This window comes from Nesterenkonia aerolata (genome assembly GCF_031470965.1).
GTDB lineage: Bacteria > Actinomycetota > Actinomycetes > Actinomycetales > Micrococcaceae > Nesterenkonia > Nesterenkonia aerolata.
In genome coordinates this window covers 228,263-284,908 of the sequence record NZ_JAVKGR010000001.1, presented here as the reverse complement: position 1 = coordinate 284,908, position 56,646 = coordinate 228,263, and the positions used below count along the sequence as shown (strand labels likewise).

Sequence of the window (56,646 nt, the reverse complement as noted above, 5' to 3'; positions counted from 1 at the left end):
GCGGGGGTGTTCAGTGGACACCTCCTCCTCGGGGATGTTCTCAATCTGAGAACTTTCGGCGGGGGCGTTAGTGGCGGATTCGCCACTAACAGAGGTCGCGTCCGAAACGCGACCTTGCCCTGCCGCATCTGGAGTGCGGTTGGGCTTGCCCGCATTTGAAATGCGACCTGCCTGCTCGTGCTCGGTGGTGTCCTGCTCGGTCATGGTGTCCTCCTTCATCGGGCCAGGCGCTGTGCCTGGGATTTGGTCTGATAGTTCACACTGAGAACATTGATCTGGGGTACGGGGTGGCATCGGCAGCCGGTGTGCCTGGGCATGCGGTGTGTGGGCTGGAAGACCCGGCCCTCTCTCCACCACCAGGTGCAGAGTTGGCAGGCTCCGGTGTCGAGGCCGCGTGTCCATCCGGTGACTCGTCGCTCCTTCTGCATGGCCTGCTGGAATCCATCGGAGGCGGCCTCCATAGGCTCCGCAGTGGCCAATCGGTCCAACTGCATGGGGGTGTCCTGTGAGGCGGTGAGGATGGTCGCCAGGGCCGTGGAGAGCCGGTCGGCCTGTGATTCCGGCAGGGTCGCGGCCAGGGCGTAGGGCCGGCCGGTGGCCTGCTCGACGTAGGCCCTGAAATAGGCTTCCCCGGCGGCGGTGCCGCGCTGTCGGGCCACGTCCACCACCGTGGCGGCGGTGTCGATGAACTCCTCCCGGGTGATGGTCCCGGCCTCCATGAGGCTGTTGAGGCCGAGCAGGGAGGCCGAGGCCTGGGCACCGAGCCGGTCCACGATGTCCTCGTAGAGCTTCACGAGATCACCTGCCCGATCTCCGTACCGACCCTGTCAAGGGCTTCACCGCGCCTCTCGGCCCGGATCCGGGTGATCTGGTCCTCCGAGTAGCCCAACCGCTCCAGGGCAGACGTGGCAGGCAGCAGGCCCGCGGTGTAGAGCTTGACCACCGCGTCGGCCTCCTGAGCGGCGGAGCGGGTGGCCGGGTCGGCCCACACGATGCCCACGTCCGCTGTGGCGGGGTCGGTGCCGGTGGCCACCGCATGTGCCAGGGCCATGACCTTCTCCCAGGCCCGACCGAACGTGGCCTGACGTGCCTCGCACCGGGCGGTCAGGGAAGCCTCAGCGGCCCGGAGCCCGTCCGCGCTGGGCGGCTGATTCCCGGTCACACCCACATAGTGGGCAGGCAAGCTAGAGACCGCCATGATCTGGGCGACGATGGACCGGATCGCGGTCTCGTAGCTCGCCAGGTCGGAGGCCGGCAGCTGCCCGAATTTGGAGTCCGGGGCCTCGGAGATCAGCATCCGATCACCCTCCGGGTAGGGGTTGGTGACCTCTCCGTCGTCGTCCTCCTCCAGCTCGATGCCGGTGGCCCAGCGGCGCGGGCGGGCGTAGTTCTCACTGCCGACCATCAGGTCGGCCAGCAGCTTGTTCAGGCTGTCCTGCAGCGGGATGATGTCGCGCAGCTCGGAGACTCCGGGTTCCAGCAGCCGGTCGGAGTTGCGGAACTCCACCGCGGGGACCACTCCGAGGGGGTTGGTCACGGTCTCGGCGGCGGTGAACTGTGAGGCCGCGGTCGCCCCGTGAGACGTGGACGTGTACCGGGTGATCTTCTCCGGCTCGTAGACCACGGCCTCGGTGCCGGTGGGAGTCGCCCACTTCTTTACCGCGGCGGTGATGGTCCGGGTGCCGGGGTCACGCCGGGCGATCATCTGGTGAGCCGACTCCACCGAGATCACCGGCCGGCCGGTCTCATCGGCCCAGACGATGACGAACGCCGAGCCGAGGATCAGCGCCTCCCGGTGCAGGGTCGCTGAGAGCTGATCCAAGTCGTTGGCGGCCCAGGTCTCCCACAGGGCAGGGTCGTGTGCTCCGTCGCGGGTGAACCCGGTGACCCGCAGCCGCTCCGCGATCGAGGTCACCGCCAGACGGCAGTAGTTCGCCGACATCCGGGTCAGCCGGTTGGACAGCGCTTCTCGGGCTTCGGGACTCATGAAGCTCAGGGGCGTCTCCCCGGCGTAGTAACTGTCCAAGTTGGACAGTCGGTGGGCGCGGCCGTCGATCTCTTGAACCATGCTCTGCAATAGGGTGGTGGTCATCGTTTAAAGCTCCTTGCTCTACGTTTCTTGTTCTTCTTCATCGCCCGCCATTGCGCCCGTGAATGGCCCATCACGGCTGCGGCGGCCAGGTCGATGTGTTTGGTGGATCCGCGCCGGGACTTGTCCAGCCGCACCCCCCGATCGGATTCGTTGACCACGGCGTTACCGATGTGTCGGGCCAGCCGTTCATCCCCGGAATGAGACACCGCCCCGTTGACACAGGCGTTGTAGAAGTCCGTGGTCGCCGGGGTGATGCGGGCATGGGACCAGGGGAATTCGGAGACGATGATGCCCTCGCGTTCGAGCAGCTGCAGGCTGCGGGTCCACCGGAACGGGTCCGCGGTGACCTCCAGGACGTTCCATTGCCGGCAGGCCGCCCGGATGGTGTCCTCGACCTCCTCCACAGGCACCCGGTAGGACTCATCCCCACCGGGCTCCCACAGGCCCACCACGTCGAAGTGCGGTTCCATCGCCACCCGGGCGACCAGCACCGCGGTCGAGTCCGAGTTGAACGACCCGTCCAGGGCCAGGATCACATCCTCGCCGGGGCCGATCTCCTCGCCGGTGTTCAGCTCCTCCCACCGGCCCTCGGGCAGGAACGCCCCGGAGGTCTCGGTGACGAACTGGCACAGCCTGGCCCGCCGGAACGTCGATTCCCGGGTCTTGGGAGGCAGCAGAGCCCGGATGGTCTCCCGGTTGAGGAAATCACCCAGGGCGGGGTTCGCCAGCTCCCAGCAGTGCTCGCAGTCCACCGGGTGGTCGGTGAATCCGGCTGCAGAGAACTCCCGGAACACCAGGGTGGTGTCCTCCGGGTGCGCCCGGTGGTAGTCCCGCAGGTCCGTCAACACGCTGTCGTGCGGGTCCGGGCCAGGGGTGCCGATGCCGATCATGGTGGACTGCTCACGCTTACCCTGAGCCAGGGCGATGACCTCCCAGACATCCCGGTTGACGACCCCGACCTCATCCACGATGGCCAGCGTCGGGTCCAACCCCTCCAACGCCTTCGGTGAGGCCGGCAGCACCTGGAACGACGCGCCCCGGGCCGGGACCACCAGCCGGTCCTTATACACCTGCACCCGGGTGGCCAGCTCCTCCTCCAGCTCCACCATCCGGGACGCAGCATTGAATACGATCTTCGCCTGCCGCTCATCCACCGCGGCCACCACCACCGAAGCGCCCTCCTGGCCCAGCAGCAGGTCGTAGAGGCCCAGAGCGGCCACCAGCGACGACTTCCCCTGACCACGCGGCAGCATCCAGCCAGCCGTCGTCGGCCACGGCTCAGCGTCCAGCACGCTGGCCACCAGATCGACCTGCCAGGGCCTCAGCCGCAGCCGGTGCCCCGCACCCTTGCCCTTGGGGACGTTGACGAACTTCTCGCAGAACTTAGCGAACCGGGCCGCACCAGACACTCTGGGACGGAACGGCAGCGCAGAGTCATCAACCCTGCTCTTAGGCCCAGCCTTCATCGTTCACCGCCCTCCTGCATATTTATTCTACCGTCTGCATAATTATGTGTGATAGTTCCTGTGCCTTCTGCCCCGGGCGCTTCCTTCGACCTCGGCGACCCCATCCCCCCAGGTCTGGCCTGACCTCGAGCCCGGTTGCACGCTCCGCAGACCACGTCGATGTCCTGGAGTCGGATCGCCAGCCGCCGGCGGTGACGTTCCCACGCCTCCGGGGTGTGGTCAGCCTGGAGGTCGCTCACGGCTCCGCAGTCAATGCACCACGGCTGCAGTCGGCGCGCCTTCCGGGAGAGCCGATCCCACCGAGAGTCATAGCCACGCTCCTGCCGGGTGTACTTCTTCGCCGGCCGCTGCTCCCGGCGGACCACGGGGGCATGGACCTCGCAGTAGGAACCACCAGAGAGCTCCCCGCAGCGCAGACACGGTTTCATCTCCGCTCCTCCTGGTGCTTCACCCGGTTGCCCCGGAGATGATCGAGATCATCCCTCGGCACCTCATCGGGCAGTCGCTCCTCAGGCTCCCCGGAGGCGTTGAGGTGTTCGTGAGTATGAAGATGAGTCATGATGCCTCCCGTCGTGCCCAGGCCGGAGCCTGAGGCCGAAGTGATTGCAGTCGCTCGTAAGGGTCAGCCGGCTGCCAGTCCGGTGAGTCGGAGATTGAGGGAAGAGGAGATGAGAGGATCTCTCCGGTCTCACGATCGACTTCTTCGTCATTCCCTTCTTCCACTTCCTCGTCATAGCCACTTGGTGAATTGGGACTGGTAGAGGGACTGATGGGCGGGTACTCAGTACCCTGGGTCTCCGGGTACTCACTACCCGTAGTCGGGGACTCAGTACCCGTAGGGCTCTCAGTACCCGGGGGGTAGTCAGTACCCGTAGTCGGTGCTTCCCCCAGGCGGTAGTTATTGGCGAACCTCCGACCGTTGTGGATGCCCCCTCGGGCCACCAGGACCAGCCATCCCTTCCGGGTCAGCTCGTCCCGGACTCGCCTGACATAGCGGGCGTCCATGCAGAGCCTGCGAGCGACCTCAGCAGGACCGATGTAGATGCTACTGAGGTCGCCGCTGGATGCTCGCCAGTACTCCATCAGGACGGCCCGTTCTGCCAGGGATAGGTGCTCACGCGGTACGCCGTCGAGCGTTCCCAGCCAGGAGAACTTGGTGCCGTCTGCGCTCACTCTGCCTCCTGATCCCTCCGGGCGATCTCGGCCTGCCTCCAGGCGTCCATCTCGTCGGCCTCGGAGATGAGGTAGTCGGCGATCTTCCGCAGGTCACCGACGCCGGCCCGGTGCACCAAGCCCTGACGATTGTGGGTCCTATGGTGCGCACCGCTCTCCGGGAAGTGGCAATCATGCTTTGTGCACCAGGTGGGGTGAGCGTTGCTCATCACTGACCACCCGCCTCGGTGATGTAGCTCCGGCGGTCCAGTCCGTACTCAGCGACGACGGCCTCGGGGTCAGAACCTGTGGCGACTGCTTCGATGGCGGTGGCCAGCCAACCAGTGGTGACGTTCCAGGTGATGGCCAGATCGATGAGATCCGCCATGGTCCAGTCGTGGCCCCGCGCCAGTCGTCCCCAGGCCCTCTCCGAGGAGAGCTGGGTGCTGTTGCGCAGGTACCACTGCTGTTCGTAGAGGCTGAGGCCGGTGGCCGCGCTGATCAGATCGTTGATGGCCGCGTTCACATCGTTCTCGGCGGTGGCTTCGGTAGACTGTGTCATGACGGAACCTTCCTGTTGGTGGGTTTCGGTGTGAGCGGTCCGGAGAGCTTCTTGGCGGGAGACTCCGGGCCGCTTTTTCGTGTGGGTGGGTCGTAGCTTCATGCGCTGACCTCGTTCTGCTTGGCATAGGCGTCCTCCACGAACTCCTCGCAGTCGCTTAGCTTGTAGAGTCGCCGGACTCCGAGCTTCACTGACCGCGGCCCTTTCCCCAGGCTGTGCCAGTAGCGCATTGTGCTCGGGGTGGTCCGTAGGTACTCGGCGGCCTCCTCGGTGGTCATCAGTGGGTCAGTCGGGGGTTTTCCGCCTGTTTCGCGCCTCAAGGCTCCTCCTATGTCGAAAATGCGTCGTACTCGGTTACAGTGACGTGCTTTCATCGTAAATGCTCGAACATCGTCGCGCAACTTCCGATACACGCGGATTCTTCGTATGCTCGTGGCATGAGTGAGACAGAGGAGAGCAGCGAGTCCCCGGACGCTCGGGTTGCGGAGAACATCAAGGCACTGCGAGCTAGAGCGGGCATGAACCAGCAAGAAGTTGCGGACGCGATGCGAGAAGCGGGATTCAAGTGGTCCCAGCGCACGGTGTGGGCCGTCGAGAATGGTGGCGCTGAGGGAGGACGTCCTCTGCGCTTGGTGGAGGCGTACGAACTGCTGAACATCCTTGGGCGCAGTTGGAGGATGTCCACGGATGACTTAGTGGAACCTTCGGACCTGAAGGACTTCCGCAGGGAACTGGAAGAGTTCAATGACGCATCTGAATCGATGAGTAGCGCTTTAAGCAGTCTGTTCCTTACCGGGCGCAGTTTGGAAGAGAGGATGGACGATTTGGTCGCCTCGGGGGCCACTAGCTCGTCGGATTACGCACGCCTAATGTCCAGAGCTAAGTTGGAGTTGCGGCGTCGCTACCCATTGGAAACCGTTATATCGAGGATTGAGTTCGAGGGGCAACACTCATCGACGATGGCAGGCGAACTCGCTGCAGACCTGCGTGAAGTCTGGAAAACTCACCGACCTCGACTTGAGTACATGGACGTGACCCACCGGAATGAGCGAGCACGGGAACGCGCTGAAATCGAGCGGCGACTCCGGACGATGAGGACTGACCATGGCCTCGATCAGGAAGCGTGAGGGCAAGAAGGTCACCTCGTACCAGGTGGTCTACCGAGACCAGGAGGGGCGGTCTCAGACTGAGACGTTTCGGAACTTCAACGCGGCCAGAGACTTCAAACGGCGCGTCGAGTATGAGGTTCAGTCGGGGACTCACATCAGCTCCTCGGCTGGGAAGGTGACCCCCGCGGAGTTCTACGCGGAGTATCGCCAGCGGCAGGTCTGGGAGCCGGGGACGTATCGGAACTACGACGTGGCCATGCGGAGCTGTTCGTTCGCGGACGTGCCGTTCTCCAAGCTCAGGACAGCGCACGCGGAGAAGTGGGTCCGGGAGATGGCGGACTCTCTGGCACCGGGGACGATCCGCACCTACGTCCGTTGTGTGAAGTCCGTCCTGTCAGGGGCGGTGAGGGAACGGCACCTAGTACGGAGTCCGTTGGACGGAGTCCCCCTGCCGAGGCTGGGGACAGGTCAGATGCACATCCCGACCCCACAGCAGGTGGGGCAGATCCTGGAGGGGTCGGAGCCTCACTATCGGGCGCTCTGGGCCGTCTGCGCCTTCGCCGGACTGCGGGCGGGGGAGGCGGCCGGGTTGAAGGTTGAGGACGTGCGATTCCTCCAGCGGCAGTTGCGCGTTGAGCGGCAGGCGGGTCGAGATGATAGGGACGGCGGGGTGCTGGTGAAGTCTCCCAAGTACGCCTCGCATCGCACTGTCTACGTCCCTGATGCCTTGCTGGAAATCCTGGCTGCGCATATCGAGATGGGCACCAATGGCGACTGGCTGTTCTGGGGGAGTGGTGGTCAACCGCCCGGTCACAACGTAGTGGGCTACCAGTGGCGGAAGATGCTCGACGGGCTCGGCCTGGTGCGGTTCAGGCTCCACGATCTCCGCCACTACTTCGCCAGTGGGCTCATCGCTGCCGGGACTGACGTGGTAACGGTTCAGAAGCAGCTCGGCCACAAGTCAGCCTCGGTCACTTTGAACACCTATGCCCACTTGTGGAGCACCGCAGAAGACGTAACCAGGGAGGCAGTGGCCGGGTTGATGGACCAGACGATGGGCGCTCATGCTGTAAATACGGTGCAAAATGCCTAGGTATAACGCTCTGACATGGGGAAATGATGGGAGTCCGGACTACAACCGGAAATCATGAGCTGCGGTCAGCTGATGAATCGGATGCTGATCGGGTACCGGAACGGCCTGCGGTCGTAGGCGGCGACGGCGGCCATGATCGAGAAGATGATCGACAGCAGCCAGGCCAGGAACAAGATGAGGAATCCGATGAGGATGAACGTCGTGATCATACCGACCACGTAGGCGATGAACAGGGTGATCTGGAAGTTCAACGCTTCCTTGCCGTGATCATCGAGCATGCGGCTGCGCTGGCGGAACACCAGCCACAGCACCAGCGGTACCAGCCAGGAGAGGAACACTCCGCCCAAATGCATGGCCACACCCCACCCCTGCTCCTCACCGGTGCTCAACGGAGCGGGAGGCCCGGCGTCGGGATACTGCGGCTGCTGACTCATATAGCCCCCTAAGAAGTGTTTTCCGGCACCGACTCTGCTCGCTTCACCTGAGCGCGGTGCCGGTACTGACGATCATAGACCCACCCCTGACGCCAGCGGGGCGTCTCGGACTACGGTGGACCCATGCGCAGAATCAGCGACGCCGATCAGCTGCCCCGGGAACTGCTGGATCTCATCGCCGAGGCCCGGTACGTGGCTGTGCTCTCAGGGGCGGGGATCTCCGCCGAATCGGGGGTGCCCACATTCCGTGAAGTGCAGACCGGGCTCTGGGAGCGGTTCTCCGCCCAAGACCTCGCCACCGTGGAGGCCTACGAAGCGGACCCGGCGCTGGTGTGGACCTGGTACCGCTGGCGCCAAGCTCTCATCGAAGCCGTCGAACCCAACCCGGGGCACCGTGCATTGGCGGCATGGCAGCAGCACCTGGCCGCAGGTTCCGGTCGGCTCAGCATCTCCACGCAGAACGTCGATGACCTTCACGAGCGTGCCGGCTCTGAGGTGCTCGGTCACCTCCACGGCGCCATCGCCGCCCATCGCTGCCTCGACTGCGGCGCCGAAGCCACCCTGCCCCGCCCCGAATACGACGGCTCAGTACCCCCGCAGAACCCCGAAGAGCCCCCGACCTGCACCGCATGTGGCACCGGACGGCTGCGTCCAGGGGTGGTCTGGTTCGGTGAGATGCTCCCCATGGATGCCTTCGAAGCCGCTGCCGAGTCTGTGCGCACCGCGGATCTCGTGCTCGTCGTCGGCACCTCCGGCATCGTCCAGCCGGCAGCGTCCCTGCCGCTGCTCGCCCTGGAACGCGGCACCCCATTGGTGGAGGTCAATCCGGAGGACACCGAACTCACTGAGTACATGGACTACGCCGTCCGAGGTGGCTCCGGGCAGATGATCCCCCGGCTGCTCGCCGCCGCCGGCGTGCTGGAGAGCAACGGTTTCGCCAGTGAAGAGCCTCAGCCTGAGGCTCATGGGAGGCTGTGATGGAGTGGCTCTACGTCCTCGCCGCCGTCCTGGTGGTCCTGATGCTGGTGGTCCTGTTCACCGGACGCGGTGCCTCCTCCGGCACTGTCGACGAGATCCCGCTGCCGCGCGGCCTCAGCGCCGCCAACCAGCCAGCCACTGGGGCTTGGCCCACTGCCGAACAGCTGACCCAGCTGCGCTTCACCACAGCGTTCCGGGGCTACAGCCGTGAGGAGGTCGACGTGCTCATCGAGGAGATCATCGACCTGCTGCGCCACCACCAGGATCGGCCCGGCCCCCAGGCTCAGCAGCAGCTCGCCGCACGGGTGGCAGACGCCCGGTTCGTCGTGGTCCTGCGCGGATACCGGATGGAGGAGGTCGACGCCGCGCTGGCGCACTTCACCGACCACTGAAGCCCCTGACCCGCAGCGCTGAACGGCTCCGGGATGACAACCCCGCTGAGTACGGGATAATGGGGTGAGCGGGACCTCAGTCCCGAGATCCGTGCAACACCAGGAGGGAACACTCGATGGCCGCAATGAAACCGCGCACCGGCGACGGACCGATGGAAGTCGCGCAGGAGGGCCGCAGCCTGATCATGCGGGTTCCCATCGACGGAGGAGGCCGCCTGGTTCTCGAGATCAACGATGACGAGGCTCAGGCACTGAGGCAGTGCCTCATCGACGCCGTCGGCGAGTGACCGCGACGAGCAGCCCGGTCCCGGTGCCCAGCATCGAGGTCACCAGGTGCTCGTCCTCAAGGAGCATCTGCTCCACCCGACGCATCTGCACTGTTGCCCCGTCCCGCACTGCGGGGCGGGGCACAGTGTCGTCTGCCAGCGCATCGACGACGATCAGCATCCCCCCGTCACGCAGCATCCGCAGCGCGTGCCGGGCATTGTCCACCACATCACGCGGATCGCCGTCGAGCAGGACCAGGTCATAGCCGCCCGGGCTCATCCTGGGCAGCACCTCTTCAGCTCGCCCGGTGATCAGACGGGTGCGCCCAGCAGGGAAGCCACCGTCGCGGAAGGCCGTCCGGGCCGCGTGAAGTCGGTCGGCATCGACGTCGATACTGGTCAGCACCGCATCCGCGGCGGCACCGCGCAGCAGGGACACCCCCGAGATCCCCGCCCCCGTGCCCACTTCCACCAGAGTCCGCGCCCCGGCTGCCGCGGCCAGCGTGGTCAGCGCCGCCGCTGTTCCGCCGCTGACCGCCGAGACGCCCAGCTCTGCGGCGCGCTGCCGAGCAGCGGCCAGCACCGGGTCATCACCGCGGTGCTGCTCGGCATAGGCCCAACTGGCGCGTTTGACGGTCTGGGGCGAGGCCATCGGCGGGTCCGTCCTCTCTTCACGGGCAGTCACAGGTCTCACGCGCCGAGCCGGACAGCAGCGACGGCGCGCAGGTGTCCCATCCTATCGCCGGGTATCGTTCAGGCATCGGCAAGCTGGAGCGTCCACAATGGACAGTGATGTCATCCAGGAGAGTACTGGCTTCCGGGGGACCCGCGGCACGAGAACGTGCCAGCGAACCACGGGTTGCCATCCCCGCCGCGACCCGGGCACCACGCTCCGGGCGCTTCGTCGTCCTCTCTCTTCTGACTGCAGTGCTCGGACTGATGGCCGTGCTGATCACGGCATGGATCATCGGAGGCCGTGCCGTGGCTCCCGCCTCGGCCGAGGACCTTCTGGACGAACCGAGCAGCAGCGACGGTCAGATTCCCCTCGACGAGCTCGAAGACCTCGCCCCGCTGGGGTGGAACGTCGCCCAACTGGGACAGGACGGCTTCGGCTTCACCCCCGAGAGCGCCCGCACTGATGTGACCGAGGGGGTGCGCACCGTCACCGTGCAGTTCACCCAGGGTGACCGCCGCCTGGTGGTCGCAGAATCCCGACCCGAAGACCCCCAGGCGCAGCTGCCCTCGGCCCGCGATCGACTCGAAACCGGCCGTCTCCTCGACGAACAGCCCCCACCGCAGACCTCGGCCGGCACGGACCCGATGGTCCTCGTCGGCGGGGAATCCGCACAGATGCACCACGTACCGGGCGAGTCCACCTGGTCAGCAGTCGCCGGCGACGACGACGTGCAGTACCTGATCACCTCCGACGCCGACCCCTCCGAAGCGCGCCCCATCACCTCCTGGGTGATGCTCTCCGACCGCGCCCGGGTCACCGGCACTCCCGACGCCCCCTCCGGAGTGGACCGGATCCAGGAAGGCTTCTCCAAGCTGTTCACCCGGCTGCCGTGAGGCGGCAATCCCGGGAGCTGAGCGCCAACCCCCGGGATTGCTGTGCCGGTGAGTCGAGGCGGTAGATTTGTGCCGTGGGCATCAACGGTTATCAGCTGATCATCCTCGTGGTGCTGGCCCTGCTCATCCTGGGGCCTGAGCGCCTGCCTGACTATGCCAAGAAACTTGCCCACTGGGTGCGTCAGCTGCGCGTCCTCGCCCAAGACGCCCGGGTCCGGTTCAAGGAAGAGACCGGCACAGACTTCGACGACGTCAACTGGCGCCAGTACGACCCCCGCCAGTACGACCCACGACGCATCATCCGCGAGGCACTCGCCGAGGACTACGAGGAGACCCAGCGCGCTGTTGGGTCGGTCCGGCGCTCCGCCTCGTGGGGCACCGGATCCTCACGCGGCGGCTCGGCCAGCGCCAGGGAGTCTCACCCCCGGGCATCCGGCCTGGGGCCTTCCACCGCTACGCCGCATGACACCGCTATGCCGCCTGAGACCGCCACGAGCCCAGCCGCCGGGTCATCCGACCCTCGCGCGCTGTTCGGTGGTGGCTCGAGTGGGGCAGCGGCCTCAGGGGCAGTCGCCGCCGGGCTGGCCGGGGCCGCCTCACTGGGCGTGACCGGCCGCTCCGTCACAGAGGAATCTGAGCTGATCGACCACGCCGGGGTGCCGCCGGCGCCCTTCGACGTCGACGCCACCTGAGCCGGGCCACCGGGCCACGGAACGACCCGTCACTCAGTCGCCAGCCACTCCATGATCTCTTCACGGTGCTCGTCCAGCCGGGGCGGGGCCGCCTGATAGGTGATCTGCGAGCGGGACCAGCTCACCGGGTGCGCAGCCGAGGTCGACGTCGTCCCATCGGCGCGGGGGATCGCCGCCCGAGCCTGGAGTCCCAGCGATTCCGCATAGTCCAGGCTCTCCACCACATCGTTGACCGGAGCGCAGGGGACCCCGGCCTGCCGGAGCCGCTCCAGCCACTCGGACGTCCCGGCGGCGCTGAGCCGCTCTTCCAGCAGCGCCCGCAGCGGCACCCGTTCAGCATTGCGCCCACTCATCGACGACCATCGCGCGTCCTGGGCTGCCTCCTGGGCATCCAGCGCTCCGCACAGCCGGGAGAACTGGCGATCGTTGCCGCAGGCGATGATGATCTGTCCGTCGGCGGTGGGGAAGGGGCCATAGGGGAACAGGCTCGGATGCTCGTTCCCCATCCGCTGCGGCGAGCTTCCGGTGTTCGCTGCCGCCGAGGTCTGGTTCACCAGTCCGGAGAGCATGGAGGAGAGCAGATTCGCCTGCACATGCTGACCGGTGCCGGAACGGCTGCGCTCGTGCAGCGCTGCGAGGATCGCACCGTAGAGATGCAGCCCGGCGATGACATCGCAGACGGCGACACCAGCCTTCATAGGATCAGACTCAGCATCCCCGGTGACGTGCATCAGCCCGGATGCCCCCTGGACCAACACGTCATAGCCCGGCAGGTTCGCGCCCGGCCCCTCGTGACCGAACCCGGAGAGTGAGGCGTAGATCAGGTGCGGGTGCTCCGCGGCCAGAGACTCGTAGTCCAGCCCGAACTGGGCCAGCCCACCGGGCCGGAAGTTCTCCACCAGCACATCGGCCCGGGTCAACAGTCGATCGACCACAGCCCGGTCCTGGTCATCTCCCAGATCCAGGGCGATCGAGCGCTTATTCCGGTTGATCGCCTGAAAATACGTCGATTCCCCGTCGGTCTCCGGAGGTCGCCAGGTCCGGGTCTCATCCCCAGCCGGGGACTCCACCTTGATCACAGTGGCTCCCATATCGGCCAGCAGCATGGTGGCATACGGGCCTGCCAGTACACGGGAGAGGTCGAGGACGACGACGTCGGCCAACGGGCCGGATGCCTCAGGCGCAAACGGGGTGGTCATCAGCTCAGCTGTCCTTTCTCGGAAGATACGATGGTTGGATGGAGGTGCAGCAGGCGCGCGTATTCATCGCAGTGGCCGAAGAGCTGCATTTCGGCCGGGCGGCCCAGCGGCTGCGCCTGACACAGTCGGCGCTGAGCCGCTCGCTGGCCCAGCTGGAGCGCGCCCTGGGAGCCCAGCTGGTCGAACGCACCACACGCGCGGTCTCGCTGACCCCCGCGGGGGAGGCGCTGTTGCCCCACGCCCAGGAGATCGTGGCGCTGGTGGACCGCTCCGCAGAGATCGTCTCTGCGGCCTCGGCGGGCCGCACCGGACGGGTGCGGCTCGGATTCGCCGGGCCGTCGACCAACCACGTCGTCGGGCTGCTGGCCCGTGAGCTGCGACGGCGGCTGCCCGGGCTGCGGCTCGAGCTGGTCTCCTCGATGCTCTCGCACACCAGCCTGGGGCAAGTGCTCGAAGGTTCTCTGGACATCGCCCTGGGCCGCTGGGATGTGCTCCCTGCCGACGTCGCCTCCATGGTCATCACCCAGGAGGATCTGGTCCTGGCCATGCCGGAGGGCCACCGGCTGGCCCGCCATGCGCGGGTCGGGATGAAGGAGCTGGCCCGTGATTCCTGGATCGTGCTGCCTTCCGGCCCCGGCGCGGCTCTGCCGCAGCGTCTTCACGTGTTGGCGGCTCAGGCTGGTTTCGTTCCGCGGATCACTCAGATCGCACCGGACTCGGCGACGTCGATGGTCCTGGTGGCCTCCGGCTTCGGTGTGGCGCTGACTCAGTCCAGCGTCCAGCGGCATATCCACGCTCCCGGTGTGGTGTTCCGCGAGCTGACAGAAGCACCGGCACCATTGCCGGTACGGCTGATCTGGCGCCGCGATGACACCAACCCGGCACTGATCGAAGTGGTGGAGACTGCCCAGGCGCTGCATCCCTCCACCCTGCGTGCCGGTGAGCCTCGAGCGGCTCACTGATCAGCAGAAGAGCGCTCACTGATGACTCAGAATCATAGATCAGTGTTTTTGGGTGCGTCAGGCTGGACAATCTGAACAGCCGCATCACTGAACCGCATATCTCAGCACACTGATCAGGAGGGCCCTATGCCGACACATCGCACCGACCTGCTGAACATCGAGTCACAGTTCAGCGCCGAGGAGCTGCAGACCCGCGATCGCATCGCCGAGTTCGTGGACCGTCGGGTACGGCCTCATATCGCACAGTGGTACGATGAGGCGGTGCTGCCGCTGGAGCTCCTCCCCGAGATGGCTGAGCTGGGACTCTTCGGCATGCACCTGAGCGGCTACGGCTGTGCTGGGCGCAGCGCCGTGGAATATGGACTGGCGATGCAGGAGATGGAAGCCGGCGACTCCGGGCTGCGCACAGTGGTCTCCGTGCAGGGTTCGCTGGCGATGTCAGCGATCCACAAGCACGGCTCGCAGGAGCAGATGCAGCAGTGGCTGCCGAAGATGGCCGCCGGTGAGGCGATCGGCTGCTTCGCCCTGACCGAGCCCTCAGCGGGATCCGACCCCTCCTCCATGACCACCCGGGCTCGTCGTGAAGGCGAGGAATGGGTGCTGAACGGGCAGAAGCGCTGGATCGGCCTGGCCTCCGAGGCGCAGGTGGCGATCGTCTGGGCGCAGGTCGCCGATGAACAGGCGGGCAAAGACGTGGTCCGCGGCTTCGTCGTGCCGACGGACACCGCCGGCTTCACCGCCACCCCCATCACCGGCAAGCTCTCCATGCGTGCCTCCCTGCAATGCGATATCGAGCTGACCGACGTCCGCCTGCCCGCGGAGGCGATCCTGCCGGAGAACCCGGGTCTGCGCGGACCGTTCTCCTGCCTCTCTGAGGCCCGCTACGGCATCGCCTGGGGAGCGATGGGCGCGGCACGGGACGCCATTGAATCCGCCCTGGACTACTCCGCCGAGCGTATGCAGTTCGGCAAGCCGCTCGCCGGCTACCAGCTGACCCAGAAGAAGCTGGTGGATATGACCCTGGAGCTGAACAAGGGCCAGCTCATCGCACTGAACCTCGGCCGCGCCAAAGACGCCGGCACTCTGGAGAACCACATGATCTCGGTAGGCAAGCTGAACAACTGCCGCGCAGCCATCGAGATCTGCCGGGAAGCGCGGACTGTGCTGGGCGGCAACGGCATCACCGGTGACCACCCGCCGCTGCGGCACGCGAACAACCTCGAATCGGTCCGCACCTATGAGGGCACCGACGAGGTCCACACGCTCATCCTGGGCCATCAGCTCACCGGGGAGCCGGCCTTCCGCTGAGGCGTCATGTGGTGTATATCACCATATAGTGAGCGATCACCCATGATCGCCATATCCTGAGGGGAGGGGCCATGGGGTCCACGCAGAACATTCACGGTGAGAGTACCCACAGTGAGACCAGCCACGGTGAGACCGGCCGCGGTTTCCTGCCGTCGCTGGGGCGGATCGAGACACTGTTCCTCGGTTTCGGGGCGATGATCGGCTTCGGCTGGATCACCCTGACCGCCGGGTGGCTCAACAGCGCCGGAACCATGGGTGCGGTCACGGCCTTCGTCATCGGAGGCATCATCATGGCCCTGGTGGGAGTGGTCTACTCCGAGCTGGTCGCAGCGATGCCGCTGGCCGGAGGCGAGCACAACTACCTGCTACGCGGATTCGGCCCGCACCTGGCGTTCATCGGCTCCTGGGGCATCGTCGGCGGATACATCGCCGTCGTCGCCTTCGAAGCCGTGGCCATCCCGCGCACCATCGCCTATATGTTTCCCCAGGTCCACACGATCCCGCTGTGGGAGGTGGCCGATTCCCAGGTGTACCTGGTCTGGGTGCTCATCGGCTCCGGCACCGGGGTGCTGCTGACCTGGCTGAACATCCGCGGCATCAAACCGGCCAGCCTCTTCCAGACCTCCGTGGTGCTCTTCGTCGTCGCGATGGCCGTGGTCCTGATCCTCGGTGCCTTCGTCGGCGGTGAGGTCTCCAATATGGACCCCTGGTACACCGGCGGGGCAGCGGGGATCATCGCCGTCCTGGTGATGGTGCCCTTCATGTTCGTCGGCTTCGACGTCATCCCGCAGTCCGCCGAGGAGGTCAAGCTCCCACCGCGGAAGATCGGACGCCTGGTGGTGATCTCAGTGTTCATGGCCGCGGCGTTCTACATCATCATCGTGCTCACCACGTCCGTGGCCCTGCCCGCCGCCGAGATGATGGACTTCGACCTCGCCACCGCCGACGCCATGGGCGTGCTCATGGGCAACACCACCTGGGCCAACGTCGTCGTCGCCGGAGGGATCGCCGGGCTGCTGACCTCCTGGAACGCCTTCCTCATCGGCGCCTCACGGCTGATGTGGGCGATGGCGAACTCCGGGATGCTGCCCACCTGGTTCGCCAAGCTCCACCCGAAGCATCGCACTCCGGTCAACGCCCTGCTGTTCATCGGTGCGCTCTCCGTTCTCGCCCCGCTGTTCGGCGAGACCATGATGGTCTGGCTGGTCGACTCCGGCTCGCCCAGCATCGTCATCACCTACCTGCTGGTCAGCGTGGTGTTCTTGGTGCTGCGCCGCAGAGAGCCGGAGATGGAGCGGCCCATGCGCGTTGGCGGCACCTCTGAGGTGCCGGGCATGGTGATCGGCATCGCCGCAGTGGTCTGTACCGCCGGGATGCTCGTGCTCTACCTGCCGGGTATGCCGGCCTTCATGGAGCCTCAGCCCTGGATCATGTTCGGCCTCTGGTGGCTGGCCGGGATGGCCTTCTTGGTCAGGGTCCCGCGCGGCATCGGCCCGGGCCCCGACGCCGAAGAGCGGCTGGTAGCCCGCCTGGCACAGCTCGGCCGTGGCCCCGGGACCGCGGCACACCGGCGCTGAACGTCCCCGATCCCGGAAGCCGTTGGCGGCCTCAGATCGACCGCAGGCTCAATATGTTCTGCGACTTCGCCCGCACCATCTGGACGGCCAGGACGAGGACGACGAGACCGGTGCCGATGAGGTCCTGCATCCGGTCCGGGCTGAGCATCAGCAGCGCGCCGGCGGCCAGCACGATCCGCGAATACCAGGGCACCGGGACCATGAAATGGCCCTCCAGTGCGACGGAGAGCAGCAGCACAGCGATGATCGCTGAGAAGAGGACGGTGACACCGGTGCCCAGCGTGACATCACGCATCAGCAGGTTCGGATCGTAGACGAACATATACGGAAGCACGAAGCCGGCCGCGGCGAGCTTCAGTGCCGCGAAACCGGTGCGCATCGGGCTGCCCCCGGAGATGCCGGCCGCCGCGAAGGCCGCCAGCGCCACCGGCGGGGTGATGTTGGCGAAGAGCCCGAAGTAGAAGACGAACAGGTGGGCCACCAGCGGCTCGACGCCCAGCTCGGTCAGTGCCGGTGCCGCCATCGTCGCAGTGACGATGTACGCCGGAATCGAGGGCAGCCCCATGCCCAGGACCAGGCAGGCGATCATCGTCATCACCAGCGTCCAGAACAGCACCCCGCCGGAGAGCGAGACGATCGCCCCGGCCAGCGTCAGCCCGAAACCGGAGAGCGAGACGACTCCGACGATCACACCGACTGAGGCACAGGCCACTGCTACGCCGATCGCCGAGCGGGTGCCATCCTCCAGAGCCTGCAGGATGTCGCGGAAGCTCATCCGAGTCGTCTTGCGCAGCATGGCGATCGCCACGGTCACCAGGATCGTGAGGAAGGCCGAGTAGAGGATCGTGCGCCCGGAGAAGAAGAGCATGTAGATGAGGAAGCCCAGGGGGATCAGCAGATGCCCGCGTTCCTTGAGCACTTCCAGCACCGCCGGCAGGTTGTCCCGGGAGACCCCCTTCAGACCCATCCGGGTGGCGCGCAGATGGATCTGGGCGATCAGGCTCAGGTAGTACAGCAGCGCCGGAACGATCGCCGCCAGCGCCACCTGGGTGTAGGGGATGCCGAGCGTCTCAGCCATGATGAACGCGGCCGCGCCCATGATCGGCGGAAGGATCTGCCCGCCCACCGAGGCGGTGGACTCCACTGCGCCGGAGAAGGTGCGGGTGTAGCCGACCTTCTTCATCAGTGGAATGGTGAAAGCCCCCGTGGAGACCACATTGGCGATGGCCGAACCGTTGATCGAACCCATGAATCCTGAGGCGATGGTGGCGACCTTCGCCGGTCCGCCGCGGGTCTGCCCGGCGATGGCCAGGGCGAGGTCATTGAACAGCGCCGACATCCCGGACTTCGCCAAGAACGCCCCGAAGAGGATGAACAGGAAGATATAGGTCGAGGAGACCCCGACTGCGGTGCCGAAGATGCCCTCAGTGGTGGCGTAGAAGCTGTACGCCATCGTATCCCAGTCATAGCCGCGGTGGCGCAGCAGCCCCGGCATATCCCGGCCGTAGAGGCCGAAGAGAATGAACAGCAGAGCCAGGATCGGCAGCGCCCAGCCGGTGACCCGCCGGGCCGCCTCCAACACCAGCACCACCAACAGGGTCGAGACCATGATGTCGGTCTCGGTGAACCGTCCTGCCTGGAGCACCACCTGCTCGTAGTTGCTCATCAGATACCAGGTCGGCACCAGGGCCAGCAGCGCCAGCACCGCGTCGATGATCCGGAAGACCGTGCCCTGAGCGCGCCGCGTCGGTGGGTAGAGCACGAAGACGAGGAACAGGATCAGGCTGACGTGGATCGATCGGTGGATCAACGTCGGGGGAGTGCCGAAGTACGCGGTGTACATGTGGTACAGCGCGGTGAAGATCGCCACCCCGGAGATCAGCTACATCAGCGGCTTCCACGCGGTGGTGCGCACGCGGGACTCGGAGTCGAACTGAGCGGCGACTTCTGCCGCCTCCTGCTGCTGACGCTTGCGCTGTTCCTCAGACTGCGCGGTGAGCGTGATGCCCTCGTCCTCGTGGCTGGGGTCGGGCCTGCGCGGTGTGCTCATAGGGGTCTCAGCTCCAATGGTTCGCGGTGGGGAAGATCTGCGGCGTCGATGAGCGACTCATCGCCGTCGATGCCGATCCGGTAATCGACCTCGTGGGAGTGGATCCAGCGGACGGCCTCGAACGGGCGGTCGATCTCGGTGATGATGACTCGGCCGTCCTCGATGCGGACCTCACCCTCATCCATGGGCATCCCGGCGCCATAGGCCTCGAGCTCTGTGCGGATGAGGGTGAGGCCGTCGGCCTCGCATCGGTAGGTGTCGCTCCACCGGGAGAGCTCGATGGAGTGGAGCCAGGAGTGGGTCAGCAGCATTCCCGGCTCCAGGGGGATCTGCGCGTAGATCTCCTCGCTGCGCTGATGCCGGCACACCAGCTGCGGCCCACCGGTGCCGAGTCCTGAGCATCCGGCAGCGGACACCGCGACGGCGGCGACTGCTGCCAGACCGGTGTGGCGCAGCAGCCGCCGCCTGCTCAGTCCGGTGGTATGCCCGGTCGAGCCCGGCGTGTGGTGCACAGCGGGGAGGGGTCACTCGTCGCCGGAGACGTCGACGTCGTGTTCTTCGAGGTAGCGCTCGGCGCCGGGGTGCAGCGGAACGGTGAGTCCTTCTGCGGCGTTCTCGAGCTCGATGTCCTCGGCGGCGGCGTGGGAATTGTGGATGGCGTCGATGTTGTCGAAGAACACCGCAGTGATCTCATAGACGGCATCCTCGCTGAGCTCGGAGCTGGCCATCAGGTGATTGGTGACCCCGACGGTCTCCACGGCCTCCTCCTGCAGGTAGGTGTCGCCGGGGATCTCGTCCTCGGTGAAGTAGTCGTGTTCCTCGAGCAGGGTCTCCTTCCCCTCGCCCTCGATCGGCACGATGATGAAGTCAGTGTTCGTGCCCAGCTCGGTCAGAGAGGGGTTCGGCACACCGGAGGTGACGAAGGCGGCGTCGATGTGCCCGTTGGCCATCTGGTCCGTGGCTTCCGCGTAGGAGAGGAAGTCAGCGTCGATGTCGTCGTAGCTCATGTCATAGGCGTCCAGGACCACCTGGGCGTTGAGCTCGACGCCGGAGCCGACATCGCCCACGGCGACGCTGCGGCCCTCGAGGTCCTCCACCGATTCGATGCCGGAGTCGGCGGTGGCCACGATCTGCAGGTGTTGGGGTAGAGCGCGGCGATGGCCATCAGGTTCTCGCGTGCGTCATCCTCGAAGGGCCCGGTGCCCTCCAGTGCCTGGACGTTGGCATCGCCCATGGTGAAGGCGATCTCGGCGTTGCCGTCGGTGAGCATGTTGATGTTCTCGGCCGAGGCGCCGGTGGCCTGGACTGAGGTGTCGGAGTCGAGCTCGTCCGCCAGTAGGTCCGAGAAGGTCGCACCGACCTGGTAGTACACGCCGGAGGAGCCGCCGGTGGCCAGAGTGAGGAATTCGGTGTCCAGGTCACCGACGTCCTCGGCGTCAGCGCTGTCTCCGCCATCGCCGTCGTCCGAGCCGCAGGCGGTCAGGGCCAGTGCGGCGACGGCGGCGAGGCCGACGGCGCGGCCATAGTGGCTGCGGCGCAGCAGGGCGGGGTTCTCAGCGGTGGAGGTGGCTGATGCGCCAGGCGTGATGGATGTGCTGGTCTTCGTGGTGCGCGTCATGGTGCGTGGGTCCCCTCCCGACCGAGTCGGCAGTCAGCGCCGCTGCGGCCTGTGATGTGATACGAGTAACACCATTATGCATTGTTGCATGCAACATGCAACCCGGTTATGTTGTGTGTCACACCGACACTGTGAAGGGCGGTGCAGATTCTGGTGGGGTTGGTGTATATCCGGGCAGGGTCGGTGCAGATCAGAGAGGAAACCCATGGCAGAGCTGCGCGTCGCCGTCGTCGGCGGCGGGATCGTCGGACTCAGCGTGGCCGCCGAGGTGCTGCGCCGCCGTGACGGGGCACAGGTCGTGGTCTTCGAGAAGGAGGACCAAGTCGCCGCGCATCAGAGCGGGCGTAACTCCGGGGTGGTCCACGCGGGTCTGTACTACGAGCCGGGAAGTCTGAAGGCCCGGCTCTGTCGCCGGGGAGCCGAGCAGCTGCGTGACTTCGCAGAAGAGCACAGTGTGGCTTACCAGGAATGCGGAAAGGTCCTGGTCGCCCAGAGTGCCGAGGATGAACATCGACTGGCCGAGATCTTCGCCCGCGCGCAGGCCAATGGGGTACCTGAGGTTCAGATGCTGGGGCCTGATGGGCTGCGTGAGGTGGAACCCCATGCCGTCGGCCGTGCGGCACTGTACTCTCCGCACACTGCCATCATCGACTACTCAGGTGTGGCCCGAGCGCTGGCTGGGGTGATCGCCGACTCCGGGGGAGAGGTCCGCCTCGGGCAGGAGGTCACCGGCATCGACGAGCAGCCCGGCGGACGCATCCGGGCCCGGGCTCCGTGGTCGGATGGGGAATTCGACGTGGTGATCACCTGTGCCGGTCTGCAGGCTGACCGGCTGGCTCGCGCCGGAGGTCAACAGCGCGAGCCGGCGATCGTGCCGTTCTTCGGCGACTACTTCGTCGTCGACGCGCCGCACGATGAGTTGGTCCGCGGGCTGATCTATCCGGTGCCGGACCCCCGCTACCCGTTCCTCGGCGTGCACATCACTCGTCACATCAGCGGAGAGGTGCACCTCGGCCCCAACGCCTTTCTGTCCTTCGCCCGCGAGCGCTACGGCCCCGGACGGGTCGATCCGAAGGATCTCCTCGAGGTGCTGCGTTTCCCCGGGTTCAGACGTTTCGCCGTCGCCAATACGGCGGCAGCCCTCCGGGAGGTGCGCACAGTGGTCAGCCGTCGGTTGTTCCTGCAGGAAGCTGCGGGGCTGCTGCCTGAGCTGGAGTCAGCGCAGATCCGCCGCGGCCCGCGCGGTATCCGTGCCCAGGCGATGCGAGCCGACGGAACGCTCGAAGATGACTTCGTGATCACCGGCGCCGGCCAGGTGGTCCACGTCCGCAACGCCCCCTCCCCGGGGGCGACCAGTTCGTCGGCCATCGCCGGGCACATCGTGGACCGGGCATTCGGCGGGGCAGGGGTCTGAGGCGGTGACGATGGAATCGGTGGAACGTCACGCCACACTGACCGAGCAGATCACCGCGCAGCTGCGGGCAGCCGTACTGGACGGTGAACTCGTCCCCGGCGAGCGCTACAGCGCCGGGGGGCTCGCTGAGCGGTTCGGCGTCTCGCGGACACCGGTCAGGGAGGCTCTGCTGGAGTTGGAGCGCTCCGGGCTGGTGCGCATCGAGAAGAACCGTGGTGTCAGTGTGATCCCGTCATCCTTGGAGGCGGTGGTGGACTGTTTCCAGCTGCGTCTGATGTTGGAGGCCCCGGCGGCCGGGCGCGCCGCGGCCGTCGTCGACGAGCGCAGCGCAGAAGGAGTGGAGAGCCGGTTTCAGGTGATGGAGGAGGCGGCAGCCCGGGGTGATGTGGACGGTGTGCTGCGCGCTGACCGGGACTTTCATCTTGAGGTGTTGGCGCTGGCGGATAATCCGCAACTGGTGAAAGTGCTGGAGGATCTGCGTAATACCGTGCTGCAGCGCGGCATCGCCACTGTGCCGCTGAGTCGCTCTCTGGAGGAGCTCGTGGCCGACCACCGGGATGTCCTGCAGGGGATCCGTGACCGTGACCCGGCTGCGGCCTCAGCGGCGATGCATCGTCATATCCTCAATACGGTCACGCTGCTGATCCGTAGGGAGGCTGCCGCTGATGAGACCTGTGAGGAGCAGATCCTGATGGATCGGCTGTTGGCCTTGGCTCCCCGACGGTGAGCGATTCAGGGTGGGTGAATCAGAGGGAGTAATTCGGGATGAGCGATTTAGACCGGGCTGACCGGCAGACTGCGGTCGGCGATACCCCGCGGACGCGAGGCCAGCTTCGCAGCGATGTCTCGCAGGGCCGCCCCGGCGGGGGAGCCGGGGGCAGAGAGGACGACGGGATCCCCGGCATCGCCTGCCTCACGCAGCCCGAGGTCCAAGGGGACTGAGCCGAGCAGCGGGACGTGTCCCCCGAGGGTCTCGGAGAGCCGTTCGGCCACGGTGCGTCCACCTCCGGAGCCGAAGAGCTCGAAGGTGGAGCCGTCGGGAAGCGTCATCGGTCCCATGTTCTCGATCACCCCGGCGACCTTCTGCTCCGTCTGAGTGCTCAGCGCTCCGGCGCGTTCGGCGATGGAGGAGGCCGCGGCCTGCGGCGTGGTGACCACCAACAGTTCGGAGCCCGGCAGCAGCTGGGCCGTGGAGATCGCGATATCTCCGGTGCCGGGGGGAAGATCAAGCAGCAGGACGTCGAGGTCGCCGAAGTGGACATCGGTGAGGAACTGTTCCACGGCCCGGTGCAACATGGGGCCGCGCCAGGCCACCGGGCGGTTGTCCTGGACGAACATGCCGATGGAGATGGTCTTCACCCGGTGGGCCACCGGCGGCAGGATCATCTCGTCCAGCCGGGTGGGGGACTCCGTGATGCCCATCAGGTCTGGGACAGAGAAGCCGTGGACGTCGGCGTCGACGATGCCGACTTTGAGGCCCTGCTCGGCCATCGCGCAGGCCAGATTCACGGTCACCGATGATTTCCCGACCCCGCCCTTGCCGGAGGCCACCGCATAGACCCGGGTCAGCGAGTCCGGCTGGGCAAAGGGGTTGGTCTTGGCTCCGGAGCCGCCGCGCAGATGCTCCTTCAGCTCAGCACGTTCTTCCGGGGTCATGACGCCCAGCTCCACCTCGGCGGTCCGTACCCCCTGTGCGCGGACGGCGGCGGCGGTGACGTCCTCGACGATGCGTGAGCGCATCGGGCAGCCTTCGATGGTCAGTTTGATGCCGATGTGTGCGGTGCCCGCGGAGTCGACGTCGATGCCTGAGACCATGCCGAGCTCAGTGATCGGCAGGCGGATCTCGGGGTCCAACACTTCGGCCAGACGGCGGCGGACCAGGTCCTCGGTGGTGCGCTCGTTCAGATGCGGATCGGACACTCCTCCAGTCTAGGGCCCTGTGGACAGTGGATCAGCCCGGCTGAGCCAGGCTCTGAGCGAACTCCGAGGTGCCCCGGCCGGCACTCCGGCAGAATGGAGTCATGGCGATGAATGCACCGATGGTCCAGGGTCAGAGCGGCGGGCTGCCGCGCGGAGAGCTGCTCGGCCGGTACCGCAGCTACGAGGAGGCGCAGAAGGTGGTCGCTCACCTCGCCGCCTCTGAGGGCTTCGACATCAAATACCTCAGCATCGTCGGCAATGACCTGCGCACGGTGGAGCATATCCGCACCCGGCTCTCCTACCCGCGGGTCGCACTCGGCGGTGCTGCCCAGGGCGCACTGTTCGGAGCGTTCATCGGCCTGCTGATCTTCACCTTCAGCCCTGACTCCACACCCCTGGACATCATCATGGCGATTCTGATGGGTATGGCGATCTGGATGATCGTCGGCGTCGTCGGGTACTCCGTGCGCAGGGGCCGCCGTGACTTCGCCTCTTCGTCCCAGCTGGTGGCGACCACTTTCGACGTCGTCTGCGATTTCAGCGTGGCCGCGCAGGCGCGTCAGCTCGTCCCCGGCGCCGGAGTGACGAGCCTCGGCCTCCACAATGATCCGACCTCACCGGCAGCTTCTCAGCCCGGGCCCACGACGCCCGGGGCGACAGCGACCTCGAGCAGCCACCACAACACGGCGGACCGCACTGCCGAGACCTCGGAGAACACACGGTCGAACACTGGCTACGAGGACCTCCCCGACGGGCGACCCCGTTTCGGTGTCCGGGTGGGCGGGGAGACTGTGGCGACGCAGACCTCGGTGACGCAGCAGACAGCTCAGGCGCATCCGGACAGCCCACCACCTGCTGAGGGGCCTGCCCAGGCGGAGCACCAGGAACACGGCTCGCCTCGGGAACACGGCTCATCCCAGGAACATGGCGCAGCCCAGCACACTGAGGAATCGTCAGAACGCTGCGCCTCGGAACCTGAGACCTCGGAGTCCCACACCGAAGGACCCTCGGACTCAGATACCAGCGAGCCTGAGGACTCCGGCCCCCGAATCTGAGCATGCCGTCAGAAGGTTCTATGGGAACCCCTGTCTCGTGTCAGGCTCAGCTGTCTAGCGTCAGGCTTAGTCGCGGTCGGCCCAGATCTGCTGCATCCAGGCCTCGACGGCCTCCGGGGTGCGCGGCAGATCCCGGGAGAGGTTCTCGTAGCCATCGGCGGTGACCACCACGTCATCCTCGATGCGCACACCGATGCCGCGGTACTCCTCCGGCACCGCCAGGTCCTCCTTCTTGAAGTACAGGCCTGGCTCGATGGTGAACACCATGCCCTCTTCGAGCACGCCGTCCAGGTACAGCTCCCGCTTGGCCTGAGCGCAGTCGTGGACATCAATCCCCAGGTGATGTGAGGTCCCGTGCGGCATCCAGCGCCGGTGGTGCTGGCCGGACTCGCTGAGCACCTCCTCCAACGGTGCGGGCAGCAGTCCCCACGCATCCAGCCGCTCGGCCAGCACGCGCACCGCGGCCTGATGGATCTCCCGGAAACGGACCCCCGGACGGACCACATCGAACGCGGCATCGGCGGCGTCGAGCACCGCCTGGTAGATCCTGCGCTGCACCTCGGAGAAGGTGCCGCTGACCGGAAGTGTCCGGGTGATGTCGGCGGTGTAGAGCGAATCGGCCTCCACGCCGGCGTCGAGCAGCAGCAGATCCCCGTCGGCGACCTCACCGGTGTTGCGGATCCAGTGCAGCACCGTCGCGTTGTTCCCCGAGGCCGCGATGGTGTCATAGCCGAGGTCGTTGCCCTCCAGCCGTGCCCTGGCGAAGAAGGCACCCTCCACGATCCGCTCGCCGCGGCGGTGCCCCACGGCGGAAGGCAGTGCGGCGACGACGTCGGCGAAACCGCGCATCGTGGCCTGAGCCGAACCGCGCAGCTGGTCGAGCTCCCACTCGTCCTTGACCAGACGGATCTCGGAGACGAACTCCGTCAGCTCCGCATCCAGCGAGTCCGAGGCCTCTAAATCGACTCCGGTATTGATCCGGGAGGTGTCCACCAGGGCCTCGACGTCGAGATCCACCTCGCGCAGCAGCCTGATCCGCGTGCCGCCGATCTCCACTGCCCCGGCGTTCTTCGTCACGGCTGTCTCCAACTCGTCCAACGGGGCGGTGCGCAGCCCGAGCCGGGCGTTGAACTCTTTCAGCGTTGGGCGCTCGCCGATCCAGAACGCCCCGTAGCGTGCGTCGGCATAGAACTCCTCGGAGTCCCGGCCGGCGGTGGGTTTGAAGTAGAGCGTGCAGAGGTGGTCTGAGCCGTCGTCGCCCTCACCGGGATCTGTCGGTTCGAAGACCAACGTGGCATGTGGCTCATGATCGAGGCCGAGACCGGTCAGATGGGCGAAGGCCGAATGGGGGCGGAACCGGTAGTCGGTGTCATTGGAGCGGACCTTCAGCGGCCCGGCAGGAATCACCAGGCGCTCACCGGGGAACCGCTCCGAGACCCGCCGCCGGCGCTGGGCGGCATAGTCGGCGACCTCATCTCGCTCTGGCTCTGGGCGCTCGTCGGCGGCCCATTCCGAGGCCATGAAGGCGCGGAACGCCTCGGAAGTAGGCCGCTGCGAACGGTTTGCGCCCCGGTCCTGAAGCTCCTGATGGTCCTCTGCGCTGGTCTGCTCTGAAGTCATGGAGCCAGTCAATCACGAGCCTCCGACAGCTTCAGCAAGCCGCCCCCACTATCGAGTATCCCTGGCTTTGTGAGGAATCCCGTGGAACATACGGCGGGAGAACTCACAAAGCCAGGGATACTCGATAAGTGGGGGAGGGGACGGCTGCGCAGCCGGAGATGCCGTGACAAGCAGTGAAGATACAGTGAGAGGTATGACCGTGGATCTGCATACCCACTCGCTGATCTCCGACGGCACGCAGCGCCCGGCGGAGGTCGTCGCCGAGGCTGCCCGCGCCGGACTGACCGGACTGGCGCTGACTGACCATGACACCACTGCTGGGTGGAGTGAGGCTCGCACCGCGGCCGAGGAGCTCGGCATGATGTTCGTGCCGGGTACGGAGATCACCACGCTCACCGACGACGGCATCAGCGTCCACCTGCTCAGCTATCTGCATGATCCCGAGCACCCGGGTTTGCAGGAGGCCATCGCCACAGCCCGGGACGGTCGCACCGACCGAGCACGCAGAATGACCGCGCGGCTGGCCCGGGACTTTCCGGTGACCTGGGACGACGTCGCCGCTCAGATCGCTGAGGGGGCCACCGTCGGACGCCCGCATCTGGCCGATGCCCTGGTCACCCGAGGCGTGGTGGGGGATCGGCAGGAGGCCTTCGACCGGCTACTCCACAAAGACTCTCCCTATTATGTCTTCCAGCGCAACATCGGCACCACACGGGCCATCCGACTGGTGCGGGAGGCCGGAGGAGTACCGGTGATCGCCCACGCCATGGCCTCCAGCCGGGGGCGTACCGTCAGTGAGGATCAACTGGAGGCCTTTGCGGCGGCCGGACTGGGCGGAGTCGAGGTCTACCACCGTGACAACCCGGATGCCGGGCGCGAGCGTCTGCGGGCCTTCGCCGCGCGGCATGACCTGCTGATCACCGGGTCCTCCGACTATCACGGTGCCGGCAAACCCAACATCATCGGGGAGAACAGCACCGATCTGGACACTGTGCAGGCGTTGATCGATCAGTCCGGTACGCAGCCCGGCGTGCAGCCCGGCTCGGCGTGAGTAGGCCTGAGTATCGGCTGTGTGATCCCCTCACTGTGTGATCTCGTACACTGAACCCAATGAGTCACGCACACTCCTCCAGCCCCGCCGCCCCGCACAGCCGAGCGAAGCGACTGCCCCGTGATGAGAGGCGCAGGCAGCTGTTGGACTGCGCCCTGCAGGTATTCGTGGCCAAAGGGTATTACGGGACCTCGATGGACGAGATCGCTGAAGTCGCCAGGGTCTCCAAACCGGTGCTCTACCAACATTTCCCGGGGAAGCGTGAGCTGTTCCTCGATCTGCTCGGCACTCATCTGGATCAGCTGCAGGCGATGCTGACCGAAGCTCTGGAGTCCACCGATGACAACAAGGAGCGGGTCACCGGGACTGTGACCGCGTTCTACGAGTTCATCGCGCGTAAAGACGAGGCCTACCGGCTGCTCTTCGCCTCCGGGATGGACAACGACGAGGAAGTCGAATTGCTGCTGACCAGGTTCTTCGACGCCGTGGCCGCCGCCATCGCCGAGGTCATCGCCGAGGACACCGGCCAGCCGATGGTCGCCGCCCGGATGCTCGGCCACGGGCTCATCGGGATGGCGGTCACGTCGGCGCGGCATTGGATCAGCCTCTCTGAACGCCCTGACATGGAGGTCTCCTCGGAGATCACCGCCCGCCTGGCATGGCGAGGGATCTCCGGTTTCCCGCTGGAGCCGGAGCTGCCGTCGGCCGGTCAGACGGCATAACTGCCCGCTGGCCTCTGCGGTAGAACCCTGGGGCCGGTCTGTGCCGCCGAACTCTGCGGCCGGTCTCTGCGCGGTCCGTGTTCTCGGCGCAAGCGTAAGCGCCGCCGCAGTGGGTAGTATCGAGGGCAGGAACGAATCCACCGATCTGCAGGGACGTCGTTGAAAGATGCGTCCCGCCCGTTCACAAGGAGTGGCATGGAAGTACGCATTGGTGTCCAGCATGTGGCCCGCGAGCTCGTCGTCGACACTGACGCCTCCACGGAGGACGTCGAGAAGATCGTCGCCGAGGCTCTCGAGGGCGGCAAAGCGCTGCTGACGCTGACCGACCGCAGGGAGAAGCGTGTGGTCGTACCCACCGCGACGATCGGGTATGTGGAGATCGGCTCCAACACGAAGCAGACCGTCGGCTTCGCCGCGGTCGCCGAATGAAAGAACATATGACTGAAGAGAACACGGTGAGCTTCTCCGATTTCGACGTCCGCCCGGAGATCGTGGCGGCGCTCGAGGAGAAGGGCATCACCACCCCGTTCCCCATCCAGGCCGAGACACTGCCCATCGCATTGGGCGGCTATGACATCATCGGCCAGGCGAAGACCGGCACCGGCAAGACCCTGGGATTCGGCATCCCCGCAGTGCAGCGTGTGGTCACCCCCGACGACGACGGCTTCTCCGAGCTCCCCGTCCCCGGTGCTCCGCAGGCGCTCATCGTCACCCCCACCCGGGAACTCGCCGTCCAGGTGGCGGGGGACCTGAAGGTCGCCGGCGCCCGCCGGGGGATCCGGATCTCCACGATCTACGGCGGACGAGCTTATGAGCCGCAGATCGAAGAGCTCAACCGCGGTGTCGAGATCGTCGTCGGGACTCCCGGACGGCTCATCGACCTGCACCGGCAGCGGCACCTGAAGCTCTCCAACGTCGAGATCGTCGTGCTGGATGAGGCCGACGAGATGCTTGACCTCGGATTCCTGCCCGATGTCGAGACTCTGCTCGCCGCCGTTCCTGAGGTGCGCCAGACCATGCTGTTCTCGGCGACCATGCCGGGGCCTGTGGTCTCGATGGCGCGCCGGTACATGACCAAGCCGACGCATATCCGCGCGGCTGATCCCGCCGATGACGGAGTGACGAAGAAGGACATCCGGCAGGTGGTCTACCGGGCGCACCAGCTGGACAAGGATGAAGTGGTGGCTCGTATCCTGCAGGCCGAGGGCCGCGGGCGGACCATCATCTTCACCCGGACGAAGCGCCAGGCCGATAAGCTCTCCGGCGAGCTGACCTCGCGCGGTTTCGCTGCTGGGGCCATCCACGGTGATCTGGGACAGGGGGCTCGTGAGCAGGCGCTGCGGGCTTTCCGCAACGAGAAGATCGACGTGCTGGTGGCCACCGACGTCGCGGCTCGCGGCATCGACGTCACTGACGTCACCCACGTGATCAACTTCAACTGCCCCGACGACGAGAAGACCTACCTCCACCGGGTGGGCCGCACTGGTCGTGCCGGTCAGAAGGGTACTGCGGTGACCTTCGTCGACTGGGAGGACGTCCCCAAGTGGAAGCTGATCGACCGGGCACTGGGCCTGGGCCAGCCGGAGCCTGCGGAGACCTACTCGTCTTCGCCGCACCTGTTCGAGGACCTGGACATCCCGAAGGGCACGAAGGGCCGGCTGCCGCGGCATAAGCGGTCCAAGACCGGGCTGGCCGATGAGGAGCTCGAAGAGCTGGACGGCCCCGGTGAGGAGAAGCGCTCGGCAGGCCGTTCCGGTGGCGGACGCTCCGGCGGCGGCCGTTCTAGTGGTGGCCGTTCCGGCGGAGCTCGGCAGCGCGGAGGACGCAACAGCAGTGGCGGGCGCGGCAACGGCGGCGGTGAGGCGGCTGAGTCCTCGAAGGAGGGCCAGAGCTCGTCCACCTCAGGCGGCGGGCGGGGCTCGTCGAATTCGAGTGGTGGGCGTCGGCGCCGTCGTCGTCGAGTGAATCGCTCGGAGTCCTGAGGTGCTGCGGCTGACCTTGCGCCGTCCCGCGTGAGCTGCGCGGAGCGTCGTGCCGACCCGTCCGCCGGGTCCCTGGTGATCGAGGGAGACAACCTTGAGCACCTGGGGTCCCTGCCGGACGGGTCGTTCGCGATGATCTACCTCGACCCGCCATTCAACACAGGCCGGGCACAGCGCCGAGTGCGCACCACCAATGAACGCCGCCCCAGCGGCGAGGGAAACCGGCTGGGCTTCGCAGGCCGCAGTTACCACACGGTGCGTGAGGTCTTAGCCGAATACGATGACACCTTCGCCGACTACTGGGAGTTCCTCCAGCCGCGGCTGCTCGAAGCGCATCGGCTCCTGGCACAGACCGGGACGCTGTACCTGCATCTGGACTACCGCGAGGTCCACTACGTGAAGGTCATGCTCGATGCGATGTTCGGCCGAGACTGCTTCCTCAATGAGATCATCTGGGCCTACGACTACGGTGGACGGACCAAGAAGCGCTGGCCGACCAAGCACGAGACGATCCTCGTCTACGTGAAGGATCCCCAGCACTACTATTTCGACGCCGAGGCCGTGGAGCGGGAGCCGTACATGGCCCCGGGGCTGGTCACCGCCGAGAAGGCCGCACGGGGGAAGCTGCCCACTGACGTGTGGTGGCACACGATCGTCTCACCCACAGGGCATGAGCGCACCGGGTATCCGTCGCAGAAGCCGATCGGGCTGCTCCGCCGCATGGTTCACGCCTCATCGCGTCCGGGGGACTGGGTGCTGGACTTCTTCGCCGGATCCGGCACCTTGGGTGCGGCCGCGGCAGAGGCCGGACGGCGGTTCATCTGTATCGACTCCTCAGCGCAGGCGATCGACGTGATGGAGCGGCGGCTGGGTGCCTATGCGGAGGTGTTGCGCCGCAGATGAGCGGGGCGGCTTCCCATCGGCGCCTGTGCCCCGTACGCTCAGGGGAACCACACTCGCGCGATACCGCGGAGACGTGATGAACGCCCGCTGACCAGGAGTTTCGGAACGACACTATGATCGAGTTCCGCCACGTGGCGAAGACCTACCCCGACGGGACCACCGCCGTGGAGGACTTCAGTCTTACCGTCCCCTCGCACACCGCCACAGTGCTGTTGGGCTCCTCCGGCTGTGGCAAGACCACCCTGCTGAGGATGGTCAACCGCATGGTCGACCCGTCCTCCGGCCAGGTGCTCATCGATGATGAGGATCTCGCTGGGGTGCCTCCCGTGGCTCTGCGGCGCCGTATCGGCTATGTCATGCAGAATTCGGGACTGCTTCCGCACCGCCGGGTGATCGACAACATCGCCACCGTGCCCCGCCTCAACGGGGTCTCCACACGCCAGGCGCACAGCCGGGCCCATGAACTCATGGAGCTCGTCGGGCTCGATGCCGCCCTGGGCTCCCGGTACCCTGGGCAGCTCTCCGGCGGCCAGCAGCAACGTGTCGGTGTGGCCCGGGGCCTGGCCGCAGACCCGAATATCCTGCTCATGGACGAACCGTTCGGAGCGGTGGACCCTGTGGTGCGGATGGAACTGCAGCGCGAACTGGGCCGGATTCAGACTGAGGTGAAGAAGACCATCATGTTCGTCACCCACGACATCGACGAGGCGCTGGCCCTCGGTGACCACATCGTGGTCCTCAAGAGCGGGGGCGAGGTGGCTCAGAGGGGGACGCCGCAAGAGATCGTCGAGGCACCCGCCGATGACTTCGTCGCCCAATTCCTCGGTGTGGACTCGGGGCAGCGCAGCCTGCAGACCCGGCCGCGTCCCAGCGGCGGGTATACAGTGCTCGACGGCGGAGGGCGCCCCGTCGGAGTGCTGGATGGCCTCCCGGCTGATACTCCACGGTCAGATCCCTGAGCCGGCGATGGAGTTCCTCGACTGGCTCCGCTGGGGCCTGAACAACGCTGATCGCGTGCTCACCCTGACCCTCGAGCATCTGGCACTGAGCCTGCCTGCGATTCTGGCCTCACTCGTGGTCTCTGTGCCCATCGCTGCAGCGGCTAACCGTATCCGCGTACTGCGCGAGGTCATCGTCTCCGGCACTGGGCTGCTCTACGCCATTCCGTCACTGCCGCTGTTCATCGTGCTGCCGATCATCCTGGGTACCGGTGTGCGGGACACGATCAATGTGATCGTCGCGCTGACGCTCTTCGGCATCTCATTGATGGTCCGTTCGGCCGCAGACGGTCTGGCGGCTGTCCCTGAGCACGTCCGGCTTGCCGCCACGGCACAGGGTTTCTCCGCCTGGCGGCGTTTTCTGGGGGTGGACCTGCCGCTGGCCGGCCCGGCGCTGTTGGCCGGACTGCGGGTGGTCAGTGTGAGCACGATCAGCTTGGTCTCAGTCAGCGCAGTGCTGGGGGTGCAGTCCCTCGGCTCCTTGTTCACCGATGGGTTTCAGCGCAGCATCGTCGGGTCCATCGTCATCGGGATCCTGGCGACGGCCCTTCTTGCGCTGCTCATAGATCTGATCTTGGTGCTGGTGGGCCGCCTGCTGATGCCGTGGACGCGGATGGAGCGTCTCTCGGGGAGAGCGGCCGCGCGGGGGCGAGGCCGATGAACTATCTGATTGAGGCTGTTGAGCTGCTGCTGGCTCCGGAGACCTGGACAGGTGCCACCGGCATGGGGGTGCGCCTGCTGCAACACCTGCAGTACACCGCGCTGGCCGTTGCGCTCGCCGCCATGATCGCGCTGCCGGTCGGGTTGGCCGTCGGCCACTGGGGTGTGGGTCGGGGCCCAGCGGTGATGATCACCGGTGTGGTGCGTGCTCTGCCGACCTTGGGGCTGATCACCCTCGTTGCCCTCTTCACGGGGCTGGGGCTGACCGCTCCGATGGTGGCCCTGGTCATCCTTGCAGTCCCGTCGATCCTCGCCGGCGCCTACTCCGGGGTGGAGTCTGTCGACCCACCGGTGGTCGATGCCGCAACTGCGCAGGGGATGAGCACCTGGCAGGTCCTCTGGCGAGTCGAGGTCCCCCTCGGCCTGCCCATCATCATAGGTGGCCTGCGGTTGGCGGTGCTGCAGGTCGTCGCCACGGCGACGCTGGCTGCCTATGTCGGCTCAGGCGGGCTCGGTGCGCCCCTGTTTCTGGGCCTGCGGACCTATGACTACCCGCTGCTGCTGGCTGCTTCCCTGGTCGTCATCGTCCTGGCGATCACCCTGGAGATCGTCTTCGCCCTGACTCAGCGAGTGCTGCGTCGCGTCCTGAGAGGAACATCATGAACCACCACGATGCACAGAACCGTCAGCTCCGGCTGGACCGTACGGGAACCGCGTGCTTCAGGAGCCCTTCCCATGGGTTGGTCCTTGGCGTGTCTGCTCTTCTGCTGCTCACCGCTTGCGGCACTGATGATCCGATGGGCGGCGGTGAAGGTGGCGATGCCGAAGCAGACAGCGGGACGCTGGTGGTCGGCTCGCAGCAGTACTACTCGAACACGATCGTCGCCGAGGCCTACGCTCAGGTCCTCGAAGACCAGGGGTACGAGGTCGAGCGGGAGTTCGAGATCGGCCAGCGCGAGGTCTACCTCCCGGAGATGGAAGATGGGGCCATCGATGTCTTTCCCGAGTACACCGGCAACTTCTTGCAGTACTTGGATTCGGAGTCTGAGGCTTCGGATGCTGAGGAGGTGGCTTCTGGTCTTGAGGAGGCCATGCCCGAAGGGTTGACCGCTCTAGCCCCGGCCGAGGCGACGGACCAGGACAGCTATACGGTGACTGCTGACTTCGCCGAGGAACATGATCTCACTGAGATCGGGGATCTGGCCGATATCGACGAGGATCTCTCGGTGGCAGCAAACTCGGAGTTCCAGACCCGGCCCTATGGTCCGGACGGTGTTGAGGAGGTCTATGGTGTGGAGCTCACGCTCAACGCCGTCGAAGATTCCGGTGGACCGTTGACGATCAATGCCCTGGTCGACGGTGAGGTGCAGGTGGCCGATGTCTATACCGCGGACCCTGCCATCGAGGAGAACGATCTTCTCGTCCTGGAGGACCCTGAAGAGCTGATCCTTCCGCAGCAGGTCGTACCGATCGTCTCTGAAGCCGTGGACGACGAGGCTCGTGCGGCCCTGGAGGAGGTCTCCGCTGCCCTGGACCAGCAGGCGTTGCTGCAGATGAACACCCAGTCGGTGGAGGACCAGTCCGAAGCCTCTGAGGTGGCCCGTGACTGGCTGCAGCTCGAGGGTCTCATCGACTGATCCCCGCTGCTGATCCCCACCACCCCAGGTTGACTCTGGAGTTGGTGCCCTTTTGGGGCCGTAAAGGCGCTCAAAAGGGCACGAAAAACAGAGTCACCGCGGGTGGGGTGTGGACGAGGGCCGGGGCGCCGCTGGGGTGGAGCGAGAGCCGCGGGTGGGGAGGCTCAGGACGCCTGTCGGCCCAGGCCGCGTGCGACGTCGAGACGCTCGATGCGGAACTCGCCGGTGCGGTGGTGACGGCAGAACCCGCCGTTGGGCACCTGCTGGAGATAGGCGGCCATCTGGGCCAGTTCGGCGGCGGTGAACTCCTCCATGCGCCGACGCTTCGCCGGTGCGGCGCGTTCCGGCTTCTCCCGAGGCGTCACCTCGAGGCCGAAGACATCTTCCAGCGCCTGGATGTAGTCCTGGCTGCGCCCCTCCGATGCCAGCTCACGGGCCCGAACAGTGGGAGTGTGCAGCAGCTTGCGGACCAGCCGACGCACCGCGAACTCGACCTCTTCGGCAGCGGCCGTACAGCCGTGCTGAGCCCGAATCCGCTCCATCTCGTCATCCAGCAGAGACAAGGTGTGACGCCGCAGCGCCACGATCGCATCATCGGCGCTGCGAGCGGCCCGTTCTGCCTGATACTCACCGACGGCGGCGCGGACCACTTCGCGTGCCTGCTCCACCGAGGCCTCGGCCTCATCGGGTGCGGCGAGCTTCACCGACTCCAGGGTGATCAGCTCCACCCCGGGGAGGTCGGCGACGTCGGCAGTGAAGTCATGGGAGAGGGCCAGATCGATGACGGTCAGCTCACGGGTGGCTTCGTCATCCGGGCGAATACCGGTCAGCGTGCTGATCTCCCCGGCGCTGATCCGGCGGCTGCCGCCGGAACAGCCGATGATCACATCGGCCTGCGCGAAGGCCTCCGCGAGATCCTCCATCCGCAGCGCCCGTGCGCCGCCACGCTCGGCGACGAACTGCTCGGCACGCCCAGAGCCGGAGAAGACCGCGATGTCGCGTACGCCCCGTTCGTGCAGCTGCGCCAGGGAGGTGCCTGCGTAGGCACCGGTGCCGACGAGCACCACGGAAGCGTTGCGGTAGAACGCCGTCGGATCCGGGTGCATGTCACCGGCCACATCCAGTGCCACCGAGACGATGGACCTGCCTCTGGAACCCAGGGCCGTGCGGGTGCCGACTTCTTTGGCGGTCCGGGTGGCCGATTCGAAGAGCTTGGTCAGAGTCCCTGAGGCGGTGCCAGTGGTCTGGGCCTCGGCGAGTGATCGCCGTACCTGCCCGGCGATCTCACGCTCGCCGATCACGGCGGAATCCAGCCCGGCGCCGACTTCGAAGAGGTGCGAGACGGCCTCGTCCTCAGTCAGGGTGCGGAACGAGGAGGTGATCAGTGTCCGGTCGAGCCCTGAGCCCTGGGCGACCGCCGCGATGAGCCGCTCGCGGGCCGCGGCGAGTTCCGTGGGATCCTCTGTGGCGGTCTCTGCGTAGATCTCCAGGCGGTTGCAGGTCGCCAGCGTCACGGCAGGCACATCTACGGAGCCGGCCACATCGGCCGCTCCTGAACTCATCTGGCCGAGCGTCTCAAGATCGAGGTCGGCGTGGGTTGCCACAAGGGAGAAAAGTGCCACGACGGACTCGATTCTACAACTTGTCGAGCGAGCAGGCAGAATTATGGCATGGCTTCTTCGACGGCTCAGTCCACTCTGCCTGCCCACCACCCGCTGGTGACCGGACGGACCGCAGAGTCCCCTCTGCTGAACCAGTACCGGGGGTCGCGGGACTCCGCGGGCACACCGGCCGCACCTCACCGGCGTCCGGTGTGGTTCATGCGCCAGGCCGGGCGGTCTCTGCCCGAGTACCGGCGGCTACGCGAGGGCACTTCGATGCTCGACGCCTGCCTGGACCCGGAGATGGCCTCGGAGATCACGATGCAGCCGGTGCGCCGTCACGACGTCGACGCCGCCATCTTCTTCTCCGACATCGTCATCCCGCTGCGCTTGGCCGGTATCGACGTGGAGATCGTGCCCAATGTGGGGCCGGTGCTCGGGACTCCGGTGCGCAGCCGGGTCGGCGTCGAGGCCCTGCCCGTCCTTGACGATGACGCCTTCGCCCCGATCACCGAGGCCGTCGGGCGGACCGTGGAGCAGCTCGGTGCCACCCCGCTGATCGGTTTCGCCGGGGCTCCGTTCACCCTGGCCGCCTACATGGTCGAGGGACGTCCGTCCCGGGATCATCTGGGCCCGCGCACGATGATGCACGCTGACCCCGACACCTGGCACGCGCTGGCCTCCTGGGCCGCTGATGTCTCCGGGCGCTTCATGCGAGCCCAGCTCGAGGCTGGGGCCTCGGCCGCGCAGCTCTTCGACTCGTGGGCCGGTTCTCTGGGCCGCACTGACTACGCCGCTCACGTGCAGGAGCACTCTGCCGCGGCGTTGTCCCATGTCTCCGGGCTCGGTGCTCCACTGGTGCACTTCGGCACCGGAACCGGGGAGATCCTGGATCTGATGCGCGAGGCGGGGGCGGACGTGATCGGGATCGACTACCGGGTTCAGCTCGATGAAGCCACTCGTCGGCTGGGCCCCCAGACCCCGTTGCAGGGCAATATCGACCCCGCCCTGCTCGATGCCGACTGGCCCGTCCTGGAGGAGCATGTGCGCCAGGTGATCACCAGCGGCTCCGAGGCGGCCGGCCACGTGCTGAACCTCGGCCACGGTGTGCCGCCCACTGCGAACCCCGAGGTGCTCACCCGGGTGGTCGAGCTGATCCACTCCGTAGAACCCAGCACGCCCTCCGCAGGGGCCTGACGTGGCGCCTGACATGTCTGCCCCAGCCCACCGCGTGCTGGTGATCGGTGGCGGGATCGCCGGTCTGGTCTGCGCCTATGACCTGACCCGGCAGGGTGTGAGCGTCACGATCGTCGAGGCTGATGAGGTCTGTGGCGGAGCCTTGGCATCCCGCGAGCGCGCCGGGCTCGCCACCGACGCCGGGGCTGAGGCGTTCGCCTCACAGTCCAGCGCGGTGACGGAACTGATCGATGACGTGGGGCTGAGTGAGCAGCTGGTCACGCCGAACCCTGCCGGTGCCTGGCTTCAGCTGCCCGAATTGGCGGCGCCGCTGCCGGCTACCGGCCTCTTGGGCATTCCCGGCGATCCCGAGGCTGAGGACGTGATCGCAATCCTCGGCGCCTCGGCGGCCGCCCGTGCTGCCGAAGACAGTACCGCCGACGTCGAGTGCTGGCGTTCCCGCTGGGAGGCTGTCGCCGCCGGTCGGGACCGGATCAGCCTGGCGGAGCTGGTGGCAGACCGGATGGGGCAGGCAGTGGTGGACCGTCTGGTTACTCCCATCGTCTCCGGTGTGCATTCTGCGGCGGCCGAGGCGCTCGACGTCGAGTCTGTCGCACCCGGTCTGGTCTCGCTGATGCTGCGTGAGGGCTCCTTGGCCCAGGCTGTTCTGGCCCGCCGTGCTCAGGCGCCAGCGGGTTCAGCGGTGCGTTCCCTGCGCGGCGGGATGCACACGCTCACCCTGGAGCTCATCGCTCGGCTACGTGCTGGCGGCGCCCAGATCCAGACGGGGGTCGCTGTGAAATCCCTGCGTGACATTCCGGAGAGCTACGATGACATCATCCTTGCCGTAGACGCCCCTGAAGTGGCTCGGCTTCTGGGTGTCGACGCTACGGCGGTTACCTCTTCCGGTGCTGGCGAGTCCCAGCAGGTCGAGGCCGGAGTCGGTGTTGCTCTGGTCACTCTGATGCTGGACTCCGAGGCGCTCGACGGATCCCCGCGCGGCACCGGCATGCTGGTCTCGCCTGCGGTGACTGAGGTGGCGGCCAAGGCTATGACCCATGTGACCTCGAAATGGTCCTGGGCGGCTGAGGCGCTGGGCCCCGCCCGGCATCTGGTGCGGCTGTCCTATGGGCGTGTCGATGATGACTCTCACGCCCGCCCGGGGGCCCACAGCAGTGATGAGGAGCTTCTCGACGCGGCGCGGGCGGATGTCGCCGCGCTCTTCGGCATTCCGCGGCTCGGCGAGCAGGTCCGGGAGGCTGACGTCGTGCGGTGGCGCCGGGCGATCCCGCTGTCCGGGCCGGAGCACGCAGGCCGTGCGGCACAGCTGCGCCGCCGTGTCAGGGAGACCTCCGGGCCTGGGGGAGCGAGGCTGCACGCCACAGGGACTTGGTTCGCTGGGACGGGGTTGTCGAAGGTCGTTCTCGATGCGCGGCAGACCGCCCGGGATGTTCTACGCAATGTAGAACTTCAGGGCGGCTGGCGGCGATAGGCTGGAGTCCGTGCTCATCAACCGTGCCCATCAACGGGGTGTCGACGACGAACGTGGAGGTATCCATGAGCTATGGCAGCAATGCCCTGCGGACTGCGGACGAGGTCAACGCCTCGGGCCTCGATTACTACGCCCTCTACACAGTGTTCGCCCGTACTGGCGGCGCCGGGCAGGCAGCAGCGCAGAGCGCCGATCATCACGGCACCACTGACGCGGCCGCCGACGAGTTCACCGCCTTGGTCGAGGCGCTCGACGCCGACGGGGTCACGCTGCGCGGCACCTACGACGTCTCCGGTATGCGCGCGGATGCTGATGTGATGACCTGGCTCACCGGTCATACCCCCGAGAAGCTGCAGGCGGCGCTGCGTCGTCTGCGCCGCACCGGTCTGCTGGCGAAGACGACGATCGTCTTCTCCGCGATGGGTGTCCACCGCACCGCCGAGTTCAACACCCGCCATGTGCCGGCCTTCGCCCTCGGAGTGGATCCGGAGGACTGGCTCGTCGTCTACCCGTTCAACCGCTCCTATGACTGGTACCTGATGGACCCGGCCAAGCGCGGTGCGATGCTGCGCCATCACGGTCAGCTGGGTCAGGAGTACCCCACGGTGCTGGCCAATACGACCAGCGCGTTCGCGCTGAACGACTGGGAGTGGATGCTCGCCCTCGAAGCCCCTGAACTGACTGATCTGGTGGACATGATGCGCCGCCTGCGTGAGTCCGAAGCCCGTTATCACGTCCGTGATGAGACCCCTTTCTACACCGGTCGGCGCCTGAAGGCCGCCGCCGAGATCGCCGAGGTGCTGCAGTGACCGATCAGACCACCGTTTCCGACTCCGCTGCGGGATTCGCTTCCGGCCCCGCCTCTCGGATCCGTACCCGTGACATCACCGGTGCAGCCTCTGAGCCGGGGCCTGATTACGACGCCTATGGAGTCATGGAGCCCAAGCGCTATGACGCCGTGCTGCTGGCCTCCTTCGGCGGACCCGAGGGTCAGGACGATGTGATCCCCTTCCTGCGCAATGTCACCCGCGGCCGCGGGATCCCCGACGAGCGCCTCGAAGAGGTCGCGACCCACTACCGCGCTCACGGCGGGGTGAGCCCGATCAACGAACAGAACCGCCAGCTCAAGGCCGCGTTGGAAGCCGAACTCGCCGCGCGCGGCATCGAGCTTCCGGTCTACTGGGGCAACCGCAACTGGGACCCCTATGTGCCCCAGACGCTGCAGCAGATCCACGACGACGGTCACCGTCGGGTCTTGGCCGTGACCACCTCGGCCTACTCCTGCTACTCCTCCTGCCGGCAGTACCGTGAGGACTTCGGGGTCGCCCTGCGTGAGACCGGCCTGGAGGACGAGCTCGCCGTCGACAAGCTGCGGCAGTACTTCGACCATCCCGGTTTCGTCCGTGCCTTCCTGCCCAGCCTGGCGGCCGGACTGCGCGAGATGATCGCCGCCGTCGGGGCGGAGAAGACCCACGTGTTCTTCGCCACCCACTCCATTCCGAACTCCGACGCCGCGGCGGCCGGTCCGCGGCCGCTGGCAGCGCAGCTGCGCGAGCAGACCGGTGCCGAAGCGGGAGAGGCCAACGGTGCTGATGTCTACTCGGCCCAGCACCTGGCCGTGGCCGAACTGCTGATGTCCATGGTGGAGGAAGGCTCCGAAGTGGACTGGTCGCTGGTCTACCAGTCGCGCTCCGGGCCTCCGTCGGTGCCGTGGCTGGAGCCGGACATCTCCGACGCCATGGAGCAGAGGGTCACACAGGATGGCGTGGAGGCCGCCGTCGTGGTGCCGCTGGGCTTCGTCTCCGATCACATGGAGGTCATCTGGGACCTCGACACTGAGGCCAAGGAGACCGCCGAGGAACTGGGCATCCGCTTCGTGCGCACTGATACTCCGGGCACTCACCGCGAGTTCGTCTCCGGACTGGTGGATATGATCTCGGAGCGTCTGGCTCAGCTTGACGAGCGGCCGCAGCGTGCCGGGATGACGCAGATGGGCCCCTGGTTCGACGTCTGCCGGCCCAACTGCTGCTCCAAGGTGATGCGCGACGGCACGATCAAGCCGACCACCTCCGCGGTGGACGCCGACGTCACCCCGCCGCAGGCACTCTGAGACAGGGCTGTGAACCTGATGCGAGGTGGTGAGGCCCCGGCCGGACGGGGTGCCGGAGATGACGAGTTCATCGTCGGGACGCGGGGGAGTCGGCTGGCGCTGACCCAGACCAGTGGTGCGGCCGAGGCGCTGTCGGCCTATTCCGGGTACGGCTACCGGTTGGAGACGATCCGCTCAGAGGGTGATGTGCTCACCGGTCCGCTCTCCCAGATGGGAGGAACCGGGGTCTTCGCCACTGCGCTGCGCAGTGCGCTGTTCGACGGGCGCTGTGACGTCGCGGTCCATTCGTTGAAGGATCTACCGGCCAAGGACCTGGAGGGCCTGTCCATCGCGGCGGTCCCGGTGCGGGCCGAGGTGCGCGATGCCCTCTGCTCCGCCGGAGACCTGCCTGTGGAGCGGCTGCCAGAGGGTGCGAAGGTCGGCACCGGCTCTCCGCGCCGGAAGGCGCAGCTGCTGGCCGCCCGCGGTGATCTCGAGGTGGTCGATATCCGCGGCAATGTGGGGACACGGCTGGCTCGCGTCCGCGGCCGGGAGGACGCCGCCGAGACCTCGACACAGGCTCCGGACGCCGCTCGCGGCGACCTCGACGCCGTGGTCCTGGCCGGTGCGGGACTGATCCGGCTGGGGCTGGAGCACCACATCTCCGAGCTCATCTCCACCGAGGTCATGGTGCCCGCTCCGGGGCAGGGCGCGTTGGCCGTGGAGGTCCGCGCCGTCGATGCAGAGCCGGGTACCATGCTCGGCGAGGCACTGGCGCAGTATGACGACTTCGCTGCCCGTGTGGAGACCACAGCGGAGCGGGCGCTGCTGGCCCGGCTCAACGCCGGGTGTTCAGCACCGATCGGCGGCCTGGCGCGGCTGGATGAGGCCACCGGCGTGCTGAGGCTGCGCAGCGTGGTCTGCGCCCCCGACGGCTCGAGCACGCAGAGCGCCGAGGCCGCAGTGGAGATGACGGCGGCCGCGCCTCGCGCCTCAGCGGTCGCGGCAGCCGCGCAGTTGGGTGCTGCGGTGGCCGAGCAGCTGTTGGCTGATGACACCGGCCTACTGGCCCATGTGATCGACACCTGAACGGCCGGAATCTCCACACGTGTAGAAGGAGGGGGCTGGTGAGCGGAGCATCGACGCGACGACGGCTCGTGCTGACTCGCGACCCGGCCGCCGCCGGCCGGTTGGAGGCCCAGCTGGGAGAGGCCGGCATCGAGTTCGCGCATCTGCCGCTGACTGAGCAACGGGCCTTTGACGACGACGCCGACCTCCGCTGTGCGGTGACCATGCTGCACCGAGGCCACTATGAAGCACTCGTGCTGACCTCGGCGAATACGGTGCGAGCGCTCTGCCGGGCCGGGTTCGGCCGGGATTCTGCGCATCCGGCGGCACCTGCCAGGATCGTGGTCACCGGAGCCGGGACCGCCCACGCTCTGCACCAGCTCACCGGGATCACCGAGACCTGGCACCCGGCGGGGGAGGCCTCCGCTGTGGGCATCCTGCAGGAGCTGCCCGCCCCGCGGGGGACGTCCCGGCTGTTGCTGCCGCAGTCCGCCCAGGCACGCAGCGAGCTTCACACCGGGTTGACCGAGCGTGGGTGGCAGGTGGACCAGATCAGCGCCTACTGCACTGTGCCGTTGTACGGCCCCGAGGCGCCCGGGCCCCGACCCCGCCAGCGGCTGCTGCCGGACGAAGGCGTCGCCAGGGAGCCTGGTGAGATCACCGCTGAGGACGTCGTGCTGATCACCAGCTCCTCCGCAGCGCAGGTATGGGCACAGCTGCGCGGCATCCGTCCACGGCCGTACCGGGTACTGGCCATCGGCGCGCCCACTGCGGCGACGCTTCAGGCTCTGGGCGAGCCCGTCGACGCCGTCCTGCCGACGCCGACCGCGCAGGGAGTCCAGACAGCACTCAGCTGCTGAGCAGTCAGTCGAGCACCGCGCCCTGCCGAGCACTAGACTGGGCGACGGCGCCTGCCGGTCGCCGGTCGGTGCCGTAGGGAGGCATCACCGGAGAGATCGTTAAGTGCCAGGTGATGCGTGTTGAATTATGCCTGTTGAATTGTGTCAGCTGACTCGTGTCCACGACGTCGTGAACCACCAAGGAGCCGCCCTGTGACGTTCCCTGCCCGCCGTCCGCGCCGTTTGCGCCGCACCCCGGCGATGCGTCGGCTGGTCGCGGAGACCCGGCTCCACCCGGCTGACTTCATCCTTCCGGTCTTCGTCCGTGAAGGGATCACCGAACCGCAGCCGATCAGCTCCATGCCCGGGGTCGTCCAGCACACTGAGCAGACGATCCTCGATGCCGCAGAACAGGCGCGTGACCTCGGACTGGGTGGTGTCATGCTCTTCGGCATCCCTGCTGAACGTGACGCCTCAGGTTCGGTCGGCCTGGACCCGGACGGCATACTCAACCGCAGCATCCAGGCGGTGAAGGACCGTGTGGGTGAGGACCTGCTGGTGATGAGCGACCTCTGCCTGGACGAGTTCACCGACCACGGGCACTGCGGTGTCCTCGACGAACTCGGTGAGGTGGACAATGATGCCACCTTGGAGCTCTATGCGCAGATGGGCGTGGTCCAGGCCGCAGCCGGTGCCGACGTCGTCGCCCCCTCGGGGATGATGGACGGTCAGGTGGCTGTGATCCGCCAAGCCCTCGATGAGGCGGGGTACTACGACGTACCGATCCTGGCCTATGCCGCGAAGTACGCCTCCGCGTTCTACGGGCCGTTCCGTGAGGCGGTGGACTCCCAGCTTCAGGGTGACCGGCGGCAGTACCAGATGGACGCGCCCAACCGGACTGAGGCGCTGCGTGAGGTCGAAGCGGACCTGGCCGAAGGCGCAGACATGGTGATGGTCAAGCCTGGATTGGCCTACCTGGACATCGTCTCCGACGTCGCGGCGATCAGCGATGTACCGGTCTCGGCCTACCAGGTCTCCGGCGAGTACGCGATGATCGAGGCCGCCGCGGCCAACGGGTGGATCGACCGCCGGGCTGTGATCCTGGAGGCCATGACCGCGCTGCGCCGGGCCGGTGCCCAGAATGTGCTGACCTACCACGCCGCTGAGATCGCCGGCTGGCTGCGTGGGGGCTGACCCCGGCGGAACAGTTTCGCCTGCCCGACCACATGCCTCTGAACCCGATTGAGCACGCCACGCAAGGAGAGATCCCGAGGATGCCCACTAACCAGCAGCTGTTCGACACCGCCTGTGACCTCATGCCCGGGGGAGTCAACTCCCCGGTGCGGGCCTTCGGCTCCGTCGGCGGTACCCCGGCGTTCATCGTCGACGCCGAGGGCCCGTACGTCACCGATGCCGAGGGGACACGCTATGTGGACCTCGTCGGCTCCTGGGGTCCGGCCCTGCTGGGCCACCGGCATCCGGAGGTCACCGCCGCCGTGCACCGAGCCGTCGACCACGGTCTCGGATTCGGCGCCTCCCACCCCGATGAGACCCGACTGGCGCAGCTGGTGCGCACGCGGGTCCCGGGTGCAGAGATGATCCGCATGGTCTCCACCGGCACGGAGGCGACGATGACCGCGGTCCGGCTCGCCCGCGGGGCGACGGGACGGAACCTGATCGTGAAGTTCGCCGGCTGCTACCACGGCCACTCCGATGGGCTGCTCGCCGCCGCCGGCTCCGGTGTGGCCACGATGGGCCTGCCGGGCTCGGCGGGGGTCACCGAGGCACAAGCCTCCGAGACCATCGTGCTGGAGTACAACGACGCCGCGGCGCTGGAGCAGATCTTCGCCGAGCACGGAGACTCGATCGCCGCCGTCATCACCGAGGCGACCCCCGCGAACATGGGCGTGGTGCCGCCGGCTGCCGGGTTCAACGCCCTGATCCGTGAGCTCACACAGCGCCACGGAGCACTGATGATCTTCGACGAGGTGATGACCGGGTTCCGCATCACCGAGGCCGGCTACTGGGGAGCCTCCGGCCGGGAGGAAGGATGGACGCCGGATCTGTTCACCTTCGGCAAGGTCATCGGCGGTGGCCTGCCGACGGCAGCGTTGGCGGGACGCCGGGAGATCATGGAACACCTGGCACCGACCGGCCCCGTCTACCACGCCGGTACGCTCTCCGGTAACCCGGTGGCGATGGCCGCAGGCACGGCCACTCTGGAACACGCCACGGCCGAGGTCTACGAGCACATCGACGCCCAGGCTGCGGCGGTCGCCTCCGCACTGGGCTCGGCTCTGGAGACGGCAGGTGTGGACCACAGCATCCAGAAGGTGGGTTCGCTCTTCTCGTTCTCCTTCGGCACCTCAGCCGGGGGCGTGCACAACTACTCCGACGCCCAGGCTCAGGAATCCTTCCGCTACGGTGCCTTCTTCCACGCGATGCTTCAGGCCGGTGTCTTCCTGCCACCGAGCGTGTTCGAGGCCTGGTTCCTCTCGGCCGCCCACGACGATGCCGCCGTCGAGCAGATCATCGAGGCCCTGCCCGGTGCGGCCGAGGCGGCGGCGAAAGCGCAGCCGCCGAGCTGACTCAGCGATCGGGATCCGAAATGGTGCCGTAGTCCAAGGCCGACCAGAAATCTCCGCGCACGTAACGGGAACTGGGGTCCGGGACGAGGTCCCAGGGGCGGGTACGTCCTGTGGACAGCGCGCCGCTGACTACTTGCCGCCGGCGCTGGGAGGCTCGTACGGAGGCATCCAGGGCTTCGAGGTCATAGCGCTCTTCCAGAGCGCGGCGCAGTGTGGCCGCCAGCGCGGAGTGCGCCGGATCCTCGGCGAGGTTCCGGGTCTCCTGCGGATCGGTGGAGAGATCGAACAGCTGGTCCGGGTCTCCGGGGCAGAGGACGAATTTGTGCTGCCCGCGCACCAGGGTCAGCTGCGGGTGGTGCACCCCTTCGGCCAGGTATTCGATCACCACATCCCGCTCGTGCGGCGTGCCAGTGCCCGCCGTCTCTTCGGCAGCGATTCTCCGCAGGCTGACCCCCGGCGCCTCAGCGTCCTCGGCCTCGGCGAAGTCCAGCAGAGTCGGCATCAGATCCACAAGTGAGACCGGACTGCTGAACCGGCCTCGAGGGACCAGATGCGGTGGTCCATAGACGATCAGCGGCACACGTGCCGACTGTTCGTAGGGGGACATCTTGTACCAGAGCCCCTTCTCCCCGCGCATATCCCCGTGGTCTGAGGTCACAATGATCACCGTGTCCTCTTCCAGATCCAGCTCACGCAGCCGAGACCGGATCGCCCCGACGTGGTCATCGATGTAGCTCACCGCCGCATAGTAGGCCCGCCGCGCTCGCAGGGTCTGCTCATGATCGGGCTGACGGACGTCGAAACCGCTCATCGTCCGCAGCCGGTGGGTGTGCGGATCACCCTCCGCATCCGGGGCATCAGGGTGTACCGGTGCGTCGATCTCCACACCGTCGTAGCGGTCCCACTGCTCCCGGGGCGGCTCGTAGGGATCATGCGGGTGGATGAAGGAGGTGACCATGAGGAACGGCTGAGGCTCTTCACCACGGGCGCGCGCCGCCTGGTCAGCCCGGACCCGGTCATTGAGGTGGCGCAGCGTATGGAAACCGACCTCCTCGTCGAAGTCGAGCTGCACCGTGGCCTTCGAAACACCCGCGGTGAAGACGCTGTCGGCATCGTGGTACCACTGCAGCTTCGTCTGCAGATCCAGGTCCCAGTCCGGGACCATGTCCATATCGGCCGGGTAGACGTCAGTGGTGAGCCGCTCCTCGAAGCCATGATGCTGATCCGGGCCGATGAAGTGCATCCGCCCCACCAGCGCCGTGTGGTACCCGGCAGCGCGCAGGTGATGGGCGAACGTCGGCGTGGAGGAGGGGAAGTCATCGCCGTTGTCATAGCAGCCGACCTCCGAGGGCATCCGGCCGGTCATCATCGAGGCACGCGACGGCGCGCACAGCGGCGTGTTGCAGTAGGCCCGGTCGAATACGGCGCCATCATCTGCCAGCGCATCAATATGAGGAGATCCCACAACATCATTCCCGTAGGCTCCCAGGGCATCCGGTGCCAGCTGGTCGGCCTGGATGACGACGATATTCGGCCGGCGGGACATCGTATGAGCGTCCCGGGCAGCACCAGTCTCCTGGGCAGTGCCGGTCTCCTGAGCTGCGCTGGTCATCTGACCTCCTGGGTCTGCGGGTACGGTGGTCCAGACCAGGCTAACCGGAGGTGGTGACATGAGCGGAGCACGCGGGCAGAGCTGTTGCGCCCCCGGTGCCGGTGAGGCACGCAGCGACAGGAGCGGATGCGGTGCGGCCTCTCGCGCTCAAGAACCGACCGGGGCGCCGTCGTCCTTGCTGAGGGCTCTTACGGAGCGCGCCGGTGACCAACTCACCATGGCCGGCCTGCCCGGCGGCACCTTCCTGATGGGCTCAGAGGATCACCTCGCCTACCCCCAGGACGGTGAGGGGCCGGTGAGGGAGGTCGACGTCGAGGCCTTCGCGATGGCGACGACGACGGTCACTGTCGCCGAATTCGCCGCCTTTGTGGCCGAGACCGGCCACCGCACCGATGCGGAGGTCCAGGGAGACTCTCTGGTCTTCCAAGGACTGCTGCCCGCAGACCTGCGGAGGTCCGCGCCCCGTGTCACTGCGGCCCCGTGGTGGTGCCTCGTCGCCGGTGCCTGTTGGTATGCGCCCGAAGGGCCGAACAGCTCAGTTCGGGGACGTGAACAGCACCCGGTCACCCATGTCTCACACCGCGACGCCCGTGCCTATGCCCAGTGGGCCGGCGCTCGGCTGCCCGGTGAGGAGGAATGGGAGTACGCCTGCCGCGGTGGGCTCGCACAGCAGCCCTACCCGTGGGGTGCGGTGCGTGAGCCGGCCGGGCGGAAGCTGATGAACATCTTCCCCGGAGACTTTCCGGAAGCCCCGCAGGGGGCGGTGGGCACTGTGGCAGTGCGGTCCTATCCGCCCAACGGGTTCGGGCTCTATGAGACCACGGGCAATGTGTGGGAGTGGACGGCCCAAGGTGTGCTGCGCGGTGGCTCCTATATGTGCCACGCGTCCTACTGTCGGCGCTACCGGACCTCGGCCCGGACGACGGCGACGCCGGACACCTCACTCGGACATACGGGGTTCCGGCTCGCGGCGGACCTCTGAGGTGCTCGATCGAGAAGTGTGCTCTGAGTGCCATGCTTGGCTCTCTGACGTGGGGAACGAGTACCTCAGCGCCATATGGGCCGGACCGATGATCAACCCGGCCAGGATCAGGCAGCCTGCGCCGTAGACCCATAGCTCTGGGGCACCCGCTGCCAAGGGGCGCAGGAGAAACTGGGGAGCCAGCATGACCGCGGCGATGGTGGCGAAGAACAGCAGGCCCTGTGGTGTGCTGCGCTGGGGCAGACCCAGCGCTCGCCGGTACCAGGACAGTGCCCCTACTGTGGCGCCCGCGATGACGAACGCCAGGATGAGCCAGGACGTGGAACCGCCGTCACCGAGCCCGAGGACGAATAATGTCGCGGTGGTCAGCAGGGTCAAGGTGATCAGTGAGCCGCGCTGATGACGGCGGCTCAAAGGTGGGCGTGGTGCTTCTTTGCGGTCCTCGGCCTCCAGCGCGGCAGCCAAAGATGCCTGGCGCGGTCTTAACCGGGTACCTGTGGGGCGCTGGTTTGCGACGGTGTCTTCTTCAGAAGTGGTCACGGCTTTCCCTCCTGTCTTCAGGCTTAGGCCATGAAGTCAGTGGGTCCGGGGCCTGCGTCGCTCCAGAGCGGTGACGAACCGATGAGCGCGGTGCCGCTGACAGCCACCGACTCGTTCACAACGTATCGCATAGGACTCACATCGGCCACCGTGGATCGACGTGCGCATCCGGTCGAGTCTTACGGAAGTACTCCTGCAGAGACGCCGCCTGCTCGGCCTTCCATCCGATCTGCAGGTCGTGGAGTTCCTCGGCTGGGATCTGCAGCTGCCGGTGACGCTGAGCGAGCACGTCGGCCAGTTCCACGGCGGCCTTCGCGTCCGGGGCAGCGGAGTGGGCGTCGTCGAGCACGACGCCATAGTGATCGGCCATATGCCCCAGAGTCCGCTTGCCGCGGCGGAACCGGTCCACCTGCTTATCGAGCACCAGCGGATCGATGATGGGCCTGGCCCTCGGCAGATCTGCGCCGTAGCGTTGGGCTTCGGCGGCAAGCACGGAGAGGTCATACGGGGCGTTGAAGATCACGACCGGTGTGCCGGCGTCGAGCTCCTCCACGATACGGTGCAGGATCTGCGGCACCGCCTCGGCCGCGGCGGTGCCGTGGCGGCGCGCGTAGTCGGTGCTGATGCCGTGGACGGCGCTCGCCTCCGCGGGGATCTCCACTCCCGGGTCGACCAGCCACTCCACGACGCGCGGGGTGCTGGGCTGTGCCTCCGCGTCCTGCTGCGCGGTGGCGTTCCCTGCTTCTGCGGCGTCCTGCGCGTGATATTCCACGACTGCAGCGGTGACGATCCGTGCCGTACGCGGATCACGGCCGGTGGTCTCGAGGTCGAAACCGATGCGACGGCCGCTGTGCCAGGAGGCGGCAGCAGGGGGAAGGTCGAACAACGCGGGATTCTCCATGGATTCACCGTAGCGCGTCCGACTGACAGCCTCGGCGACGAACTCATGTCATAGGGGTCTGATTTGATGGACCCATGGGACAGCACGAGGACGCACGCACCCCCGATTCCACTCCTGATTCCACCCCGGATTTCACACCTGACCAGGATCAACAGCGAGTCGTGGAGAAGGCTGCCGAGGGGGCGCACGGTCCGCTGCTGGTGCTCGGCGGTCCCGGCACCGGCAAGACGACGGTGATCACCCACCTGGCGCTGCGGTTCCTGCAGAGCGGTCACGATTCCCATGAGCTGTTGGTTCTCTCACCCTCGCGGACCTCTTCGGCGCGGCTGCGAGATGCCATCGAGTCTCGCTGGGCTCAGGACCCCCAGGATGGCACGCTCACGGATCAGCCCTCGCGTTCGTTCGCCTCCTACGCCTTCGCCGTCATCGCCGAGGCCAGACGCCGGGGGCTGCTCGATTTCACGGACCGTGCACCACGTCTGCTCTCCGGTGCTGAACAGGACCGTCAGATCGCCGCGCTGCTGAGTGCGCAGGAGACCGACGTGCAGTGGCGGGTGGTGGACCCGGCCACTGCCGGCACTGAGCGCGAGAGGGTCCGCGTGGATCTTCGTTTGGCTGCGGGCACTGCCGGATTCCGTCAGGAGATCCGTGAACTCTTCGATCGCGCCTCAGAATACGGGGTGAGCCCGGAGGAGCTCATCGCTTGGGGTGAGGACGCCGCTGCCGGGCGCGGTCCCGGGTATGCGGCGTGGCAACCTGCCGGTGAACTCTACGGGCTCTATCTCGATCTGCTGGGTCAGCAGGCGCCCCATGCCTTCGACCCCTCCGGGCTGATCGCCCGCGCCTGTGATCTGCTGGAGGATCATCCGGAGCTGTTGGCCGGGGAACGTCACCGCCTGCGGCTGATCCTCGTCGATGACGTCCAGGAGGCCAATCCCAATGTCTGGCGGCTGCTGCGGCTGATCGGCGCAGGTGGCCCCGTCATCGCCTGTGCGAATCCTGACGTGGCCGTTCAGGGATTCCGTGGTGCCCGCCCGGACCTGATGGCGAACTGGACCGGAGACAGCGATGACCACCTGCTGCCTGCCGGTGTGGCCGCACGAGGGCGCCGTGGCTCGATGCGGCCGGAGGACCCTGCCGTGGGGAAGGAGCCGGAGGTCCTCAGCCTGACTGTGGACCACCGGATGAGCCGGGAGATCGCGCAGGTCTACGGCAGCGTGGTCGAACGCATCGGATCGGTCGGGGATCCGCTGCCGTACCGCCGTCGTTGGGCGGAGCTAGCGGCACAACGGCGCACGGAATGGGCAGAACAGGCTCAGGAGCAACATGAGCATCAGCACGCCTCGCAGGCGCGTCTGAGCCCGGGGCCACGGCGGAACTTCCCCGAGGACGTCGACACCTCTGCTCTGGGTGTCTCAGTCAGCATCGTCGGCAGCGAGCAGCATGCCGAACAGATGATCCTTCAGGAAGTGCTGCAGCGGCATCACCGCGGGGGCGTCGATGGCGCCGGAGTGCCTTTAGGCCAGATCGCGGTGATCGCCCGCAACGGCGCTGCTGTCCATCAGGTGTCGAGGCTCTTCGCCGGCCAAGGGCTGCCCGTGGCACGGTCGATGAGCGAGGTCGTGCTGCGTGAGGAGACCGCTGTGGCTCCTTTGCTGCGTCTCATGCGTGCGGTGACCAGTACAGCACCCGTGGCAAACGCAGAATCCGGCACCAGCGCAGAACCTGACACCAGCGCAGAATCTGACAGCAGGATAGATACTGAAGCGAACCCAGAAACCGTCACCCACCCAGTGCCCAGTGACCATCTTGATCTGTCTGCAGTGCTCGCTCTGCTCTCTGGCCCCTACGGTGCGGTGGATGCCATCACCATGCGGCGGATCCGGCGCCTGCTGCTCGGTATGGAACGTACACAGGTGGTTGAGGGTGAGGGTGCGGCTGGGCAGCCGCGGTCCTCTGATCAGTTGCTCGTGGCCGCCGTGAACGAGCCCCAGGACCCCGTGACCCAGCTGCTGATGGCCTCTGAGCATCGGGCGCTGCGGGGGCTGCAGCGTCTGGTCAGGATGGTCCAGGCCGCCCGGGAAGCAGCGGAGGAGCCGGGCGCCGGTCCGGGTGAGGTGCTGTGGGCCCTGTGGCAGGCCTCGGCACGCCAGGCGCGCTGGGTCTCGGAGTCCCAGGGCGGAGGGGAGCCGGCCCGGCGGGCGAACCGGGATCTCGACGCCGTCGTCGCGCTTTTCGAGGCGGCCGAACGGTATTCTGAGCAGTTGCCGGGGCAGAGCATCCAGCACTTCGTGACCTATATCGAAGAGATGGAACTGCCGATGGATACCTTGGCAGAGACCTCCACAGTTCGCGAGGCGATCAGTGTGCTCACTCCTGCCACGGCTGTGGGCCGGGAGTTCGACACCGTCATCCTCATCGGTATGCAGGACGGGGTGTGGCCGAACCTGACTCCTCGTGGCGAGCTGCTGGGATCATCGGTGCTGGTGGACATGGTCTCCGGCGCCGCGGACCGGGGCAGTTGTTCAGTGCGTGCGAAGCGGATGCAGGTGCTCCAGGACGAGTACCGACTCTTTGCCGCTGCTGTCTCACGGGCACGACGGCGGCTGGTCGGCATCGGTATCACCAGCACCGATGAGACACCGAGCCTGCTGATCGATCTTCTTGTCCCCGCGGTTCTCCGGACATCGGCGGAGTTGGCGCGGCCGCGGCCGATGACGGCACCGACGTTAGTGGCGCAGCTGCGCCGCACAGTGGAGGCCCACGCAGGCCGGGCCGCGGCGCGAGGGGAACCGGCCGAGAAAAACACTGACCTGGGTGGTCCGGACGAGCTGAGCGACATGAGCGACACGGCAGAGAAGAAGAAAGAGGAGAAGGAGACCGAGGAAAGGGAAGCTGAGGAGGCCGCACGAGCCCTGGCGATCCTGGGGCAGGCCCGGGCCGAAGCCACGGGGGAAACCATCACCGGGGCCGCACCGCAGCACTGGTGGGGGCTGGTGGATCCGGCCCGGTTCGCCGCACTGATCACCGAGGAGGAACTCGACGCCGGCGCTCCCCTCAGGCTCTCTCCCTCAGCTGTGGAGAAGGCCCAGAACCGGCCCCTGGAGTGGTTCATCGACGCCGTAGGAGGTTCGCCGACCACCGATCAAGCCCGTGACCTGGGGACACTCATCCACTCCATCGCAGAGGACCATCCCCGGCCGGAACCCGGCGCCTCCCTGCTGGATACCGCGGATACTCTGCGTGCTGTCCTGGCCCAGCGCTGGGGGGAATTGGGCTTGGACCCGCAGAGCTATGACAGCAGCCGGAGTTTCGCGCGGGCGGAGCAGATGATGGGGCGGCTGGCCTGGTACATCCACGCTGCGCAGGAGGCCGGCCGTGAACACCTGCTCTCTGAGGTTCACATCACCGCCGGAATGCAGCTTCCGGTGCGTGGCACGCCCCGGGAGATCACCGTCTCCGGATCGATAGACCGGCTCGAAGTCGATGAGGACGGGGAGTATTACATCGTCGACTATAAGACCGGCACCAGGACCCCACGTCGCTGTGCCAAGCATCCGAAGGGAAGTTCCCAGACGGCGCCCGAGGACTGCGAACTGTGCGGACATGCTCAGCTGGGGGTCTATCAGCAGCTGGTCAGGACACCGCAGGACCACAAGACAGCGCGCCATGACGGCACTGACGTGGAGATCACCGGGGAGACAGCTGGTGCGGCGCTGGTCTTCCTAGGCGAGGACCTCGCGAAGGTCGAGGGTATCGAATACCGTCAGCAGGCCGTCAGCGGAGTGCCATCGGCTGAGGATTGGCCCGCCGGAGCCGGGGCCTGGCCTGATCTCGCCCTCATCGAGGCCGCGCAGACCGTCACCGCCGGGAAGTTCAGCGTTCACCATACCGAGGGTGCTCAGTGCCGTGCCGGAGTGCTCTGCCCCATCTGTGCCAGCGGGCGCGCCGTGACCCAGCCGATCGCCGAGTGAAGAAGCGAAGATCGCCGAGTGAGAAAGCGAAGATAGCCGAGTGAGGAAGCAAAGACGATGACGACGACCAGCTCTGTCCCTGGTGCTCCTGACATGCGGAAGTACTCAGCTCATGACCTGCTAGAACTGCTCCATGATCCGCTGGAAGGGTCCTTCAAACTACCGACTGCTGAGCAGACGCCGGTGATTGAACATGGGCTCGATCCCTTGTTGGTGGTGGCCGGAGCCGGCTCCGGCAAGACCGCGACGATGGCCGACCGAGTGGTCTACCAGGTAGCTATCGGCGCGGTGAAGCCTGACGAGGTGCTCGGGGTGACCTTCACGAAGAAGGCTGCCTCAGAGCTGCGTGAGCGGATGATCGGCAAGCTGAAACGGCTCGAGGAGCGGCGGGTGATCGCAGTCAGTGATCTGCTGGGTGCGGATGAGGCCGGAATCAGCGGGGTCGGGATCGACGGTGTGATGGATCTGCTGGCCCCCGAGGTCTCGACCTATCATTCCTACGCCCACGCTCTGGTCCAGGAGTATGGGTTGCAGATCGGCTTGGAACCTGAGACGCGTGTCATCACCGAGGCGGAAGCCTGGCAGATCATCACCGCCGTGGTGCGGGACTATGCCTCGGCCCACCGCGAGGAGCTGATTGAGCTCGACGTCAGCATCTCGACGTTGGCGAACCATGCCCTGACGTTGGCCTCAGAATGTGCCGAGCACTTGATCGACGATCCCGAGGAGGTCCGTCGGTTCCTGACCGCAGAGATCGACTATCCGGAGACTCTGGCCATGGATCAGGAGAAGGTCCGTGGGGCGAAGAAGGCCTTCACCGTGAAGGACCGGGAGCTGTTGACGAACCTCGCGGTGCGTCGTCATGTGGTCGACGTCGTGGAGGCGTATCAGCAGCGGAAACGGATGCGGCAGGTCATGGACTATGGAGATCTGCTGGTCAATGCGGTACGCATCGTACGAGAGACCGATGCCGCCGCACAGCAGAGATCGAAGTATCGGCTGGTGCTCCTGGATGAGTTCCAGGACACCTCCCACGCCCAGCTGGAGCTGTTCACGGCACTGTTCGCTCACTCGGAAGGTCCGGGGGTGACGGCGGTGGGGGATCCCAACCAGTCCATCTATGGGTTCCGCGGAGCCTCGGCCGGTCAGCTGTTTAGCTTCGTCGATCGGTTTACCCGGCAGGATGCCGACTCTGGTGAATGGTGTGCGCCACGGACCCTGCAGCTGACCAAAGCATGGCGCAACGGCACAGTGATCTTGGATGCGGCTAACCGGCTGGTCGCCCCCCTGCGGGAGAAACAGGGAAGAACAGCGCCAGACTGGAAGCGGTACAAACAGGACGAGAAACGGATCTCAGCGCTGACTGCGGGCAAGACCGAGCCGGGGGAGCTGCGCTGTGGCTGGTTTCCCTCTGACGACGAAGAGTTCGCTGCCGTGGCAGATCGGATTGCCGCAGAGTTGGCTGCCGCGTCTGCCGAACCGGCGGGCGCAGGTGAACCATCGTCGGGTGCAGGTTCCCCACCCCCGACGGCCGCAGTGCTCTCCCGCACCCGCAAGCATCTGATGGGCATCGCCCGTGAACTCGACGCCCGTGCTGTGGCCTATGAATTCGTCGGGTTGTCGGGCCTGTTAGAGGTTCCCGAGGTGGCCGATGTGATCGCCTATCTGCGAGTGATCTCTGACGCTTCACGCGGTGACGCCATGCTGCGTCTGCTGGCCGGGCCGAAGTACCAGATCGGTCCGCGGGATCTCATGCAGCTCAATCGTCTCGCGGCACGAACGCTTATGGCTCGGCAGCCTGTTGAAGCGGAGACCGCCCCGGCGGAAGAACCAGTGAAAGAGGCCGCGGAGCTGGCCTCTCTGGTGGAAGGACTCTTCGCCGTGCCCGCAGACCCCCGTGACCCGCAGGCTGAGGCCTTCACCACCGACGGCCATCAGCGGTTGGTGCGGGCCAAGCAGGATCTGCGCATCTTGGGACGCCTGGCGGGGCTGGATATTCCGACGCTGCTCGAACGGGTGATCGAGGTGACGGGCCTGGGGGTGGAAGTGCTGGTCCGGCCCGGTGATTCCCAACACCTCGCCCGCCGGCAGCTCGATGCCTTGCTCGACCACGCCAGGGGATTTGCCTCAGCGGCAGCAGAGAGCAGTGATGTGGAGGGATTCCTCGCCTGGTTGGATGCCGCTGAGGAGCGCGAACGAGGTTTAGGGCTGGCGGCCGCTGAACCGAGGCCCGGGGCGGTGCAGCTGCTGACCGTCCACGCCTCCAAAGGCTTGGAATGGGACATTGTGGCAGTCATCGGTCTGCGGGAGGGCATCTTCCCTAGCGACGCCTCAGACCGTTGGACAGGTTCCAACGGAGCACTTCCGTGGCCGCTGCGAGGAGACCGGGAGAGCCTGCCGCAGTGGGAGAGCCGGCAGGAAGCGTCTGTGGCGTTCTGGTCAGCCGCGCTGGGTGTGGCCAGTGCGGGCCAGACGAAGCGCTGGCGTGAGTCCGTCCGGGCCCGCCGGGGCTTCGACGAGGACGCTCCCGTGCTGACGTTCGCCGAGCAGGTGACGATGTTCCGTCGGGAAGAGGAACGGCGGTTAGCCTATGTGGCGGTCACCCGAGCCGAGCGCCTTCTGTTGGTGACCGGGGCACGGTTCTACGGGGCGACCAAGACCGGGCAGATCCCCTCGCAGTTCCTCCGCGAATTAGCGGCCGTTGAGGGAGTGAAGCCTTTCATCGTGCGGGACCCTGCCAGCGGGGAAGACCGCGAGATGTCCCTGCCATCTGAGGTGTCCTCGCCGGATATCGAGACCAGCGAGGACGAGGAGCTCTTCGCAGAGGTCAAAGACTTCCGACAGGAGCCGAATCCGAAAGCCTCTCAGCTGTGGGAGGGCGTGTGGCCCTTCGACCCCCTGGCGCAGACGCCCTTGCGCCTGGTGACAGAAGAACGCTACGAAAAAGAACCCTGGCGGGTGCCGGTGCGCAGGCCGATGGGCGAGGACAGCCCTGTGGTGAGCCGACGTCCGGCTGTGGAGGCTGCGGCCTCCCGCGTGCACGGGCTCATGGCCGGCGAGGGTACCGGATGCAGCAGTCATGGGGGAGCTGACGAGTCAGATAGGCGCCGTCACCCAGGTGGGGGTGCGGCAGAGCAGACGCAGGTCTCTGACGTTGAACAGGAAGCCCAGTGGGCGGTGGATCGTTTCTTGGCCTCGCGGATGCCGCTAGGCGCCCCTGAATTACCGGCGATCATGTCGACGTCGCGGTTCGTTGAGTTAGATGCCGATGGGCAGGAGGTGGCTGAGCGGTACCGCCGCCCG

The 56,646-nt window shown here is 66.7% G+C and carries 52 protein-coding genes and 2 pseudogenes (2 of these 54 only partly in view); 33 read left to right on the top strand and 21 right to left on the bottom strand.

What is annotated here, in order from left to right; translation table 11 throughout:
* The 8 genes from RIL96_RS01300 to RIL96_RS01265 all read right to left on the bottom strand — a co-directional run.
* A protein-coding gene (locus RIL96_RS01300) for a hypothetical protein (RefSeq protein WP_310547187.1) crosses the window boundary here: on the bottom strand, positions 1 to 204 show its 5' portion. 336 nt of this gene lie to the left of the window's left edge; 204 of the gene's 540 nt are visible here — the first part of the coding sequence; it begins with the start codon at positions 202 to 204; its stop codon lies beyond the left edge, outside the window.
* A gap of 11 nt (positions 205 to 215) precedes the next feature.
* Positions 216 to 794, bottom strand: a complete 579-nt coding sequence (locus tag RIL96_RS01295) for a hypothetical protein (RefSeq protein ID WP_310547186.1) — start codon at positions 792 to 794, stop codon at positions 216 to 218.
* Positions 791 to 2,092 carry a phage portal protein gene (locus tag RIL96_RS01290; protein ID WP_310547185.1) on the bottom strand — a complete coding sequence of 434 codons (1,302 nt, stop codon included), beginning with the start codon at positions 2,090 to 2,092 and terminating at the stop codon, positions 791 to 793. The genes RIL96_RS01295 and RIL96_RS01290 overlap by 4 nt, the downstream gene beginning before the upstream one ends.
* Positions 2,089 to 3,558, bottom strand: a complete 1,470-nt coding sequence (locus RIL96_RS01285) for a terminase large subunit domain-containing protein (RefSeq protein ID WP_310547184.1) — start codon at positions 3,556 to 3,558, stop codon at positions 2,089 to 2,091. Before RIL96_RS01285 ends, RIL96_RS01290 begins: the two co-directional genes overlap by 4 nt.
* Positions 3,559 to 3,982: 424 nt before the next feature.
* Entirely contained in the window at positions 3,983 to 4,117 is a 135-nt protein-coding gene (locus RIL96_RS01280; protein ID WP_310547183.1) for a hypothetical protein, read from the bottom strand.
* 610 nt (positions 4,118 to 4,727) lie between these two features.
* Positions 4,728 to 4,850 (bottom strand): hypothetical protein, encoded by a 123-nt coding sequence (locus RIL96_RS01275; protein WP_310547182.1) that lies wholly within the window; start codon positions 4,848 to 4,850, stop codon positions 4,728 to 4,730.
* A gap of 89 nt (positions 4,851 to 4,939) precedes the next feature.
* Complete coding sequence (locus tag RIL96_RS01270; RefSeq protein WP_310547181.1) at positions 4,940 to 5,272, bottom strand: hypothetical protein; 333 nt, start codon at positions 5,270 to 5,272, stop codon at positions 4,940 to 4,942.
* A gap of 98 nt (positions 5,273 to 5,370) precedes the next feature.
* A complete protein-coding gene (locus RIL96_RS01265; protein ID WP_310547180.1) occupies positions 5,371 to 5,550 on the bottom strand; it encodes a helix-turn-helix transcriptional regulator in 180 nt (59 codons plus the stop codon).
* Between the two features lie 159 nt (positions 5,551 to 5,709).
* Between RIL96_RS01265 and RIL96_RS01260 the strand changes: the two genes are divergently transcribed.
* Positions 5,710 to 6,399, top strand: a complete 690-nt coding sequence (locus RIL96_RS01260; RefSeq protein ID WP_310547179.1) for a helix-turn-helix transcriptional regulator — start codon at positions 5,710 to 5,712, stop codon at positions 6,397 to 6,399.
* Positions 6,377 to 7,474, top strand: a complete 1,098-nt coding sequence (locus RIL96_RS01255) for a tyrosine-type recombinase/integrase (RefSeq protein ID WP_310547178.1) — start codon at positions 6,377 to 6,379, stop codon at positions 7,472 to 7,474. Before RIL96_RS01260 ends, RIL96_RS01255 begins: the two co-directional genes overlap by 23 nt.
* Positions 7,475 to 7,539: 65 nt before the next feature.
* On the opposite strand, the gene RIL96_RS01250 is transcribed toward RIL96_RS01255, so the two are convergent.
* Positions 7,540 to 7,908: a DUF4870 domain-containing protein gene (locus RIL96_RS01250; RefSeq protein ID WP_310547177.1), complete on the bottom strand. Its 369-nt coding sequence runs from the start codon at positions 7,906 to 7,908 to the stop codon at positions 7,540 to 7,542.
* Positions 7,909 to 8,031: 123 nt separating this feature from the next.
* Between RIL96_RS01250 and RIL96_RS01245 the strand changes: the two genes are divergently transcribed.
* From RIL96_RS01245 to RIL96_RS01235, 3 genes are all read left to right on the top strand, one after another.
* A complete protein-coding gene (locus tag RIL96_RS01245) occupies positions 8,032 to 8,886 on the top strand; it encodes an SIR2 family NAD-dependent protein deacylase (protein ID WP_310547176.1) in 855 nt (284 codons plus the stop codon).
* Positions 8,886 to 9,278, top strand: a complete 393-nt coding sequence (locus RIL96_RS01240) for a DivIVA domain-containing protein (RefSeq protein WP_310547175.1) — start codon at positions 8,886 to 8,888, stop codon at positions 9,276 to 9,278. Before RIL96_RS01245 ends, RIL96_RS01240 begins: the two co-directional genes overlap by 1 nt.
* 116 nt (positions 9,279 to 9,394) lie before the next feature.
* On the top strand, positions 9,395 to 9,565 hold the full coding sequence (locus tag RIL96_RS01235) for a DUF3117 domain-containing protein (protein WP_310547174.1): 171 nt from the start codon (positions 9,395 to 9,397) through the stop codon (positions 9,563 to 9,565).
* On the opposite strand, the gene RIL96_RS01230 is transcribed toward RIL96_RS01235, so the two are convergent.
* A complete protein-coding gene (locus RIL96_RS01230) occupies positions 9,543 to 10,196 on the bottom strand; it encodes an O-methyltransferase (protein ID WP_310547173.1) in 654 nt (217 codons plus the stop codon). The genes RIL96_RS01235 and RIL96_RS01230 overlap by 23 nt on opposite strands.
* Positions 10,197 to 10,336: 140 nt before the next feature.
* Here RIL96_RS01230 and RIL96_RS01225 point away from each other — a divergent pair, with 140 nt between their 5' ends.
* Both RIL96_RS01225 and RIL96_RS01220 read left to right on the top strand, forming a co-directional pair.
* A complete protein-coding gene (locus RIL96_RS01225; RefSeq protein ID WP_310547172.1) occupies positions 10,337 to 11,113 on the top strand; it encodes a hypothetical protein in 777 nt (258 codons plus the stop codon).
* A 74-nt stretch (positions 11,114 to 11,187) separates the two neighbouring features.
* On the top strand, positions 11,188 to 11,805 hold the full coding sequence (locus tag RIL96_RS01220) for a twin-arginine translocase TatA/TatE family subunit (protein WP_310547171.1): 618 nt from the start codon (positions 11,188 to 11,190) through the stop codon (positions 11,803 to 11,805).
* Between the two features lie 29 nt (positions 11,806 to 11,834).
* Here the strand turns inward: RIL96_RS01220 and RIL96_RS01215 are convergent, their stop codons facing one another.
* Positions 11,835 to 13,004, bottom strand: a complete 1,170-nt coding sequence (locus tag RIL96_RS01215; protein WP_310547170.1) for a CaiB/BaiF CoA transferase family protein — start codon at positions 13,002 to 13,004, stop codon at positions 11,835 to 11,837.
* Between the two features lie 38 nt (positions 13,005 to 13,042).
* Between RIL96_RS01215 and RIL96_RS01210 the strand changes: the two genes are divergently transcribed.
* The 3 genes from RIL96_RS01210 (at position 13,043) to RIL96_RS01200 (ending at position 16,851) form a co-directional block, all read left to right on the top strand.
* On the top strand, positions 13,043 to 13,966 hold the full coding sequence (locus tag RIL96_RS01210) for a LysR family transcriptional regulator (protein WP_310547169.1): 924 nt from the start codon (positions 13,043 to 13,045) through the stop codon (positions 13,964 to 13,966).
* Positions 13,967 to 14,092: 126 nt separating this feature from the next.
* A complete protein-coding gene (locus RIL96_RS01205; RefSeq protein ID WP_310547168.1) occupies positions 14,093 to 15,274 on the top strand; it encodes an acyl-CoA dehydrogenase family protein in 1,182 nt (393 codons plus the stop codon).
* Between the two features lie 71 nt (positions 15,275 to 15,345).
* The gene (locus RIL96_RS01200; protein ID WP_310547167.1) at positions 15,346 to 16,851 is read left to right on the top strand and encodes an APC family permease; all 1,506 of its coding nucleotides are present in this window, start codon (positions 15,346 to 15,348) and stop codon (positions 16,849 to 16,851) included.
* Between the two features lie 31 nt (positions 16,852 to 16,882).
* Here the strand turns inward: RIL96_RS01200 and RIL96_RS01195 are convergent, their stop codons facing one another.
* From RIL96_RS01195 to RIL96_RS01180, 4 genes and pseudogenes are all read right to left on the bottom strand, one after another.
* Positions 16,883 to 18,721 carry a TRAP transporter permease gene (locus RIL96_RS01195; RefSeq protein ID WP_310547166.1) on the bottom strand — a complete coding sequence of 613 codons (1,839 nt, stop codon included), beginning with the start codon at positions 18,719 to 18,721 and terminating at the stop codon, positions 16,883 to 16,885.
* Between the two features lie 12 nt (positions 18,722 to 18,733).
* The gene (locus tag RIL96_RS01190; protein ID WP_310547165.1) at positions 18,734 to 18,901 is read right to left on the bottom strand and encodes a hypothetical protein; all 168 of its coding nucleotides are present in this window, start codon (positions 18,899 to 18,901) and stop codon (positions 18,734 to 18,736) included.
* Positions 18,898 to 19,413: a DUF1850 domain-containing protein gene (locus RIL96_RS01185; protein ID WP_310547164.1), complete on the bottom strand. Its 516-nt coding sequence runs from the start codon at positions 19,411 to 19,413 to the stop codon at positions 18,898 to 18,900. The genes RIL96_RS01190 and RIL96_RS01185 overlap by 4 nt, the downstream gene beginning before the upstream one ends.
* Before the next feature lie 12 nt (positions 19,414 to 19,425).
* Positions 19,426 to 20,519, bottom strand: a pseudogene (locus RIL96_RS01180) (TAXI family TRAP transporter solute-binding subunit).
* 205 nt (positions 20,520 to 20,724) lie between these two features.
* Between RIL96_RS01180 and lhgD the strand changes: the two are divergent.
* Positions 20,725 to 21,933 (top strand): L-2-hydroxyglutarate dehydrogenase, encoded by a 1,209-nt coding sequence (gene lhgD / locus RIL96_RS01175; protein ID WP_310547163.1) that lies wholly within the window; start codon positions 20,725 to 20,727, stop codon positions 21,931 to 21,933.
* A 10-nt stretch (positions 21,934 to 21,943) separates the two neighbouring features.
* Positions 21,944 to 22,660 (top strand): GntR family transcriptional regulator, encoded by a 717-nt coding sequence (locus RIL96_RS01170; protein ID WP_310547162.1) that lies wholly within the window; start codon positions 21,944 to 21,946, stop codon positions 22,658 to 22,660.
* Positions 22,661 to 22,707: 47 nt separating this feature from the next.
* On the opposite strand, the gene RIL96_RS01165 is transcribed toward RIL96_RS01170, so the two are convergent.
* Complete coding sequence (locus RIL96_RS01165; RefSeq protein ID WP_310547161.1) at positions 22,708 to 23,853, bottom strand: Mrp/NBP35 family ATP-binding protein; 1,146 nt, start codon at positions 23,851 to 23,853, stop codon at positions 22,708 to 22,710.
* A gap of 101 nt (positions 23,854 to 23,954) precedes the next feature.
* Here RIL96_RS01165 and RIL96_RS01160 point away from each other — a divergent pair, with 101 nt between their 5' ends.
* Positions 23,955 to 24,908: a general stress protein gene (locus RIL96_RS01160; RefSeq protein WP_310547160.1), complete on the top strand. Its 954-nt coding sequence runs from the start codon at positions 23,955 to 23,957 to the stop codon at positions 24,906 to 24,908.
* Between the two features lie 66 nt (positions 24,909 to 24,974).
* Here RIL96_RS01160 and RIL96_RS01155 read toward each other — a convergent pair whose 3' ends face one another.
* On the bottom strand, positions 24,975 to 26,528 hold the full coding sequence (locus RIL96_RS01155) for an aminopeptidase P family protein (RefSeq protein ID WP_310547159.1): 1,554 nt from the start codon (positions 26,526 to 26,528) through the stop codon (positions 24,975 to 24,977).
* 193 nt (positions 26,529 to 26,721) lie between these two features.
* Here RIL96_RS01155 and RIL96_RS01150 point away from each other — a divergent pair, with 193 nt between their 5' ends.
* From RIL96_RS01150 to RIL96_RS01110, 9 genes are all read left to right on the top strand, one after another.
* Positions 26,722 to 27,579 carry a PHP domain-containing protein gene (locus RIL96_RS01150; RefSeq protein ID WP_310547158.1) on the top strand — a complete coding sequence of 286 codons (858 nt, stop codon included), beginning with the start codon at positions 26,722 to 26,724 and terminating at the stop codon, positions 27,577 to 27,579.
* A gap of 59 nt (positions 27,580 to 27,638) precedes the next feature.
* Entirely contained in the window at positions 27,639 to 28,301 is a 663-nt protein-coding gene (locus RIL96_RS01145) for a TetR/AcrR family transcriptional regulator (RefSeq protein ID WP_310547157.1), read from the top strand.
* A 195-nt stretch (positions 28,302 to 28,496) separates the two neighbouring features.
* Positions 28,497 to 28,730 carry a DUF3107 domain-containing protein gene (locus tag RIL96_RS01140; RefSeq protein WP_310547156.1) on the top strand — a complete coding sequence of 78 codons (234 nt, stop codon included), beginning with the start codon at positions 28,497 to 28,499 and terminating at the stop codon, positions 28,728 to 28,730.
* Positions 28,727 to 30,283 (top strand): DEAD/DEAH box helicase, encoded by a 1,557-nt coding sequence (locus tag RIL96_RS01135; protein ID WP_374761814.1) that lies wholly within the window; start codon positions 28,727 to 28,729, stop codon positions 30,281 to 30,283. Before RIL96_RS01140 ends, RIL96_RS01135 begins: the two co-directional genes overlap by 4 nt.
* Positions 30,284 to 30,358: 75 nt before the next feature.
* Positions 30,359 to 31,186: a DNA-methyltransferase gene (locus RIL96_RS01130; protein WP_310547154.1), complete on the top strand. Its 828-nt coding sequence runs from the start codon at positions 30,359 to 30,361 to the stop codon at positions 31,184 to 31,186.
* 113 nt (positions 31,187 to 31,299) lie between these two features.
* A complete protein-coding gene (locus RIL96_RS01125; RefSeq protein WP_310547153.1) occupies positions 31,300 to 32,145 on the top strand; it encodes an ABC transporter ATP-binding protein in 846 nt (281 codons plus the stop codon).
* Positions 32,108 to 32,845: an ABC transporter permease gene (locus RIL96_RS01120; RefSeq protein WP_310547152.1), complete on the top strand. Its 738-nt coding sequence runs from the start codon at positions 32,108 to 32,110 to the stop codon at positions 32,843 to 32,845. The genes RIL96_RS01125 and RIL96_RS01120 overlap by 38 nt, the downstream gene beginning before the upstream one ends.
* Positions 32,842 to 33,507, top strand: coding sequence for an ABC transporter permease (locus tag RIL96_RS01115; RefSeq protein WP_310547151.1), 666 nt, complete (start codon positions 32,842 to 32,844; stop codon positions 33,505 to 33,507). The genes RIL96_RS01120 and RIL96_RS01115 overlap by 4 nt, the downstream gene beginning before the upstream one ends.
* An 89-nt stretch (positions 33,508 to 33,596) precedes the next feature.
* Positions 33,597 to 34,481, top strand: coding sequence for an ABC transporter substrate-binding protein (locus RIL96_RS01110; protein ID WP_310547150.1), 885 nt, complete (start codon positions 33,597 to 33,599; stop codon positions 34,479 to 34,481).
* Positions 34,482 to 34,807: 326 nt separating this feature from the next.
* Here RIL96_RS01110 and RIL96_RS01105 read toward each other — a convergent pair.
* Positions 34,808 to 36,103 (bottom strand): annotated as a pseudogene (locus RIL96_RS01105) (glutamyl-tRNA reductase); the annotation flags it as partial.
* A 48-nt stretch (positions 36,104 to 36,151) separates the two neighbouring features.
* On the opposite strand from RIL96_RS01105, the gene hemE reads away from it, so the two are divergent.
* The 8 genes from hemE to hemL all read left to right on the top strand — a co-directional run bounded on the left by hemE (position 36,152) and on the right by hemL (position 45,334).
* Positions 36,152 to 37,279 carry a uroporphyrinogen decarboxylase gene (gene hemE, locus RIL96_RS01100; protein ID WP_310547148.1) on the top strand — a complete coding sequence of 376 codons (1,128 nt, stop codon included), beginning with the start codon at positions 36,152 to 36,154 and terminating at the stop codon, positions 37,277 to 37,279.
* A gap of 13 nt (positions 37,280 to 37,292) precedes the next feature.
* Positions 37,293 to 38,750 carry a protoporphyrinogen oxidase gene (hemG, locus tag RIL96_RS01095; protein ID WP_310547147.1) on the top strand — a complete coding sequence of 486 codons (1,458 nt, stop codon included), beginning with the start codon at positions 37,293 to 37,295 and terminating at the stop codon, positions 38,748 to 38,750.
* Between the two features lie 65 nt (positions 38,751 to 38,815).
* Positions 38,816 to 39,559 carry a hydrogen peroxide-dependent heme synthase gene (hemQ, locus tag RIL96_RS01090; protein ID WP_310547146.1) on the top strand — a complete coding sequence of 248 codons (744 nt, stop codon included), beginning with the start codon at positions 38,816 to 38,818 and terminating at the stop codon, positions 39,557 to 39,559.
* A gap of 125 nt (positions 39,560 to 39,684) precedes the next feature.
* Complete coding sequence (locus RIL96_RS01085; protein WP_310547431.1) at positions 39,685 to 40,860, top strand: ferrochelatase; 1,176 nt, start codon at positions 39,685 to 39,687, stop codon at positions 40,858 to 40,860.
* Positions 40,861 to 40,878: 18 nt separating this feature from the next.
* Positions 40,879 to 41,928 (top strand): hydroxymethylbilane synthase, encoded by a 1,050-nt coding sequence (gene hemC / locus RIL96_RS01080; protein ID WP_310547430.1) that lies wholly within the window; start codon positions 40,879 to 40,881, stop codon positions 41,926 to 41,928.
* 38 nt (positions 41,929 to 41,966) lie between these two features.
* Positions 41,967 to 42,767 (top strand): uroporphyrinogen-III synthase, encoded by an 801-nt coding sequence (locus RIL96_RS01075; RefSeq protein WP_310547145.1) that lies wholly within the window; start codon positions 41,967 to 41,969, stop codon positions 42,765 to 42,767.
* 192 nt (positions 42,768 to 42,959) lie between these two features.
* Positions 42,960 to 43,940 (top strand): porphobilinogen synthase, encoded by a 981-nt coding sequence (gene hemB, locus RIL96_RS01070; RefSeq protein ID WP_310547144.1) that lies wholly within the window; start codon positions 42,960 to 42,962, stop codon positions 43,938 to 43,940.
* An 80-nt stretch (positions 43,941 to 44,020) separates the two neighbouring features.
* Positions 44,021 to 45,334, top strand: coding sequence for a glutamate-1-semialdehyde 2,1-aminomutase (hemL, locus tag RIL96_RS01065; RefSeq protein WP_310547143.1), 1,314 nt, complete (start codon positions 44,021 to 44,023; stop codon positions 45,332 to 45,334).
* Position 45,335: 1 nt separating this feature from the next.
* Here hemL and betC read toward each other — a convergent pair whose 3' ends face one another.
* Positions 45,336 to 46,946, bottom strand: a complete 1,611-nt coding sequence (betC, locus tag RIL96_RS01060; RefSeq protein WP_310547142.1) for a choline-sulfatase — start codon at positions 46,944 to 46,946, stop codon at positions 45,336 to 45,338.
* 58 nt (positions 46,947 to 47,004) lie between these two features.
* Here betC and RIL96_RS01055 point away from each other — a divergent pair, with 58 nt between their 5' ends.
* Positions 47,005 to 47,928: a formylglycine-generating enzyme family protein gene (locus RIL96_RS01055; RefSeq protein ID WP_310547141.1), complete on the top strand. Its 924-nt coding sequence runs from the start codon at positions 47,005 to 47,007 to the stop codon at positions 47,926 to 47,928.
* On the opposite strand, the gene RIL96_RS01050 is transcribed toward RIL96_RS01055, so the two are convergent.
* Positions 47,887 to 48,468 (bottom strand): hypothetical protein, encoded by a 582-nt coding sequence (locus tag RIL96_RS01050; RefSeq protein ID WP_310547140.1) that lies wholly within the window; start codon positions 48,466 to 48,468, stop codon positions 47,887 to 47,889. The genes RIL96_RS01055 and RIL96_RS01050 overlap by 42 nt on opposite strands.
* 136 nt (positions 48,469 to 48,604) lie before the next feature.
* A complete protein-coding gene (locus tag RIL96_RS01045; RefSeq protein WP_310547139.1) occupies positions 48,605 to 49,369 on the bottom strand; it encodes an exonuclease domain-containing protein in 765 nt (254 codons plus the stop codon).
* A 74-nt stretch (positions 49,370 to 49,443) separates the two neighbouring features.
* Between RIL96_RS01045 and RIL96_RS01040 the strand changes: the two genes are divergently transcribed.
* The gene (locus tag RIL96_RS01040; RefSeq protein ID WP_310547138.1) at positions 49,444 to 53,343 is read left to right on the top strand and encodes a PD-(D/E)XK nuclease family protein; all 3,900 of its coding nucleotides are present in this window, start codon (positions 49,444 to 49,446) and stop codon (positions 53,341 to 53,343) included.
* Between the two features lie 93 nt (positions 53,344 to 53,436).
* Positions 53,437 to 56,646, top strand: partial view of an ATP-dependent DNA helicase gene (locus RIL96_RS01035; protein WP_310547137.1) — the 5' portion only. The gene runs 597 nt beyond the window's last position; 3,210 of the gene's 3,807 nt are visible here — the first part of the coding sequence; its start codon is at positions 53,437 to 53,439; its stop codon lies off the right edge, out of view.

Coding starts and splice junctions, on each gene's coding strand:
- RIL96_RS01290 (WP_310547185.1), bottom strand. CDS start 2,092: ATGACCACCACCCTATTGCAGAGCATGGTTCAAGAGATCGACGGCCGC.
- RIL96_RS01285 (WP_310547184.1), bottom strand. CDS start 3,558: ATGAAGGCTGGGCCTAAGAGCAGGGTTGATGACTCTGCGCTGCCGTTC.
- RIL96_RS01280 (WP_310547183.1), bottom strand. CDS start 4,117: ATGACTCATCTTCATACTCACGAACACCTCAACGCCTCCGGGGAGCCT.
- RIL96_RS01270 (WP_310547181.1), bottom strand. CDS start 5,272: ATGACACAGTCTACCGAAGCCACCGCCGAGAACGATGTGAACGCGGCC.
- RIL96_RS01265 (WP_310547180.1), bottom strand. CDS start 5,550: ATGACCACCGAGGAGGCCGCCGAGTACCTACGGACCACCCCGAGCACA.
- RIL96_RS01260 (WP_310547179.1), top strand. CDS start 5,710: ATGAGTGAGACAGAGGAGAGCAGCGAGTCCCCGGACGCTCGGGTTGCG.
- RIL96_RS01255 (WP_310547178.1), top strand. CDS start 6,377: ATGGCCTCGATCAGGAAGCGTGAGGGCAAGAAGGTCACCTCGTACCAG.
- RIL96_RS01250 (WP_310547177.1), bottom strand. CDS start 7,908: ATGAGTCAGCAGCCGCAGTATCCCGACGCCGGGCCTCCCGCTCCGTTG.
- RIL96_RS01245 (WP_310547176.1), top strand. CDS start 8,032: ATGCGCAGAATCAGCGACGCCGATCAGCTGCCCCGGGAACTGCTGGAT.
- RIL96_RS01240 (WP_310547175.1), top strand. CDS start 8,886: ATGGAGTGGCTCTACGTCCTCGCCGCCGTCCTGGTGGTCCTGATGCTG.
- RIL96_RS01235 (WP_310547174.1), top strand. CDS start 9,395: ATGGCCGCAATGAAACCGCGCACCGGCGACGGACCGATGGAAGTCGCG.
- RIL96_RS01230 (WP_310547173.1), bottom strand. CDS start 10,196: ATGGCCTCGCCCCAGACCGTCAAACGCGCCAGTTGGGCCTATGCCGAG.
- RIL96_RS01225 (WP_310547172.1), top strand. CDS start 10,337: ATGTCATCCAGGAGAGTACTGGCTTCCGGGGGACCCGCGGCACGAGAA.
- RIL96_RS01215 (WP_310547170.1), bottom strand. CDS start 13,004: ATGACCACCCCGTTTGCGCCTGAGGCATCCGGCCCGTTGGCCGACGTC.
- RIL96_RS01210 (WP_310547169.1), top strand. CDS start 13,043: ATGGAGGTGCAGCAGGCGCGCGTATTCATCGCAGTGGCCGAAGAGCTG.
- RIL96_RS01205 (WP_310547168.1), top strand. CDS start 14,093: ATGCCGACACATCGCACCGACCTGCTGAACATCGAGTCACAGTTCAGC.
- RIL96_RS01200 (WP_310547167.1), top strand. CDS start 15,346: ATGGGGTCCACGCAGAACATTCACGGTGAGAGTACCCACAGTGAGACC.
- RIL96_RS01190 (WP_310547165.1), bottom strand. CDS start 18,901: ATGAGCACACCGCGCAGGCCCGACCCCAGCCACGAGGACGAGGGCATC.
- lhgD (WP_310547163.1), top strand. CDS start 20,725: ATGGCAGAGCTGCGCGTCGCCGTCGTCGGCGGCGGGATCGTCGGACTC.
- RIL96_RS01170 (WP_310547162.1), top strand. CDS start 21,944: ATGGAATCGGTGGAACGTCACGCCACACTGACCGAGCAGATCACCGCG.
- RIL96_RS01160 (WP_310547160.1), top strand. CDS start 23,955: ATGGCGATGAATGCACCGATGGTCCAGGGTCAGAGCGGCGGGCTGCCG.
- RIL96_RS01155 (WP_310547159.1), bottom strand. CDS start 26,528: ATGACTTCAGAGCAGACCAGCGCAGAGGACCATCAGGAGCTTCAGGAC.
- RIL96_RS01150 (WP_310547158.1), top strand. CDS start 26,722: ATGACCGTGGATCTGCATACCCACTCGCTGATCTCCGACGGCACGCAG.
- RIL96_RS01145 (WP_310547157.1), top strand. CDS start 27,639: ATGAGTCACGCACACTCCTCCAGCCCCGCCGCCCCGCACAGCCGAGCG.
- RIL96_RS01140 (WP_310547156.1), top strand. CDS start 28,497: ATGGAAGTACGCATTGGTGTCCAGCATGTGGCCCGCGAGCTCGTCGTC.
- RIL96_RS01135 (WP_374761814.1), top strand. CDS start 28,727: ATGAAAGAACATATGACTGAAGAGAACACGGTGAGCTTCTCCGATTTC.
- RIL96_RS01125 (WP_310547153.1), top strand. CDS start 31,300: ATGATCGAGTTCCGCCACGTGGCGAAGACCTACCCCGACGGGACCACC.
- RIL96_RS01120 (WP_310547152.1), top strand. CDS start 32,108: ATGGCCTCCCGGCTGATACTCCACGGTCAGATCCCTGAGCCGGCGATG.
- RIL96_RS01115 (WP_310547151.1), top strand. CDS start 32,842: ATGAACTATCTGATTGAGGCTGTTGAGCTGCTGCTGGCTCCGGAGACC.
- hemE (WP_310547148.1), top strand. CDS start 36,152: ATGGCTTCTTCGACGGCTCAGTCCACTCTGCCTGCCCACCACCCGCTG.
- hemG (WP_310547147.1), top strand. CDS start 37,293: ATGTCTGCCCCAGCCCACCGCGTGCTGGTGATCGGTGGCGGGATCGCC.
- hemQ (WP_310547146.1), top strand. CDS start 38,816: ATGAGCTATGGCAGCAATGCCCTGCGGACTGCGGACGAGGTCAACGCC.
- RIL96_RS01085 (WP_310547431.1), top strand. CDS start 39,685: ATGGAGCCCAAGCGCTATGACGCCGTGCTGCTGGCCTCCTTCGGCGGA.
- hemC (WP_310547430.1), top strand. CDS start 40,879: ATGCGAGGTGGTGAGGCCCCGGCCGGACGGGGTGCCGGAGATGACGAG.
- hemL (WP_310547143.1), top strand. CDS start 44,021: ATGCCCACTAACCAGCAGCTGTTCGACACCGCCTGTGACCTCATGCCC.
- betC (WP_310547142.1), bottom strand. CDS start 46,946: ATGACCAGCGCAGCTCAGGAGACCGGCACTGCCCAGGAGACTGGTGCT.
- RIL96_RS01055 (WP_310547141.1), top strand. CDS start 47,005: ATGAGCGGAGCACGCGGGCAGAGCTGTTGCGCCCCCGGTGCCGGTGAG.
- RIL96_RS01045 (WP_310547139.1), bottom strand. CDS start 49,369: ATGGAGAATCCCGCGTTGTTCGACCTTCCCCCTGCTGCCGCCTCCTGG.
- RIL96_RS01040 (WP_310547138.1), top strand. CDS start 49,444: ATGGGACAGCACGAGGACGCACGCACCCCCGATTCCACTCCTGATTCC.